The following is a 57,671-nucleotide window of genomic DNA, read 5'->3' as shown; positions in this document are numbered from 1 at the left end:
TGAAGATCAAGGATATGAAATAGAATAAGAGTGCTTTCGAAGCACTCTCTTATTTTTAATTAAATATACCCTATATAGGTATAAGAGAGGTGGAAGGCATCATGAGTATAGAAGTAAAAGAAGCGAGTATACAAATTACAGGAATGACTTGTGCAGCGTGTGCAACGCGTATTGAAAAAGGGTTAAATAAAATGGAAGGTGTCGAGCAAGCAACCGTCAACTTAGCACTAGAAAAGTCAGCAATTAAATATGACCCGTCAAAACTGAATGAAGCAGATTTTGAAAAGAAAATCGAAGCACTTGGCTACGGTGTTGTAAAACAAAAAGCAGAATTTGATATTACAGGAATGACTTGTGCAGCGTGTTCAACACGGATTGAAAAAGGTTTGAATAAAATGGAAGGTATTGCATCTGCGAACGTCAATTTAGCGCTTGAAAAGGCAACAATTGAATTTAATCCATCAGAAGTAACGATTGCAGACATGATTGCAAAGGTAGAAAAGCTTGGCTACGGTGCACATCAAAAGCAAGAGGATAAAGAACAGGTAGATTACCGTGAAAAGGCAATTAAAGACCAGCAACGTAAATTCATTATTTCGGCGATTTTATCGTTACCCTTATTATGGACGATGGTAGGGCACTTTTCATTTACATCGTTTCTATATGTACCACAATTCTTAATGAACCCATGGATACAAATGATATTGGCAACACCGGTACAATTTATTATTGGGAAACAGTTTTATGTTGGTGCTTACAAGGCACTCCGTAATGGCAGTGCAAATATGGATGTGCTCGTTGTCATGGGTACTTCTGCAGCCTATTTTTATAGTGTATATCAAGCGATTGTTACAGCTGGAACACACCACGGTCCACACCTATATTTTGAAACAAGTGCGGTACTGATAACACTTATTCTTTTAGGTAAATTATTTGAAGTAAAAGCAAAAGGCCGTTCATCTGAAGCGATTAAAAAATTAATGGGGCTTCAAGCCAAAACAGCGATCGTTCTACGCGACGGGGTTGAAAAAGAAATACCGTTAGAAGAAGTAATGATTGGTGACACCATTTTAGTGAAACCAGGTGGAAAAATTCCAGTTGATGGTGAAGTATTAGAAGGAACAACAGCTGTTGATGAATCAATGTTAACGGGCGAAAGTTTACCAGTGGATAAAAAAGCAGGTGACGTATTATACGGATCAACGATTAATAAAAATGGTTTCATCAAAATGACAACGACAAAAGTTGGGCGTGACACAGCATTAGCCCAAATCATTAAAGTAGTAGAAGATGCACAAGGTTCGAAAGCACCGATCCAACGATTGGCGGACCAAATTTCAGGTATTTTTGTACCAATCGTAGTGGGGATTGCCATCATCACATTCCTAGTATGGTTTATCTGGGTCCAACCGGGTAATTTTACACAGGCACTTGAAGTGTTAATTGCAGTACTTGTTATTGCTTGCCCATGTGCACTTGGTTTAGCAACACCGACTTCAATTATGTCTGGTTCGGGTCGTGCAGCAGAATTTGGTGTTTTATTCAAAGGTGGCGAGCATTTAGAACAAACACAAAGTATTGACACGGTTGTAGTTGATAAAACAGGTACAATAACACATGGTAAACCTGTTTTAACAGATGTTTTATTAGAAGATGGGCAAGACGAAGAGAAATTTTTATCACTCATCGGTGCAGCAGAAAAACAATCCGAGCACCCATTAGCACAAGCAATCGTTCAAGGTATCCAAGATAAAGACATTGAGCTTGGGAAAGTTCAATTTTTCGAAGCGATTCCGGGTTATGGTATACAAGCAACCGTTTCAGGTCAAGGTGTTGTCATTGGTACACGTAAACTCATGCAACAATATGGTATAGATATTACAGCGGTTCTCCCAATGATGGAAAAACTAGAGCACAATGGGAAAACTGCGATGTTAGCTGCAATTAATGGACAATACGCAGGGCTAGTGGCTGTAGCGGATACAATTAAAGATACATCTCGAGAAGCTGTACGCCGCTTACAAGAAATGGGCATCAAAGTCATTATGATGACAGGTGATAACAGGCTTACAGCACAAGCAATTGGGAAAGAAGTAGGCGTTGACGCAGTTATTGCGGAAGTACTTCCTGAAGGTAAAGCAGAGGAAGTGAAAAAGCTACAACAACAGGGCAAAAAAGTGGCAATGGTCGGCGATGGTATTAATGACGCACCAGCACTAGCTACAGCTGATATTGGTATGGCCATTGGTACAGGGACTGACGTAGCGATGGAAGCTTCTGATGTGACACTAATTCGCGGGGATTTAAACAGTATTGCCGATGCGATCATTATGAGTCGCAAAACAATGCGCAACATTAAACAAAACTTATTCTGGGCATTTGGCTACAATACGCTCGGGATTCCAATCGCGGCGATCGGGTTACTCGCTCCTTGGGTTGCAGGTGCAGCAATGGCATTTAGTTCCGTGTCGGTCGTATTAAACGCTTTACGATTACAAAGAGTAAAAATAGAAAAGTAAAATAACTGTTAACTATAGAGTAAACTATGTTCTACGTAGTTTACTCTATAAAAAAACAGACAGAAAGTATATTTTTCTGCCTGTTTTTACTCTTAAAATGTGTAGGATTCACCGTCATCTGGGACTAAAATATTAGAGGAGATCCCTTTTTCATTACTGAAGCTTTTTAATTCTTCTCTTGATAATGTCCAATGATTGACAGCTTCCATATGGACAGAAATAATTTTTGCGTTAGGGGCAGCCTTATATACTTGATAGATATCATCTTTCCCCATTACGAGAGAACCGCCTTCTAGAAATTGATTATCTCCACCATTTACAACAATGATTTCTGGTTTGTGTGTTTCAATCACTTCTTGAACAGCCTCATACCAAACAGTATCTCCAGCTATATATAAAGTTTTTTCATTTGGATGCTTGAAGACAACGCCACACACTAGACCCGCAATTTTTAGTATTTCTCCGCTTCCATGTTCGCCTTTTGTTTTAATTAATTGGATACCCTCAAAGACTGTATCCTCTTGTAAAACTTCTATATTTTGAAAACCAGCGTTTTTCACTTCTTTAGCATCTTCTTCATTTTGGACAAACATTTTGATATCTTTTGGTAGTACCTCTTTTGCAGCATCATCAAAGTGGTCTAAATGTAGGTGAGTGACAATGACAGCATCTATATCATGAATAATATTTGCAATTGATGTTGGTAAGCTAGCTAAAGGATTAAATTGATCTTGTCTTAACGAGTTTGGGAAAGGTGGGTAGGTACCTTTCTCAGCTAACATTGGATCTATTAAAAACTTTTTCCCTGCATATTGAACAACTAATGTAGCATTTCGAATTTGTTGGATATTCAAGTTTATTTACTCCTTTTCTTTGATTTACGTATAGTTTATACTATGACCAATTAACAATTACATAGATAAAATCAAGTCTTTTTGCCATTTGACTTGATTAATGAAAGGAGTTAAATAAATGTTAGATAGCACGGATATGCGTATCTTAGATGAACTCTCTAAGAACAGTCGTATCACTATGAAAGAATTGGGTGAGAAGGTCCATTTGACTGGACAAGCTACTTCAGCTAGAGTTACGAAATTAGAGGATAATGGAGTGATAGAGGGTTATACAATTAAAGTTAATCAAGTCAAATTAGGGTGTTTTATACACGCTTTTATTACTATCATTACACAAAGCACTTATCATCAACCTTATCTATCGTTCATAAAAACAGAAGAACAATACATCATCCATAACTATAAAATCAGTGGAGATGGTTGTTACCTCCTCGAATGCAAATTTCCATCTAATGAAATATTAGATAAATTTTTAGAAGACTTAAACGAGCATGCAAATTATAAATTATCGATTGTTATTAATTCAACCTTCTCTCCAACAAAATAAGTGTTAATTATTACCCCTTATTTGCTTTTGTACTGACTAACATTCTGATTTAAAGCGCAATTCCTCAGAAAAAAGGCTCTGAGGTAATAGGTTATACTTTAACTGACTGTATGTGTCATCAAGAAAATAAACATCATGGTGGAAAGGAGAATCCCTATGGAATACAATGATCAAATTAAAAACAGAGTAAAACGTATGGAAGGGCAACTTCGAGGGATTTTAAAAATGATGGAAGAAAACAAAGATTGTAAAGAGGTCATTACGCAGTTGTCAGCTGTTCGATCAGCAGTAGATAGAACAGTAGGAGTGATCGTGAGTTCAAACTTAGTTGAATGTGTTCTAGAGGCTGAAAAAAATGGAGAAAAAACGGATGAATTAATTAAAGAAGCTGTTAACTTGCTTGTGAAAAGTAGATAAAAATTTATGGTGCACATTCTTTTTTTTTTATTAATATACCTGTATGGGTATGTGGAGAGGGTATTTATTAAGGAGGACTTTACGATGAAAGAAATGACTGCAAAAGAAGTTGAGTTTTTAGTAAATGAAGGAAAGGCATTAAATATTATCGATGTGCGTGAAGTAGATGAAATAGCAGCAGGGAAAATTCCAGGAGCTGTGAACATTCCAGGAGCTGTGAACATTCCATTAGGGCTAGTTGAGTTTCGTATGCATGAATTAGATAAGTCAAAGGAATATATCATGGTTTGTCGTTCTGGAGGAAGAAGTGGTCGTGCCACACAATTTCTTGAAAGCCAAGGATATAACGTTATCAACATGCAAGGTGGAATGCTTTCTTGGGAAGGGAAAGTGGGATAAATTTTTTGGGGATTTTAATACCCATGCAGGTATAAAAATAAGGGGTTTCAAGATGATTAATTGCTTACATGGGTGTTAGTATTCTAATCGGTAGTTTCATTGGGGAATTTGGTTCTACATACATGCCTGAGAGTGGAATCAATTTAGTGTATGGAATTTTAGCGTTAATTGCATCACCGCTTGGAGCTATGGCAAGGAAAAAATAAATACAAAAGTGTTACAGCAGATTTTAGCTTTACTAATATTTGCAACAGCAGTGAATATTTGGAACTATTTTCCGTGATAGGGTATTATGAAAGATAGACTTGTAACGAAGAACGATAAAGTAAATGCTCGTTCTTCGTTTGCAATAGCAATCGGGATAAATGAGGGAGGAGCGTTTTATGATAGCTGTAATCGAAAAAGCTAACGATGACCATATTGCGAGATTCGAACGTCATTTTATGCATTCAGTTGAAGATGTCTGGTCTTGGTTGACAGAAAATAAGAAGCTGACAAAATGGTTTTCGGAGCTAAGTGTCGAAGATCTTCGTGAAGGTGGGATGATAAAGTTTGATATGCAGGACGGTACCTTTGAAGAGATGGCAATTATCGAACTAAAAACGAATTCTATTTTGGAATATACATGGGGAGAGGACAGTGTTCGGTTTGAGTTGTATCAAGAACCAGAGGGTTGTCGATTAGTTTTTATAGAAAAGATAAAGGTGATTACACCTCATACTCCAAAAGACCTTGCAGGATGGCACGTATGTCTAGATGTTATCAATGCACTAATAGATGGAAAGAAAATAGATTCCCGACAAGACGAATGGAAAAAATGGTACGAGAAATATAAAGCGGTGATCGAAAGTCTCTGAAATCCTTCCTGAAGTGAACCGTCAAACCGTGGTTTGTTCTGTCTTTTCATAGGAAAAATAGGTTCATTATTCAGCACTTTGTATGAATGATGAACTAAAATAAAGCAAGAACACTTTATTCATTTCCGAAATGAGTGTGCTTGCTTTACTCTCTTTCTTCCATAAGTGAACGACTTACAATAGGATAGAAAGTCTAATTCATAGCTTAGGAAACTATAAAAATCTTGTACTGTGGCTAAGCGCACGACATCTAGCGCAAGCGTCCGGCTCCTCGGGGGCATAAGCCATGCATGAGGCTGATCCAAGGCGCTTGCGCTTTAATGTTTTTAGTGCCCTGAACTTTTCCTGAAATTACTACCCGAAACGTCGGCAACATTTTCAATTGCTATTAAGGCTTTTGGGTCTATTTCTTGTGCAATTGAGCGTAAACTAGACAATTCGATCCTACTTACAATTGTGTAAATAATTTTTTTAGGTTCATTTGTATAGACACCTTCACCATGAATATATGTTATACCACGACCTAATTCCTTTATTAAAGCATCTGCAATTTCATCGGGCACATCAGAAATAATCGTCACCGATTTTAATTCTTCCATACCTTCAACGACAATATCAATCATTTTAAACGCAATATAATATGTAATAATCGAGTACATAGCTGTTTCCCAACTAAATACTAATAAAGCTGCTAGGATAAAAATGAATAAATTGATAATCATGACAAATTGTCCGACAGAAACAGGACGTTTTTTACTAACAAGGATGGCAATAATTTCTGTACCGTCTAAAGCACCACCTGTTCGAATAACTAAACCAACCCCTGCCCCTAAGATGACTGCACCAATAATCGTGGCTAAAAATAAATCATCTGTCACAGGCTCGAAATGATGCAGAATCGATGTACAAATAGATAAAACGACAACTCCATATAGAGTATGTAATGTAAATTTCATGCCTATTCTTCTAAAACCGATATAAAGGAAAGGTAAATTTAAAATAATGAGGAAAATACTCATTTGAATACCAGTTAATTCGGCTGCAATGATTGAAAGACCAATAACGCCACCGTCTAAAATATTATTAGGAACTAAAAATAGTTCTAGTCCAAAAGCAGCGATAATCGCACCAATTGTAATCATGATGATTTGCTGAATTTCTTTTAAAACCCGTTTCTTCTTTGTTATTGCCATAAAACCAAGCCTTTCTTAATTTGAAATTTTTTATGTTTTAATAATACCACTATTTTGTGATAAGGAAAAAATCCTAACTTACAAAAGGTATTCTAATATTCAACGAGTATTAGCTGCCTGAAAAAACGATCATTCTCGCATTATATGAAATTGCATTTTTGGTTGCATAATATTGGCTTACCAATCATGATCATCAATATTGCCTTGGCTATTGCTGGTGTACATTCTGTCTATTTTCCAATCGCTACAAGCGCTGGAGCACTCACATTGATTGGAATTTTCTGCTTCGGATTCAATGCGCCTATAAATATAAAAAAGGAATAAAAAATTGGTTTATGGCTTACTTACTGAGGGGAAAGATCTTATTTCCTATCAAATAAGTTAAATGATTTGAACAGATTAGCAAGCATGTATTCCGAGGGAACCATCAATTATAAAGTTAAAAAGGTGTAGATAATATAATAGAAGAAACACGTCAAAAAAAGCATCTGTTTCTACAATGCAGATGCTTTTTCAATAAAAATAATAAACAATAATTTACTAATGTGGAAATTTATATAATATAAACAATTTTAAAGGAAAGAAAAAGAGATATTTCTTCAAAAGACAAATATTATTTCATCACGAAAATTGCTTTACTATTTCATGAATTTTTTCAGGTTTTAAAAATGAGGATATTGATTCTTCAGTTTGAACAGTTAGAGCGGCACCAGCAAGTCCTAATTTGCAAGCACTCAATAGAGATTCATTGTTCAGGATTCCATATATTGCACATGAAGCAAATGCTTCACCAGCTCCTGTGACATCAACAACCTCCGTTTCGAAAGGAGGCAAGTGCCCAGTTTCCTCATTAGAAAAATAATAAATTCCCTGATCACCAAGAGTTATAATAACCTTTTGAACACCACGCTGTTTTATCCTTTCACAAGCTAAATGGCAATCCTCGATTGAGTTAATTTTGATATCAGCAAGTATCTCTGCTTCTTCACGGTTCGGGATTAGCAGGTCTACACCATCAAGACGAAATGGAAGTTTTCGTGCTTTGGTTGAAGACACAGGGTCGATGTAAAGAGGAATGTTTTCATCACTGCAGCGCTTAATTAAATAACTGATACAGTCATTAGGAATATTTGTATCCAAAATAACAGCTTGTGAGGCAGCGATATAGGACCATTTTTCTTCAAACATAGCAGTTGTCATTTTTTCGTATATATTCATATCAGCCATAGAGACAATACTTTCGCCATTTATATCCAATAAGGTAGTGAAAGTTCCTGTCCGTTCTGTTGGTAACATCCATACTGGACTTATATCAACTCCTTGACTTTTTGTTTCATTCAGTATCCAGTTACCTTCCTTGTCGTCCCCGACACAGGTCATAAGAGCAGTACTACAGCCAAGTCTGCTTAAATTTCCTGCAAAGTTGCGTGCTACACCGCCACAAGTTTCAGTAATTTTAACTGGATTTGATGAATATAAACGCACCTTCTGATTTGTTCGCGCTTTCCTGTCTGTATTTGCCCCTCCAATACAGACAATCGACGATTCTTCTCGGACAATATAGGCACGTCCTTTGATTTCACCACGTTTTGTCAGATTAGCAATATAATTCGCAACTGCAGGTCGCGATAAACCAACTTTACTTGATAATTCCTGCTGTGAAATGAAAGGATTCATTCTTATGTGATGTAAAATTTGTTTCTCTTTATCCATGATACGACCCCATTTCCACTTAAACAAAAGTTTACAACACAAACTTTTGTTTGTAAATGTTTAATTTCATAATTATTACAATAATTTTACCTGCTTGTGGCCAATAAGGATTGATTGGTGAAAAAAATTCTCATCTTTCACTCTTGAATCAGTACACTTTTAACCATCTTTTTTAGCTTTCAGTTCAACTAAAATTTCTCTTTAATTATAAACACAATCATATTTTTTAGTATACATTACTAGTGATGAATACTAAAAAATATGATTGTCAAAAGACATAGTCAATCCAATGTTTTAAAAAAAATAGATTGAAAAAAAGTCTAGCTGTGTTTTATATTGGAGATTATGATTTTTATAAATTTATCAAAATTCAAAATCATAGTTCAATTCAATATAGAGAATTATAGGAGGAAGTAGAATGATGAAGATGTATCTGTATCCCCTTTTGGTAATGATTGCAGCTAGTAGTTATGGTGTCGTTTCAACCATCATAAAACTAGCAATGGGTAGTGGCTTTTCGGTCTCGGAAGCGGTTACTAGTCAGTTTTTTTTCGGTTTTTGTATCGCAGTGTGCATTTTCGTACTTAAAAACAGAACAAAGTTTAGCTTAAATGGAGTTAAAACTCTTCTCCTTGCTGGTGTTTTTACAGGATTAACAAATATAACATATGGTCAATCATTGAACTATTTACCGGCTTCTTTAGCAGTTGTACTATTGTTTCAATTTACATGGATAGGCATGGTGATTTCTTGTATCACAAAACGTCAATTTCCTAGTCGAATTGAATTGATATCTTTAATCATTTTGGTTACGGGGACCATACCGGCGGCTGGTTTGATAGATGTTGATTTATCTCAAATACCTTTTCAAGGGTGGTTATGGGGGTTAGCAGCTGCTCTTTGTTACTCCCTATTTTTATTTATTAACGATAAAGCAACTACCAATATGAATACTTCTAATCGTCTAGTAATAGTTTCTTTCTCTGCTTTTATGATGTCAGCTGTATTTCAGTCTCCAGAAGTGATTTGGAATGGGACTCTGTTTAACGAAGGACTTTGGATTTATGGTTTGGCATTAGGGTTATTTGGGATGATTATTCCGGTTTTCTTATTCACTATTGCGGTGCCGAAAGTTGGATTAGGTATGTCGTCCATATTAGGGGCGATTGAATTGCCAATCGCTGTGATGGTGTCAGTCATATTGTTAAGTGAAAACGTTACTACACTGCAAATAGTAGGTATCGTAACCATTATTCTCGGTATAAGTCTACCAACAATGCTTAATAGAAATATAATGTTAGTTAAAAATAAAGTTGCACAACAATAAGTAAAATAGTAAAAGCCTCATTCAAGAAGATAAAGTGGATGAGGCTTTTTTTGTTGGGGATCAACCAAAGCTGGTTATGAACTAGGTTAATTTTAAATTTTAAATAAAATAGTATTTAAATTTTTATTTAAAATAATATTTAAAAAATTATTGACTTCCCGAAAAGAAAGCGTATACTAAACTTATGTTCATGAAACAAACAATTGTTTCTTGGAAGAGAGGTGTAAAATTGGTTAATGATATTGATGCGAATGAAGAGTTAATTTTAGGTTTGATTAGAGAAAATCCATTTATTTCTCAACAGGAATTATCAGAAATTGTGGGCTTATCAAAGTCGTCCATTGCCAATATTATCTCTGAATTAATCAAGAAAGAGTATGTATTTGGTAAGGCCTATGTTTTAAATGAAACATCCTCTATTGTTTGCATAGGAGGAGCTAACGTGGATAGGAAATTTTATTCAAAATATAAAATTACGAATGAAACGTCTAATCCTGTAAAATCTTCTACAACAGTTGGAGGAGTAGCAAGAAATATTGCTGAAAACTTGGGCAGATTAGGTGAAGCTGTTACATTAATTTCAGTAAGTGGTCACGATTCAGAGTGGAAAGAAATTTATGATTTATCGTCGCCTTTTATGAACTTAGAACATGTCACTCAAATTGAAAATTTGACGACAGGTTCCTATACAGCAGTGTTAGATATGAATGGGGATTTATCAATTGCATTAGCGGACATGGACGTTTTTGAGAATATTACTCCTGAGCTGTTGATCAAAAACAGTAATATTCTAAAGAGAGCTAAATGTATCGTAGTGGATTTGAATTGTCCAAGTGAAACAATTGATTTTCTTTGCTCTTTTACATCTAAACATAATATTCCACTAGTGGTTATCCCTGTTTCATCACCAAAAATGGATAGGCTGCCAAAAACTTTAAATGCAGTAACTTGGCTTATCGTAAATAAAGATGAAACAGAAACTTTTATGAATATTAAAATCAACAATAAAGAAGACTGGGAAAATTCAGTCCAAAAGTGGTTAGAGTTAGGAGTCAAAAATGTAATTGTAACTAATGGCTCAAAGGGTGTAATGACAGGTGTTGAAAATGGAGAAATTCACCATTTTTCAGCTATCGAAACACCGATGGTTGTTGATGTTACAGGTGCAGGGGATTCATTCTGCTCAGGAGTTATTTATTCTTGGTTACAGAAAAAAGAAATTGATTACATTGTAAAATCTGGATTAGTCAACGCACATAAAACAATTATGTCAAAGTATACAGTTAGACAAGAATTATCAAAAAAACAATTTATGATCGATATGGAGGCAATTTAAATGAAAAATTATATTGAATTATCTGCAGAGGTACAACAAGCGAAAACGGAAGGAAAAGCAATCGTTGCATTAGAATCTACTATTATTTCTCATGGTATGCCGTATCCTCAAAACGTAAAAATGGCTAGAGAAGTAGAACAAATCGTTCGTGACAACGGTGCTGTTCCAGCAACAATTGCTATCATTGATGGGAAAATTAAAATTGGTTTAACAGATGATGAATTAGAGTTATTTGGTAAAAGTTCAGATGTAGCTAAAGTATCAAGACGTGACTTAGCGCAGATTATTGCTACAAAAAAATTAGGTGCAACAACTGTTGCAACAACAATGATTTGTGCTGATTTAGCAGACATCCAAATCTTTGTAACAGGTGGTATTGGTGGGGTTCATAAAGGTGCAGAAACGACTATGGATATCTCAGCTGACCTTGATGAATTAGCTCAAACTGATGTAGCTGTAATTTGTGCAGGTGCTAAATCAATCCTAGATTTATCTCTTACACTTGAATACCTTGAAACAAAAGGCGTTCCTGTAATTGGATATGAAACAGAATGTCTACCAGCATTCTACACTAGAAATAGTGAACATAAATTAAACTTCTCTACTGATTCTATTGATGTAATTGCTGAAACATTAAAAACGAAATGGGAATTAAACCTTAAAGGTGGAGCAGTAATCGCTAACCCAATTCCTGAAGAGCACGCTATGGATGAAAGCTATATCAATGGAATCATTGCTCAAGCAATCAAAGAAGCAGAAGAAAATAACATTATTGGTAAAGATAGTACACCATTCTTACTTGGTAAAATTAAAGAATTAACTAACGGTACAAGCCTTGATGCTAATATCGAATTAGTAAAACACAATGCTAAAGTAGGATCTCAAATTGCAGTTAGTTTCAACAACAAAACTAAATAATACTAAATTATTCTATTAGATTTTCATACACATAAACTCAACTTCTATAAAGTTAAATTTCTTGAAATCTTTTTTTATAAAATTGATAATAGTCATACTTTATAGAAGTTGTTTTTTATAAAAAAATGAAAACGTTACCAATAAAAGGGAGAATATGCACATGAATTTAATTTTCTTACTAACAGGACTTTTGTTTGTTTTTGGTATTGCCTTTTTAGTTAGTAATAATAGAAAACAAATAAAATATAAGCGTATTCTCATCATGTTGGCTGTGCAAATCTTTTCAGTTTACTTCATGATGAATACTAGTATAGGTTTAATTGCTATTACTAATGTGGGCGTGTTTTTTGAAAAATTAATGAAGATTGCGAATTCAGGAATTGAATTTGTATTTGGTGGTATGTTGAATGAAGGTGGATTTTCATTCTTCCTTGCAGTGTTATTACCGCTTGTTTTTATATCAGTTTTAATAGGAATACTTAACTATATAAAAGTATTACCATTTATAATCAAATATTTAGGTTTAATTTTAAGTAAAATAACTGGAATGGGAAAACTAGAAAGCTATTTTGCTATATCTACAGCAGCACTTGGACAACCAGAAGTGTTTTTAACAATTATGAAACAAATTCCACTTCTATCTCCAAAAAGACTTTACACAATTTGTACTTCAGCAATGAGTGCAATAAGTATGGCGATGGTTGGGTCTTATATGACAATGTTAGAGCCAAAGTATGTTGTAACAGCTGTTGTATTGAATATTTTTAGTGCACTTATCATTGCTAATATTATAAACCCATATGATTTAGACGATGATGAAGATTTAATTCAAATTGAAGAAAAAGAAAGACTTCCATTCTTCCAAATGGTTGGAGAAAGTGTAATGGATGGATTTAAAATTGTTATTATTGTTGCCGCTATGCTTTTAGGGTTTATTTCCTTGATGGAATTGATTAATGTGATTTTTCTAGGCGTATTTCACGTTTCATTCCAAACGGTTATTGGTTATCTTTTTGCACCAATCGCTTTCTTAATGGGTATTCCATGGGCAGAAGCTGTACAAGCAGGTGGAATTATGGCTACAAAACTTATTACGAATGAATTTGTTGCAATGTTGAATTTTGGTGACATTTCAAGCCATCTTTCCGATAAAACGATTGCAATTGTATCCGTTTACTTAGTTAGTTTTGCAAACTTTGGAACAGTGGGTATTGTTGCAGGTTCAATCAAATCAATCAGTGAAAAACAAGGGAATCATGTTGCAAAGTTTTCTTTAAAATTATTGTTAGGTGCTACATTAGCATCTGTCATTTCAGGCACAATTATGGGGCTTGTAATCTAAAAAATTATAGAGGTGAACTAGAATGAGTAAAAGAAAAATTATTATAGATTGTGATCCAGGACATGATGATGCAATTGCGATTGTTTTAGCAGCTGCACAACCAGAATTAGATATTTTAGGAATAACAACGGTTTCAGGAAATGCAGAAATCGAAAAAACAACGATGAATGCGTTAAAAATTTGTGATTTAGTTTCATTAACAGATGTTGTTGTTTCAAAAGGGGCCAGTGACCCATTGATTCGATTACGTGAAACTGCACCTGGTATTCATGGAGATTCAGGTTTAGATGGTCCTGAGTTACCAGAACCATCTCGTAGTTGGAGTGAGGAGCATGGTGCTGATACAATCATTAGACTAGTAAAAGAGTCAAAAGATCCAGTTACAATTCTTCCAACAGGACCATTAACGAATGTTGCTTTAGCTTTATCAAAAGCGCCAGAAATTAAGGACAATATTGAAGAGATTGTACTTATGGGGGGAGGCACATTTGGTAACTGGACACCAACGGCTGAATTTAATATTTGGGCTGATCCAGAAGCTGCAAAGAAAGTATTTGATAGTGGAATTCCAGTAGTAGTTATGGGTCTAGATATAACGCATCAAGCTTTAGCGACAAAAGAAGTGATCGAAGAAGTGAATAAAATTGATAACAAAGTCGCTAAAATCGTTGGTGAATTATTAGTATTTTTTGCATCAACATATAAAGAGATGTTCGATTTTGATGGGGCACCAGTACATGATGTATTAACTGTCGCATATTGTGTTGCACCAGAATTGTTTAAAATGAAAGATGTAAATATTACAGTGGAAACAAAAGGAGAATTTACAGCAGGAACTACATTAATAGATTTACATGGTGTCACTGGTAGAGAAATTAATGCTAAGTTTGGATTAGAGCTTGATATAGAAGGTTTCTGGAAGTTAATGATTGAAGCCTTAAAAAAATACTAGAATCTACGACTGAAGGAAGTAAGGGAAATGAAAAATATTTGGATAGCAACGAACAACGCCGGTAAAGCTTCAGAATTTCAAGAGATGTTTTCGAAGTTAGGTTATAGTATAAAAACGTTAAATGATTTAGATGATCCTATTGAAATCGAAGAAAATGGTCGTACATTTGAAGAAAATGCACGAATCAAAGCAGAAACGTTGTCCGAGATAGTAAATGAACCTGTTTTAGCTGATGATAGTGGTTTGATGATTGATCAATTGAACGGAGCACCAGGTGTATATTCAGCAAGATATGCTGGTACTCACAAATCAGATGCTGATAATATTCAAAAAGTATTAGATGAACTAAAAAATACTCCCAAAGAGCAAAGAACTTGTCGCTTCGTATGTGTATTAGCGATTTCAAGACCACACCATGAAACGTTGTTTTTTAAGGGGACATGCGAAGGGGAAATTGCTTTTGAAGCATCTGGTACGAATGGTTTCGGATATGATCCAATATTCTTTTTACCAGAAATCGATCAAACAATGGCTCATTTAAGTAAAAGTGAAAAATCAAAAATAAGCCATCGCGGAAATGCTATTAAACAATTAGAAAGTAAATTAAACGATTTATTCTAATCAATATTTCTCAAAATCTTAACGGACAGTAAAGATCCGATAAGGGAGAACGAGCAGTCAGTGGGGATGAAAGAAACCCCCACTTCTTTATTCTATAGTTATGGAAACGTTTAATAGAGGTGATAATGTGATTACCGTAATTGGAAGCATTAATGTAGATCTAGTAGTTGAAACAAATCACGTACCAAAAAAAGGAGAAACTACGTTAGGAAACTCTTTTTCAACTTTTTTCGGTGGAAAAGGTGCAAACCAAGTAGTGTCTATTGCGAGATTAGGGAAGGAAGCTCAAATGATTGGAGCTTGCGGAACTGATGAATATGGCAAGATCGCATTGACCTCATTAAAACAAGAAAATATAAAAACAGATCATGTGTTTTTATTTCCCGATGAAACTACGGGTATCGCTTCAATCATTGTTTCTGATGCAGACAATCGAATTATTGTCGTTCCTGGTGCGAATAATCTATTAACATCCAAAGAAATAGAGCTTGTAAAAAATGAAATGATAAAAAGCGAAATGGTAGTCATACAGTTAGAAATACCATCAAATACGGTTCATACAGCATTGAAAATATGTAAGGATCATAACATTCCTGTTGTATTGAACCCTGCGCCAGTTGAAAATTTTAAACATGAATTTATTGATTTAGCAACGTATATTACACCAAATGAAACTGAATGTATTCGTATCTTTGGTGAAAATATTGAACAATCATTAGAACGTTATCCAAATAAATTAATTGTAACTCTAGGTGATAAAGGTGCACGCTTTTATGACGGTAAAGAGCATATTTTCATTGAAGGATTTGATACGAACCCTGTTGATACAACAGGTGCTGGGGATACTTTTAATGGGAGTCTTGCCGTTGCATTAACCGAAGGAAAAAATATTGAGGAAGCAGTAAGGTTTGCAAATGCAAGCGCTTCTATATCAGTTGAGAAAAAAGGTGCTCAAAGTGGTATGCCTTCATTAGAAAAAGTTTTACATAGGTTGAACTTAGAAATATGACAAATATTTTTAAATAAGATTTTATTAAAAATCCTCTCATTTGAATATGAGGGGATTTTTATGTAAGAAGGGCTAATATTAATCTTCACAATGTCTTTCACACTTAATTCATTCAAGTTTGTACTATAAAAATACATAAAGTCTACATATTTCCAAAAAGTTAGAGAAACAATAGGTTTGTCATATTGATGTGTGACAAAGTTAGGTTTCTTCTTTGTTGAATATGATCATTTTGTGTCCTAACATATATAAGTAATAAATATTTGTCTAGAAGGGATGAGAGCTAATGGCTCAATCTAATATAAAGGTAGCCGTTCAAAAGTTCGGTAATTTTCTAAGTTCAATGGTTATGCCGAACATCGGAGCTTTTATCGCGTGGGGATTAATTACAGCTTTATTTATTCCTAAAGGCTTTATTCCAAATGAAAGCCTTGCCATGATGGTAGATCCGATGGTTACATACTTACTTCCATTGTTAATTGCATTTACAGGAGGGAAGATTGTCCATGACCATCGAGGTGGTGTTGTAGGTGCGATTGCCACAATGGGTGTCATTGTTGGATCAGACATTCCAATGTTCCTAGGAGCCATGATCATGGGACCAGTTGGTGGTTATGTTATCAAAAAGTTCGACCAGTTAGTTGAAGGGAAAATAAAAGCAGGCTTTGAGATGCTTGTTAACAATTTCTCAGCCGGGATTTTAGGCGGATTGCTATCTATTTTATCTTTTCTAGCTGTTGGTCCAGCAGTTACTGTTTTTACAGGATTGCTTGTAACAGGTGTTGAATGGTTAGTTGGAACGGGACTACTTCCATTAACAAGTATTCTCATTGAACCAGCAAAAATCCTATTTTTAAATAATGCAATTAACCATGGTGTACTGACACCAATTGGAGCGGAACAAATTAAACAGACAGGCCAATCGGTGTTACTACTTCTTGAAGCAAACCCTGGTCCTGGATTAGGTGTGTTGTTAGCCTACTGGATTTTCGGTAGAGGTACTGCAAAGCAAACTGCACCTGGAGCGTCAATTATTCATTTCTTCGGGGGAATTCATGAAATTTACTTCCCTTATATCTTAATGAAGCCATTATTATTTATTGCTGTAATCTTAGGTGGAATGAGTGGAGTCTTTACATTAGTGCTTTTAGGTGGCGGATTATTCTCTCCTGCCTCACCTGGTAGTATACTCGCAATTGCAGCGGTAACGCCACATCATCCGAGTGCGTATATTGCTAACTTTGCTGGAGTGTTAGTCGCAACGGTCGTTTCGTTTGTCGTTTCCACTTTCATTCTAAAAACAGGCAAACAATCGGACGAAGGCATAGAAGAAGCATCTAGAAAGATGCAAGAAATGAAAGGGAAGAAAAGCTCGGTAGCACAAGTCTTATCGAACCAAGGAGCGATCCCAGAACATGTAAACAAAATTGTTTTTGCATGTGATGCTGGAATGGGTTCAAGTGCAATGGGTGCCTCACTTCTTCGTAAAAAAGTGAAAGAAGCTGGGTTAGGTCATCTTACAGTGACAAATACAGCAATTAGTAATATTCCAAATGATGCTGAAATCGTCATTACTCAAGAGGAATTAACACCTAGGGCGAAAAATAAAGTTCCAAATGCTTATCATGTTTCGGTTGATAACTTCTTATCAAGCCCTGAATACGATCATTTAATCGATAAGTTAAAAAATGGCGAAACAGAAGCAGCGCTTAATGAAGTCGTGGAAGACGCAGAAGCTGCAGTGGTTGAAGAAAATAAGAGTGATGAAGGCTTATTACTTGAAGAATATGTTTTCTTGAATCAAGAATTTAAGAATAAAGAAGAAGCGATTCGATTTGCTGGACGAGCACTAGTGAATGGTGGATATGTAAGTGAAAACTATATTGAAGCAATGATTGAACGCGATAATATGACATCGACCTTTATGGGAAATGATGTTGCCATTCCACACGGTACTGAAGCTGCGAAAAAGGAAGTTTTAAAATCGGGCTTTACGGTATTACAAGTACCAAATGGAGTAGACTTTGATGGAAATACTGTTCGCTTAATCTTCGGTATTGCTGGGAAAGATGGTACACATCTTGAGATTTTATCTGGCATTGCGGTCACATGTTCTGATATGGAAAATATCGAAAAAATGGTTCAAGCGAAAACAGCGCAGGAGTTAATTGCTATTATTAATGGGCAAAATTAATTAAATTAATCGAATGAATAGAAGGGTGTTTTAACCCCTTTCTATTCTCTATTTTCTTTTCGTTTTTAATTGCGGAAAAGAGTTGATAGCATGTTTATTACCTCAAGAGAAAAAGCAATCATTGATTTAATTATTAAAACATCAGGGAAGCATACTGTAACATCGATTGCGACATATTTAAATGTAAGTGTTAGGACGATTCATCGAGATTTAAAAGCAATTGAAAAAATCTTAAAGCAGTTCCATCTCAAACTTATGCGTGCAACCAATGATGGCCTAAGCATTGATGGGAAAAATGAACACGTCTTTCGGTTGATCCAGAAATTATTGGATGTAAAACCAACTGATCAAACTCCGAAAGAAAGAAAACTACAGCTTCTTATTGTGCTATTAGAAGAAGGGGAGTCATTTAAGATTCAGTCTCTAGCAAATCAACTGGGTGTAAGTATGACAACTTTAACGACTTACTTGGATGAACTTACAGAGTGGTTGGACAGATATAATGTACGGCTTACGAGAAAAAGAGGCGTTGGCGTAAAGCTTTATGGAATAGAAACCAATAAACGAATAGCGTTGGGTGACTATTTTTTACAGCTTTTTAATGAAGAGCTCATTGAAAGTTTATTTTTAGTAGAAATAGGGAATTACCTTAAAAAAAAAGTTTTGCATTATTTAACTCCAAAATATCTCCTAGAGATAGACAAGCTTGTTAGTTCCACAATAAATAAAGGAAAATCAAGGCTTGCGGATAGCGATTATGTAAGGCTTATTGTACATATCTGTATTACAATGCAAAGGACAGAGAAGAACCCTTTATTGGATGATGGGCTCGAATGTTCAAGTGAATTGAAGGAAGAATATAGTCTCATTGAACAAGTATGTAAAGAACTAGAGAATAAATTTCTGACAGTATTTACAAAGAAAGATATCTGCTTATTAGCGGTTATTCTAAAAGGATCTAAGCTTCAAGCGGCGGAATCTATTGAATACGATCGTGTCATGCTAGGGCAAATGATCAATAATTTAATTCACGCTGTTTCTACCGAACTTCATGTCAATTTAAGAAATGATTTTTCTTTATTTCAAGGGCTGCTTGCTCATATGATTCCGTCGATCTTTCGACTGAGACATAATATGGGGCTGTATAACCCACTAACAGAAGACATAAAAAGAAAATATCCTGTTTTATTTATGGCCGTATCGAACAGCTTAGAAAAGGAATTCAAAAATGTAAAATTTCCTGAGGATGATATATCTTTTATTGTTTTACATTTTGGCTCGGCATTAGTGTTACGAGAAGAGGAGTTAAACTTTAAAGCATTAGTTGTTTGCCCAACGGGAATTGCGACATCTAAAATTCTTGCAAGCAGAATAAAACAGGAATTTATCGAAATTGGATCTATAGATACAAAAACAATTAAAGAGATCCCTAATGCGGATTTGCAACAATATGATCTCATTATATCAACGGTTAGACTTCCATTTTTTGAATTAGATTATTTTCTGGTAACACCATTACTGAAAAAAGAAGAGATTGAAGCAATACAAACTTTTTTAAAGGCTAACGTACAAAAGCTTACCAAAAATAAATATCAAGCAAAATCAGTAAAGACAGGTGCTCGTGCCTCGAAAAGTAAATCATCGTTTCGCAATGTACTAAAAGAAGTAAAAGACGTACATCGATGCATGGAGGCTATTCTTGATCATTTTAGTATCTATCACAGGCATCAAAAAAACGGTTATGAAAAAATAATTACTGACATGTTGAAAAATGCTGAACAGGATGGGCTTTTATCAGATGTCGATCAAGTGATAAATCAGTTGAAGGACCGAGAAGGGGAAAATGGGATTGGTATTCCGAATACAGGAATGGGCCTTTTTCATTGTCGTCATGAGAAAATTAAAGAATTGATTTTTCGAATTTCCCATTTAGACGAATCGTGTTTAGTAAAAGGTATGGATGGAAATGAAATGTCCATTAAGAATGTTTTATTAATGTTAGCACCAGTGGACTTAAGTTCAAGGGAGCAAGAAATACTAAGTTTAATAAGCACAAGCCTAATTGAGAATAATGAAGCTATCATGATTTTTTCATCAGCAAATGAGGAATTGATTAGAGAGAAGCTAGAAAATATCTTTTACGACTACCTTCAAAACAATCTAATAAAGGAATGATATGAATGAAACAAACGGTTCATTTTGGAGCGGGGAATATAGGTAGAGGATTTATTGGCGCGCTCTTTTCCGAATCTGGCTATCATGTAACATTTGTAGACATTGCAGAAAACATTATCAATAAGTTAAATACTGAAAAAAAATATAAGGTACTACTCGCAACAGATGAGAAAGAGACAACAACAATTGAAAATGTTTCAGGCTTAAACAATATGAAGCAGGAAAATGAAGTTATCGAAGCGATCAAGGGTGCAACTTATCTTACAACAGCTATAGGTCCTACAATCCTTCCACGAATTGCTCCGCTAATTGCAAAGGGATTAGTAGAAAGATTAAAGTCGAGTGATGAAAAGCTTTATGTGATTGCTTGTGAAAATCAGATTTCTTCAACGGATATTTTAAAGAAATATATTCTTGAATCCCTTGATGAAGAAACAAAAGCGAAATTGCAAAATAAAGTGTATTTCTTTAATTCCGCAGTCGATCGCATTGTGCCGATTCAGGATAACCAAGACTCTCTAGACGTTCTTGTTGAGCCTTATTATGAATGGGTTGTTGAAACAAGTGAAACGATTCCAGCGATTGAAGGAATGACAATTGTTCCTGAGCTTGCACCTTTTATTGAAAGAAAGCTCTTTACTGTTAATACTGGACATGCTGTGATTGCTTACTTAGGTTATCTTGAGGGCAAATCGACAATCGACCAAACATTAGCAGATCAAGAAATTTACAACCAAGTAAAACGCACGCTTGGCGAAACTGGCGCCTATTTAATCAAGCAATATGGGTTGAATGAAGAAGAGCATCAGAAATACATTACGAAAATTATTGAGCGCTTTAAAAATTCATATTTAAACGATGGTGTAACAAGAGTTGGTCGTTCACCACTTCGTAAACTTGGGCCAGATGATCGCCTTGTTCGTCCTGCTACAGAAGCTAAAAAAGCGGGGCTTCCTTTTACAAATCTAGCTAAGGCCATTGCCGCTGCATTACTCTTCGATTTTAAAGAAGATGAGGAAGCAATGAAATTACAAGCGATGATTAATGAAAGTGGAGTAGCAGCAGTGCTAAAAGAAGTATGTCAGCTTGATGAAGCAGATGAAGTTACGAAGGAAATCCTTCATCATTACGAAGGATTCAAAAAGTAGTACTTAATTTATTTTGTTTAGATGATTCTCTTATCAAGAAAGACATTCTTTTTTGATAAAAGAATCTTATTATAAATCTAAAAAAATCCAACAAGAGTATAGGAGATTGATTATTATGGTAGAAAAAACATTTACAATTACAGAAGCTTCAGGAATTCATGCACGTCCAGCAACACTTTTGGTTCAAACAGTATCTAGTTTTAACAGTGAGATCAACTTAGAGTATAACGGAAAAAGCGTAAACTTAAAATCAATTATGGGTGTTATGTCACTTGGGATTGCACAAGGTGCTGAAATAAAAATTGTTGCATCTGGTTCAGATGAAAACGAAGCAATTGCTGCGATTACTGAAACAATTACAAAACAAGGATTAGGCGAATGATGGTTCAAAGTCTAAAAGGAATCGGAGCTTCAGCAGGAATTGCGATTGCAAAAGCTTATCGATTAGAGGAACCTAAATTAATAGTAGAAAAAAGCAGTATAGAAAATATCGAGGCAGAAGTTCAACGTTTTGATGATGCGATTAAACAATCGACATCTGAGCTTGAACAGATAAAAGAACATGCTTTCAAAGAGCTAGGAGAAGATAAAGCAGCGATTTTTGCTGCCCACCTTCTTGTTTTAAGTGACCCAGAATTGATTAATCCAATCAAAGACAAAATGGCAACGGAAAAAGTCAATGCAGAATTTGCTTTACAGGAAGTTGCAAACATGTTTATAAGCATGTTCGAGTCCATGGACAACGAATATATGAAAGAGCGTGCTGCAGACATCCGCGATGTGACAAAACGTGTTATGTCTCATCTTTTAGGTGTAACGATTCCTAACCCAAGCATGATCTCTGAGGAAGTTATTATTATTGCGGAGGACTTAACACCGTCTGATACTGCTCAACTAAACCGACAATATGTAAAAGGCTTTACGACTGATATCGGTGGACGTACATCACATTCAGCAATTATGGCTCGCTCATTGGAAATTCCAGCAGTTGTTGGAACGAAAACAGTCACAGCTGATATTGAAAATGGAGTATTAGTCATCCTAGACGGTTTAGCTGGAACAGTCATTGTAGATCCGTCAGCTGATATGGTCAAAGAGTATGAAGAGAAAAAAGCCGCTTACGAAGCTCAAAAGGCAGAGTGGGCAAAGCTTGTGAATGAGAGTACCGTTTCTAAAGATGGACAACACGTAGAACTAGCTGCAAATATCGGTACTCCTGAGGATGTAAAAGGTGTACTTGAAAACGGCGGTGAAGGTGTTGGCTTATATCGTACCGAATTCTTATATATGGGACGTACTCAACTTCCGACTGAAGATGAGCAATTTGATTCTTATAAAGCAGTATTAGAGCGAATGGAAGGGAAGCCTGTTGTTGTGCGTACGCTTGATATCGGCGGTGATAAAGAGCTCCCATACTTAGACTTACCAAAAGAAATGAATCCTTTCCTAGGATTCCGTGCCATTCGTTTATGCTTGGAAGAGCAAGACATCTTCCGTACACAGCTTCGCGCATTGCTTCGTGCAAGTACGTTTGGAAACTTGAAAATTATGTTCCCAATGATCGCAACTCTTGGTGAATTCCGTCAAGCAAAAGCAATTTTAATGGAAGAAAAAGCGAAGCTGCAAGCTGAAGGTGTAGTTGTTTCTGAGACAATTGAACTTGGAATAATGGTGGAAATTCCATCTACTGCAGTCATGGCAGACCAATTTGCGAAAGAAGTTGATTTCTTCTCAATTGGAACAAATGACTTAATTCAGTATACAATGGCAGCTGATCGTATGAATGAGCGTGTTTCATATCTTTACCAACCATACAACCCAGCCATTTTACGTCTAGTAAAAATGGTCATTGATGCCGCACACAAAGAAGGCAAATGGGCAGGTATGTGTGGAGAGATGGCAGGGGATGAAATTGCCATTCCAATTTTACTTGGACTTGGTTTAGATGAATTCAGTATGAGTGCTTCATCAATTCTCCAGGCGAGAAGCCAAATTCTTAAGTTATCGAAAGCAGAAATGAATGCAGCCATCGAACAACTATTAAACATGGACACAGCTGAGGAAGTTGAACGATTTGTAAGGGATATGTTTTAAAACTTGATTCCTTCTTGTGATTCGTTTGTAGGATGTAGTAAAACGAATCACTTCAGCAACAATTGCTTTAATGACAGAATGAAAACGACCAAATCCTTCGCAGATTAAATCGCGCGAAAGATTTGGTCGTTTTTTTGCATTACAGACAATTTGTTCTTCTTTCTCCCACTCTTAACGGGTAGTAAGACTCCGACCTCAGGATTATGAGCGTACAAAGAATGCCCGTAAAGGTCCGGGTAAGTGCGAATTAACTATAAGTGGGGATGAAGGAAACCCCACTGATGGAAGTTATATAGAGGTTGAGTAGTTACGAAATTATGACCAAAGGGTTGGAAAGGTAGTCTGATATATTCAGATAATAAAAAAGTATTTTTTATTCCTTTTAAAAATAAAAAGGAATATAGCCATCTTTTATGGAAATGTTTTGAATATAGCTTGAAGAAGAGCTTAGCAAATGGAACTTACAAAAATACGTATCAATGCTAAACGTTTAGAAGCGATGATACATAAGCTCGGGCAATATGGCTTAAATGAAAAAGGAGAGGGGAGATCGTCGAGGATGGTAGAGGAAGCCAACAAGTCATCAGCAAAGAAGTAGCACGTTGTAAGTTAGTTATGTGCCATTTTTCATTAAAACTATGAAAAGAAGAATAATAGAGAAAAAGGAAGTTACAAAAAATAACGCAAAAGATACATTAGATTTTTATCCCACTCTTAACGGGCAGTAAGACTCCCATCTCAGGATTCTGAGTGTACAAGAAGATAGGTGGGGGATGAAAGAAAAGTATTTGACTGAACAATGAAAAATAATAAGAATATAGTATATGTTACTCAGCCATCTTTAAGTTCTATCATGAAGTGAAGCAGTAATTAAAGAAGCAAATAACAATTAATAGTTATCCTGCAACAAGATAATAAATGAAGAAAATTGTGGTTTAATTATGAATCCAATACTGGATATTCTTATCTACCTAGATATACGCATGTTTTTTGTTTAAAGGTTTTATATCACATATTGAGGTGCTACCATGAAAGAAATTCTTCTTATTTTATTATTACAGCTTATTTATGTCCCATTGCTTACTCTAAGGACAATTTTTTTGGTCAGAGGCATTACCGTTCTTGCTTCTGTCATCGGAATAGCTGAAATGTTAATATATGTGTTTGGTTTATCCCTTGTATTTAGTGGTGATCAAAGCTTTGTTGCGATGGTGGTCTATGCTTTAGGCTTTGGGATTGGCATGATTTTTGGAACAAAAATTGAGAAAAAATTAGCGATTGGCTATATTCACGTAACTGTCAATACACAATCCAAAAATGATGAATTAATTGCTACCTTAAGAAATAAGGGGTTTGGAGTCACTCTCTATATCGGTGAAGGACGTGATAGTAATCGATATAAGCTTGAGATCTTAACAAAGAGAAACCGCGAAGGTGAATTAATTGCTTATGTGGAGAAGTTTGAACCGCAAGCTTTCATTATTTCCTATGAACCACGGTATTTTAAAGGTGGTTTTTTATTGGATCGGATAAAAAATGTAAAGCGGATGAAATAGGCACAAAAAGATTCTTGCTATTAAGCAAGAATCTTTTTTGCGCGATGGCAGTTGTTTCAAGCCACAGCTTCAATGGAATGAAGGTCAGGAAAATCTAAAAGGGTTGCTGAACGCGGGAAACGATTAAAATAATAGAAAAAATATGTCATACTTGAATCTAAGTCGAATCATCTCAATTTAAAGGTAGTGATTACATGGAAAATAAAAATCTACAAGTATATATAGATCAGTACATAGAAGCCCATAAAGATGTTTCAGCTATGGAATTATGCACGTATCTGATTGAACAAAATGGTGCTTCTACGAAACAATATTCTACAGGAAGACCGAAAATATACATTGATGTGGTAGCTTATCTTGAACTACTCTTAAAAAGAGGGAATCTTTCAGAGGTTAAGAGAGATCGTGAAGATTGTATCTATCAAGTAGAGTCAGTACAGATAGCTTCATCTAAACCAGTTGATACAATAGAAGAAGTAGAGCAAGAGGTAGATTTGCAATTGTCTTTCTTTAGCTGAAAAATAGTACTTGCGATAGATGTAGGAGTAAGTTCACATAATTGAAATTTTCAGAAGTGGCCAACTAGCCAACCCCAGTTGTATCAAGGGGGTGGCTAGTTGGCGCTTTTTAACGATTATGCAGGAGTCCAATCCTTCAGAACCCCCTTCATCTATTTAGTTAATAGTCTTCTTCTTTTCCTTCTTAGGCCAAATAAAATGACTAATAGCAATCACAAGATCAATCACCAGTACAAAAGACCAAAATCTTAGCATTCCACTCAGCGCTTCCGTTCTAGTAGCATCACCAATCCAGAAAATCAAACCTGCTAATAACGTTGCACCAATGGCATAGGCGATAAGGTGTCTTACCCAACTTTTAAAATACTGCTTTGAATACTCGATCCCATAGAGTTTCTTCGGTTTTTCCCCTTGTTTTGTCACATAATATTGAAAGCGCTGGTCGGCCCATTCAATCATGCTTTTACCGAAAGCGATAGATACCCCTATATAAACAGCGGCAATTGCATGTACTTGGGTCGCAACTGCTCCACGATACAAATCGATACCAGCTGTAATTAATAAAAGCAAATCAATAAGCGGAGTTAATGCTAAAAGGACCAACCCTAGTTTCTCACGCTTAAAAATATACCGTGCAACCAATCCTAAAATAATAACGACCCAGAATGCAACCTCACAAAAAACAATCATCCAACCAACAATATTCAATAGGTCACCTCTTTTCAATACGTTTGTATTATTTAAGTGTATTTTAGCATCAGGTTTTTAATAACACAATTGTATTATAAAAATTCCCCGTTTTTGGTAAAATAGAATTATGCCGAAAATAGTTGATCATAATGTAAGAAAAAAACAAATTGCAGAAGCTTCATGGAGGGTCATTTTAGAGTGGGGGATGGAAGGTGCGACAGTAAGGAATATTGCAAAAGAAGCGGGTCTTTCGTTAGGAGCTTTGCGCCATTATTTTTCAACACAAGAAGAGTTACTAGTTTACGCAATGAATCTTGTAATCGAAAGAGCGACAGACCGAATTAATAAAATTGCCATTCAAGAATTGCCTCCAAAAGAAAAAGTCTTACACATTTTGCTTGAAATTGTACCAACTAATGCCGAAACAATGGCCGAAATGGAGGTTTGGTTTGCTTTTACTGCTTATGCGAAACACAAGAAGGAGTTTTTCAAGGCTCATCACGATGGTATTTATAGTGGAATTCGAAATTTGATCGAATATCTGAATCAACAAAACCAATTGCGAAAAAACCTTGATAAAGAGATGGAAATAGAAAGATTATATGCAGTGGTTGATGGAATCGCATTGCACGCAATGATTGATTCTGACAGGTTGAATAAAGATCGAATCAACGAGTTGTTTGTCTATCATATCGATTCAATCTGTGTAGAAGGATGATAGCAACATGTAAACCGTTTTAATGTTAGATAGTGAAGGACATTCTTTTAGCCATAGAAAAATTGGTAGGAGAACAGTATAAGGAAATAGGAAGGACGATTTTAAAAAGATGATGTTAGAAAAGTTAAAAGTAGAAGATATTCCAGAGTTATTAGAGCTATATACTACCCTTATTCCATTTGAAACATCTGTGGAAAAGTCAGTTGAAATACATAAAGAAATGCTACTAGATGAAAATTACTTTTTAATGGTTGCTAAAGAAAATAATCGTGTTATTGGTTCTGCACTAGGGATATGCTGTAATGGTTTGATAGAACCGTTTTTGGTTATTGAAGATGTCATTGTTAAAGAGGGATTGAGAGGAAAAGGAATAGGGAGAAAGTTAATGGAATCTCTCGATGAATTTGCTAAAAAGAAGCACTGTGGTTATGCGATACTTGTCTCATCTGCGCATCGAACAGGAGCGCATAAATTTTATGAAAGAGCTGGATTTACAGATAGTGTCGTAGGATTTAGAAAAGTGTATTAATCGATGGATCGGCTATTTTGTTAGGGTAAAATACCGTATGATTCAAGATGATTGAATTTACGGTATTTTTTCACTATCACTCTGAGTTCTCAGATATTTTCAAAGTTGTGAGCAAATAAAGAAGCATAAGTGCAGGATAACTAACGATACGTAGGTGCTCCTAACCCTTAGTAAGGAGGAAGGAAAACCCTAATCGCAAATAGCATGACCTTTTTCACTTCGCATCTACCTTTTCACTTTTTCTCTCAATAAAAGAATTAGTATTGACTGGAGTTTTAAACAATGGAAAAACAACAAAAAAATAGTCTGAAACCATTTATCACCCTTATTTTATCAACGAAAATCCCAAAATTAGCACTCACAATCGGCTTACTAGCAAGTGTCATTACTACACTTGTAGGCCTTTCAATTCCGTTATTAACAAGAGAATTAGTAGATGGGTTCGCTGTATCATCTTTGAGTATCAATCTCATCATTGTTATTGGTGTTGTGTTTATTGCGCAAGCACTAATCGATGGGTACTCAACCTATTTACTAGCTGCAGTCGGTCAACAAATTGTTGCGCGGATGCGCGAACAGATGTGGTTAAAACTCACTCGGCTGCCAGTAAGCTACTTTGATAAAAAACAAAGTGGAGAATCAGTCAGTCGCCTAGTGAACGATACGGGTATCGTAAAAGATTTAATTTCACAGCATTTCCCACAATTTATTACGGGAATTATTTCAATTATTGGGGCGATCATCATTTTATTCATTATGGATTGGAAAATGACGCTTTTAATGCTAATTTCTGTCCCAATTACGATGGCTTTTATGATGCCCCTTGGCGGAAAAATGGCAAAAATATCACGTGGCTTACAAGATGAAACAGCCACTTTTTCGGGAAATATTCAACAAACACTAAGTGAGATTCGCTTAATGAAGTCTTCAAATGCAGAACAAGTGGAGGAAACCAAAGGAATATCCGGTATTAATAATTTGCTAAGCTATGGCTTAAGAGAAGCTCGTATTTTTGCCCTAATCGGTCCACTTATGTATTTTGTCATCATGGTGGTGGTCGTCGTTATTATTGGTTACGGTGGAATCCGAGTTGCAGATGGTACGCTCTCAACGGGATCGCTTGTTGCGTTTTTACTCTACCTCTTCCAAATCATTATGCCCGTTACTATGTTTGCGATGTTTTTCGCCCAATTACAAAAAGCAAAAGGAGCGACTGAGCGTATTATTGAGATTCTAGACGTATCTTTAGAAGAGGGGCAGGATGGTTTAGAAATCGATATTACGAACGAACCTGTTCATGTGATAGATGTGTCTTTTGCTTATAGTGAAGAGGAACCTGTACTTAAAGGTGTATCGTTTGAAGCACAGCCTGGCGAAATGATTGCCTTTGCTGGTCCAAGCGGTGGTGGGAAAACAACCATGTTCGGTTTACTAGAGAGATTTTACCATCCTACTGCTGGTGAAATTCGAATTGGTCACACACCGATTAACGATTTATCGCTGGCATCATGGCGGAGCCAAATCGGCTATGTTTCACAAGATAGTGCGATGATGGCTGGAACGATTCGCGAAAATATTTGTTACGGATTAAAGGAAAAGATAGCGGATGAACGTCTGTGGGAGGTTGCTAGAATGGCTTATGCGGACCAATTTATTCAATCATTCCCAAAAGGCCTGGACACAGAGGTTGGTGAGCGTGGAGTGAAGCTATCAGGTGGGCAAAGACAACGAATCGCGATCGCCCGTGCTTTTTTACGAGACCCAAAAATTCTGATGATGGACGAAGCAACTGCAAGTCTTGATAGCCAATCTGAAAGTGTTGTCCAACAAGCATTAACAAGATTAATGAAAGGACGCACGACATTCGTCATTGCCCATCGATTATCGACAATCGTTGATGCAGACAAAATTATCTTTATCGAGAAGGGTGAGGTGACAGGCATTGGGACTCATCATGAATTGACTCAATCACATGACCTCTATCGTAAATTTGCCAAACAGCAATTGGGTAGTGGAGAAACACTTCATTCTCATTGAGAGGGCTAGAAGATGTTTAAAATAAAGGAAGTGGAGAAAAACTCGTCGTTTTTCTCTACTTCCTTGCAACAATAACAGGGCCTTGTTTTGTTTTAATTCATAATCATTACGATTTACAAGTTGTGCAATTCTACTTAACCATGTAAATCATTTATAGAATAAATTGAATACATTTCATAGATAAGGCTATGAAGAGCGTACAAATAATGGATGTAACACCCTGCTGAAAAATCATTTGAAAAGCTTGTTTGCTTCCGAACTCTTTCCCTACAGTCAACATTGTGACAATACATGCTGTCATTGTAGAAGCTAAAAAGATTAAAAGAAATAACTGTAAATTTGTTAATGAAGATAAAAGTGCGCCATTTCCTTCATTGAAAATGAGCATTCCATCTTTTCTTATGATAGAGAAGGCCAATCCTGAAGCGGCTTCGACAGGTAATTGCAAAAGTTGGAGCAAAGGTTTAAAAATAAATGAAGCATAGTGAATGATTTTAAAGTACTCTAAAAGGGCTGCAATTGCACATATAGAAATAAAAATAGGCATAGCTTGTGTGATAAATTGTTTAATATCACTTTTGAGACGAAAAGTACTTCCTTTAAATGTAGGTTTTTGTAAAAAAGTTCGTCTAGGTGTTAACCCGAAATAATGAGAATGGTTATTCTTTTTAGACCAAAGCTTGGTATGCATGATACTCCCTAGTAATAAAACAACTATATAAGGAAGAAACATCCATGTTTTGTTTGCTGAGTTAAAGATGGAAAGTGTTGCTCCTATTTGATAACTACACGCTGACCCAAAAGTAATAAGAGATACACACTGTTTTCGAGTACAAGAGCTACAACTTCTACTTTGAAAAACTGCCACAACATTACAACCAAATCCAGAAAGAACGGGCATTAAATCTCTACCCTCTAAACCAAGCTTTTTTAAATAAGGATCAAGAGAATCAATAATCCTATCCTTCAATCCTGTTTCATCAACAATAGCCGTACTTAAACCAATCAATAATACAACTGGAAAAGCCCAAATAAATGAATAAATGCCTAAAGTCAATATGCCATAATCTCCTACAAATAAACTGTTTAATAATGAAGGTGAATTTTCAAAGAATTGTATTAAAGGATATAAGATTAAACTCTCAATAAAAGGCTGAATAAAGTTTGAAACCCAATGTGCAATGACTACTGGTAGTAAAAACATACTGATTAAACTAAGAACGGAAAAAATCCCTCCTACAGTAGGATGATCAAATATAAGTCCTTTAGGTTCAATTTGATCAATGTCTATACTGATGAGAGATTGATACTGTTTCGGTGTTAACGATTGCTGTTCATCACATTCCTCTAGGATTTGATTCGAATTTTGGCTTGTTAGATTTCGTGCATCTAATAAAAAGAGCGGTAGTTTGTACTTAATGATTTGTTTAGCTAAAATTTGTTTACTTTTTACAGTCATTTTATCTGCGTATGTAGCAATGATGATGACTGCTTTATTTGTATTCTCAACTAAAGGAAGCAGCTGTGAAATTTCCTCTTTAAAATGAGTACCTCTTACAACTAACATAATTCTATTCGATTTTTCAATCTCCCTTTTGGCAATTTCATTTGATGCTGTGTCGATAGAGCGTATCCCGGGAGTATCTACGACTAAAAAACCATCAACATATTGAGTATATGTGGTATAGGTTGCACCCTTTACATTTGTCTTGCTTCCGATATCACGACCACCTAATCGGGAGAAAATAGTGGTTTTTCCGGAAGATTCTAAGCCGATGAGTGCTGTTCGATCTGTGGAGAGTGTAGCTGCTAGCATTCACATTTCACCTCACAGCAAGATAGATCATCTAAATACATTTGATTTTGGCGATAGTGTTCAAAGATTTCGTTGTTATAAGGTAAATCAAGTTTATCAAGGATATGCTTAGCTACTACCGCAAAACGCTGCCTAAATTTATACATAAAGCAAAAAATAACTTCTTTTTGCCGAACACTAGGACCAATAAGATAGAGATTAGGCTGTTTAACAGATTCATCATATCCATTTAATAGTGGAAGACGATCTTCTCGCCAATCAAATAAATGTTCAATTTGTGTTGCACCTGATTGGAAGCCAGTCGCTAAGATCGGTTTTGTTTTAGAAAAAAACGTTCTACCATCAGCGAGTAAAATTTTATACTCATCATTTTCAGCTATTATTTCTGTTACCTCACAATTTCCTTGCAATGTTAAGCGATTTGATTTTTTAGCTTGATGTAATCTATCTAATGTAAAAGGTGAGAGGGCAAGACTTGGATCAGCAGCTTCTGAATTCCACCATTCCTTTTTCGCTAACACAGTCACCCTTTTTCCGTTATGAACTAAATGTGTGGCTGCATCAATCCCACTTTCAAAACCACCAATGATAAAGAAATGCTCACCCTTAAGCTCATTCCATGATTCGACCTCACTATTGTGGAGGGCATAGTGGGAGCCTTTTATCCCATTTTTATTAGGAAAGCTGTATTCCCCTGTAGCCCAGACAAGTTGACTGGTATTGATTTCGCCTTTTGATGTCAAGAGTGTATAAGTGCCCTCTTTATATACAACATTTTTCACAAGTGTATTTTCAGAAATCGGGAGTTCAAAAAACTCAGCAAGTATTTCCAAGTATTCACCGTATTCTTCTCCACTTAAATGTTCTTTCTGAAAAGTATAGGCTGGTGACGTGTCAGGGGCAATTGAATTTAAATCAAGCAGCCCGAATCCATGACCGGTAAATGAAGGGGTAATTAATTTCATTTCCTTTGGCCAATTAAAAAAGGTAGAGCCAACTATATCTTTTTCTACTATTAGAAAGTCATCAATTCCAAGTTTTTTTAACAAGATGCCAAAACCAATTCCTGCTGGCCCGGCGCCTACAATCACAATTTTTTCCTCCATGAAAAACATCCTTCCAAGTAATAAACAACTATATAAATCGTAATCATTACTATTTTTATAGTATACCTTACATAATTATTCTCGATTTTTCAACCTATTCTTTCGGCGAATTATTTTTGAAAAAAAGTTTATAAAAAAACTTGCAAATAGTAATCATTTGGATTTATAATAAATTTCAATTAAGAAAAAGATGAATAACAGTTGGACTTTTCTAAAATATAAATCGTAATTGTTTCGATTTAAAACAATTGAAATCCAAGGTATATAAAAGTAGAGAGCAACTTATTCAGACACAATAGGAGGAAAAATGATGAGAGTCAAAATTACATTAGCGTGCACAGAAACAGGAGACCGCAATTATATAACAACAAAGAATAAAAGAACAAATCCAGATCGTATCGAGCTGATGAAATATTGCCCGCGCTTGAAAAAACGTACATTGCATAGAGAAACGAAATAATTCTTGTTTGAAGATGAAAGGAGAAATGCGTTATGGCAAAAAAATCGAAAGTGGTAAAAGAACTGAAACGTCAGAAAATGGTGGAGAAGTATGCTGCTCTTCGTATGGAGCTAAAGGAAAAGGGCGATTATGAAGCGCTTCGGAAGCTTCCGAGAGATTCATCGCCGACGCGTTTAAACAGTAGATGTCAAGTGACAGGAAGACCAAGAGGCTATTTAAGAAAGTTCAAAATGTCTCGGATTGCTTTTAGGGAATACGCTCATAAAGGACAAATTCCAGGAGTCAAAAAGGCAAGCTGGTAGAATATATACTCGTTCAACCGCCAAAGAAAGGAATTTGGCGGTTGAAACATTTCATGGAAAGTATGAAGGTGAGTAGCATGAATCCGATTTTATTAGAATTTTTACATCGTAGTGCTGTTTCGAAACTAGCGGATGATAAGCGGGAAATCTATCAATTTATTGAGAGCAAGGAAAATCAATTGGAGGACATCTCTGTTAATGAGCAGCAATTTATGCAGCTTATGGTTGAACAATTTCCATATAAAGCGGCAGCAGAGCATTTTTTACTCGATCTTTCAATGGTTAAAGCGGTCATGGATGAGGCACAAGCTGAAATTAATCGGATGATAGATGAAAGGTGTAAGCACATCAGATGGATTGATTGCACGGACAAGATAAGAAAGAAGCGAGGGAGAAAAGAGAAACAGTGGTCTTTTCTATTTGTTTCATAGTTTCATCCCTAATCAGTTGGGGAATTGTGTAATGCGGAGAATAGACGGGATTTGTAGGTGGTGTTTCTATGTATGAATGGGTAATTATCGGCGGAGGAATTCAAGGAGTGACGCTCGCTGTTTTTTTATTAAAAAGCGGAAAAGTAAAGGCTGATGAGCTTGCGATTGTTGATCGAAATGCGGAACCATTGGCGAATTGGAAGAGAAGCACGAGCGTTATCTCGATGCCATATTTGCGTTCTCCATCTGTCCATCATCTCGCTGTTGATCCATTTGGTCTCCAGTCTTTTGTGAAGAAGGGCTCTCTTGATAAAAGAACGGCCTTTTATGGTCCTTATAAGCGTCCATCCTTGGAAGTATTTAATGATCATTGTGAGCATTTAGTAAAGGATCTATCGATAAAAGACGCTTGGATTCAAGGACATGTACAGCGGGCACTAAAAGGAAAGGATGGCTGGCAGATACAATTAAAAGATGGCCGTGAAATATATGGTAAAAAGCTTGCGTTAGCCATTGGGATTGGTGAACAGTGTAATATGCCTGATTGGGCAATCGATCTTGAAAGTCATGATCCAACACATGTTTATCATATTTTTGATGAAGCGATGCCTGAATTTGATGCGATGAGGCTTCCTATTACAATCATAGGCGGGGGAATTACGTCAATTCATTTGGCTCTTAAGCTGAGTGAGCGATATCCAAATCAAGTTACATTGTTGAAACGGCACCCATTTAGAATTCATGATTTTGATAGTGATCCAGGCTGGTTGGGTCCAAAAAGGCAGAACGGCTTCCGTTATCTTGAAAGCTATGGCAAAAGGAGAAAGGAAATTATCAGTGCTAGAAACAGGGGCTCTGTTCCACATGATTTATATATTAAGCTGTTAAATCGCATGAAAAGTGGAGCTCTTGCTGTTGAAGAGAATGAGGTGTCTGGATATGAAGTAAAAAATGACAGTGTCCATCTTTTTGACAAGGCTGGCAGTTTGATTGCACAAACAGGTACGATTCTTTTGGCAACTGGCTATTTACCAAGCCTCCCAGGTGGTGAATGGATCAAGGAGATGGTTGAAGCGATGGAATTGCCTTGTGCGGACTGCGGATATCCGATTGTTTCGAGAGCTTTACAATGGGGACAGGATTTATATGTTGTTGGTGCGTTAGCGGAGCTTGAAATGGGACCGATTGCTCGTAATATTTCAGGAGCTAGACAAGCGGCCAGGCGAATTGTGGAGTATTTATAAATGAAATGAAAGGGTGGTCTGAAATGAAGAAGATTCCAGTGACGGTATTAAGCGGTTATTTGGGTGCAGGTAAAACCACTTTATTAAATAATATTTTACATAATAGTGAAGGTCTTAAAGTTGCGGTTATTGTGAATGATATGAGCGAAATAAACATTGATAGTGAACTAGTCCAAAAGCAAGGCGGTTTTTCCAGAACAGAAGAGAAATTGGTGGAAATGTCAAATGGCTGCATTTGCTGTACGTTACGAGAGGATTTACTTGTAGAAGTAGAAAGGCTGGCAAAACAGGGAGATATTGATTACATCTTGATCGAATCGTCTGGCATTAGTGAGCCTGTCCCTGTTGCACAGACCTTCTCTTATATTGATGAAGAGCTAGGGATTGATTTAACAAAGTTTTGCCGATTGGACACGATGGTAACCGTAGTCGATGCAAACCGTTTTTGGCATGATTTTGAGTCAGGTGATTCATTGCTTGATCGTAAGGAAGCTGTCGGAGAAAATGACATTCGTAATATTGCCGATTTATTAATCGATCAAATTGAATTTTGTGATGTGTTGATTTTAAATAAGTGTGATTTAGTTGCTGATGAAGAGCTAGAGAAGCTAGAAAATGTGATCAGGACGCTGCAGCCTGTTGCGAAGATTATACGAGCTGTAAAAAGTCGCGTCCATCCAAGGGAAATCCTCCATACAAACTTATTTGATTTTGAGAAGGCAAGTGAATCGGCAGGCTGGTTAAAAGAGCTGAACATAGGACCAGCTGATCACACTCCAGAAACAGAGGAATATGGTATCTCATCCTTTGTTTATTCAAGAAAACGGCCATTTCATGCTGAGCGTTTCAACAATTGGTGTGGAGCAATGCCGATGCAAATTGTCCGGGCCAAAGGGATTGCTTGGTGTGCAAGCAGAAACAATGTAGCTTTGCTTTTATCGCAGGCGGGGCCATCTGTCAGCATCCAACCCTTGTCCTATTGGGTAGCGTCGCTTCCAGAAAAGCAGCAGCAGGAAATCCTAAAGCAAAATCCTGAGCTTCATGATGAATGGGATGAAGAATTTGGCGATCGTCATACAAAACTAGTATTCATCGGCACTGATCTACATGAAGAGCTCATTACAAAGGAATTGGATGCATGCTTACTTACTGAAGATGAATTTGATGATGATTGGGGCAAATTGAAGGATCCCTTCCATTGGCAGTTGTCATCTTAACCGTGTAAAAGTATGTTGTGTAAATAGGAATTGTTACGATTTTTACAACGGAGTCGAAACTGTAACTCTTGTTTTTGGGAACGGTTATGAATCGAGGTTTATGATGAGTTAACATCTGATTGACCTAAGAGCACAAAAAGCTAACAATGTTTACCGCAAACATTGTTAGCTTTTTGACAATAGTATTTTGTTAACATGTAACATGATTTGAAAGAAATCAGTTTAGTCATTCCTTCATTTACTGTGATCTGGGCGGTGTTAACCCATGCATGATAAAGTGAACCGTTCTTTCAATTTCTTCTTCATCGTCCCACTGAGCTTCAGGAATTAGTAAATAGCGAGCAATGATAAAGCCAAACACGGTTGAAACTGTCAGACGAATAACACTGTATGGCGGCATTTCAATGATTTGTCCTTTTGCTTGATAATGCTCAACAATGATGCGAAATCGCTCAATAATTTTGTTGGCAATATGCTCTTTAAATTGCTCTCTTAATTCAGGCTGGAAAGGAATTTCTTGAATGAGTATTCGAAATAACGGCATGTTTTTAATTAAAAATTTTACTCTATTCTCAATTATGGCTCTTAAGAAATCCTCAAAGCGCTCAAAATCATGATTGAGCACTTTATTAAAATCATTTATGACAAAGGGAGCAATGAATTTAGCCATCATTGGGGCAACGATTGCTAAAAGTAATTCCTTCTTCGTTTTATAATGGCGAAAAATGGTTCCTTCAGCAACACCAGCTTTTTTGGCAATTTCACTTGTAGAGGTTGCAGCATAGCCTTTGGCAGCAAATGATTCAATCGCAGCAGCGACGATTTTTTTTTGTTTCTCTGTTAATCCTTCTTCCTGATGAAACCATTCATCAATCAACTTTTCTTGTTCAGACATTTTGCGCTCCTTTGTATCTGTGGTCTATACATCTATATTAAAGGATTTTGACCAGAAGATGAAATGTAACTCAATGATTAGATTTTTCTATATTTTCTAAGCGCAACAATATTTAACATCATAAAAAGAAGCGAAAACCCTGCCAAGGCGAGTAAATTCAAGTATATTTCATTCCAACCATAGCCTCTAACCATGACATCCCGTAAAGCATCAGCTGCATAATAAAGTGGTGTGATTGGTCCAATCCAGCTAAGCCACTCAGAGATGGTTTCTAAGTTAAATAATCCAGAAAAGAAGATTTGCGGAACGACAATAATTGGGATAAATTGAATCATTTGCAGTTCATTATTCGCAAAGGCTGATAATAAAATACCGAGCGTAAGAGCTGTTAAAGAAAGCAGTAAGGTGATGAGCATGACATAGCCAAACGCCCCCTCCATTAGCATTCCAAGCACATAAATGGCATAGGTTGCAATAATGGTTGCTTGAATTATCGTGAAAATGCCAAAGCCAACGACATAGCCAATTACGATTTCCGATTTACGTAAAGGACTTGCAAGAAGTCGTTCGAGCGTCCCAGTTGTGCGTTCTCTTAAAAACGATACTCCGGCAATCAGAAAGACAAAGAAGAAAATAAAAAAGCCAAGAAGCACAGGACCAAAATAATCAAATTGTCCCATTTCGCTAGAACCGTGTAAATAATCGACTTCAAGTTCAAAGGATGCTCCGTTTCCTTGAAGTGGCTTCAGTGCAGTTTGTAACCATTTAAGTGTCGCTCCATTTACACTAGGGTCACTGCCTTCGAGAACGATTGAAGGAGTTTGGTTATCAAATCTCATATAGCCATCAATCTCTTGATTTGATAGGGCATCTTTAGCATCGATTTCTTTTTCATATTCAGTCACTGTCGCTTCATCTAATTTCATGTTATTAATGATTGAGTCAGGAATATCGACTAGACCAACATTTGGCTGATACTCATCACCATTAAAAACGAGATGCAGCATTGTTAAGACGAGGATTGGGGCAATGATTAGCAATCCCATCGTCCTTTTATCGCGAAAGATTTGTCGTAATATCCGAATAACTAGTGCATTTATTCTCATTTTCAGACACCTCCATAAACAAGAAATGCTTCTTCAATTGATTCTGAATTTGTTTGTTGTTTTAGTTCCTTAGGCGTACCAACAGCAATAAGGCTACCGTTGCGCATTAATCCTAAGCGATCACATTTCTCCGCTTCATCCATCACATGAGTAGTAACAATAATTGTTGTTCCATTTTTCTTGAGATTATCAAATGCTTTCCAAATGCTTTTCCGCAAAACAGGATCAATCCCCACAGTGGGTTCATCGAGAATTAGTAGTCTAGGTTTGTGAAGAAGTGAGATAGCTAATGATAATCTTCTCTTCATTCCTCCAGAGTAATTGGAGACAAGCTTAGTAAGATGATCTGTTAATTGAACGATTTCCATCACTTCATTGATTCGTTGTTGTTGCTTTTTTCCTTTTAAGCCATAAAGAGAGGCAAAGAATTGGAGATTTTCCTTTGCTGAAAGCTCTTCATAAAGTGCATCAGACTGAGCCATATATCCGACTCGTTCAATTAATTTTAAAGCTGGCATTTTTTCTTGGAAAAGATAGATTTCACCTGATGATGGAAGATCCAGTCCGACCAATTGTTTTACTAATGTCGTTTTACCAGCACCTGAAGGACCGAGAAGCCCAAAAATCTCACCTTCCTGAATATTTAAATGAATATCCTTTAAGACTTGCTGTTTACCAAATGACTTTGAGATATGTTGCATAGCGACAACGGCTTTTGACTGTTCCATGTTTATTCACCTCTCCCTAAAATGAGTGATCACTCATTTTTATCGTAAACCCTTTTGTTTTGTTTGTAAAGTAAGTAATCACTCATTATTAAGTTTGAACAATCTTATTTATAACGATCATGCTTGAGTTTCATTTTAGAAAAAATAGAGAGAAGAATCTTCTAAAGTACTAAAAGCAATAAGTTTGTGAATCAAAGCTGGGAGTGATATGATACTCCATATTTCAAGGGTAAATATGAGAATAAAGGGTAGCCACCATGACAATCAGTTGTTTCAAACTTAATCTAACAATGTGAAATGAAAGGGTTTCCTGGTGATGGAAGGTGAACGTTATGAAACTAAGTATTTTAGATCAAGCACCAATTACTTCTGGGAAAACAGCAAAAGATGCTTTAGAGGCATCGATTAGACTGGCTCAAATTGGTGAACAATATGGATACACACGCTATTGGGTCGCTGAACATCATGATTTAACAGGGCTTGCATGCTCTGCCCCTGAAGTGATGTTAGGTACGATTGGTGCAAGAACAGAATCAATCCGGATTGGTTCTGGAGCCGTATTACTACCACACTATAAACCATATAAAGTGGCAGAAATTCATCATATGCTAGCAACGCTTTTTCCTAATCGTATTGATATAGGAATTGGACGATCGCCAGGAGGATCTGCAGAAGCATCACTTGCCTTATCTGATAACTTTTTAGCTCAAATCAAGAAATATCCTGAGTCTGTCAAGGAACTTTTACACTTTTTACATAACGATTTTCCATCTGACCATATGTATTCAAAAATTACTGCATCGCCTTATCCGAGTAGTCCTCCAGAGCCCTGGATACTTGGAACGAGTAAGAAAAGCGCAATCCTTGCAGCGGAAAATGGGACAGCTTATGCTTACGCGCACTTTATGAGTGATCATGGAGGAATAGATATTCTTAAAGGATATCGAGAGCAATTTCGGGCAAAAGCAAAATGGCAAAAATCAAATGCGATCATTGCTGTTTCCGTCATTTGTGCGGAAACGACCGAGCGGGCAGAACAAGTAGCATTAAGTGGATTTCTTTGGAGAATCCAATCAGCAAAAGGTGAGAAAATTTATGGGATACCAACTATAGAAGAAGCAGAACGGTATTTATTTACTAATCAAGAGAAAGAAATAATTAAAGAAATGAAAAGTAAGATGATTATTGGCAATCCATGTGAAGTAAAAGAACAATTGCTTGATTTACAAGCACTATACAAAGTAAATGAAATCATGATTCTGACCATTACACACGATTATGAGGACAGGAATCAATCCTATCGACTCATTGCAAAAGAAGTGTTAAACCATAATAGAAATGAGGAAATCAGAGATGAAATGTAAAATAAACCGTAACGCTGCAAAGGTATTACAAAAAATGTTGAATAGCGAAGAAGCGGAAGGGAAAATGATTCGTGTATTTGTCACGCATCAACATGGTGACCATGCACATTATGATTTACAACTTGATACACCAACTGAAAATGATGAAATCGTGAAAACAGACAAAGACATTGACATTTTATTAGAAAAAAATATTGATGCCTTAGACGGAGTTTGGATCCAATATTTCTATGTACCGCAAGAGGAGTTTGTGATTACAAATCCTTCAAAGGGAAGTCATCGTCACTAAAAAAGAGTATAGAAAATCGGTGCCAGGGAGAATCGTTTACCTGGTATTTTTTGTGCTTTCTTCTTGAGTAATTCAATCTCCAAACATATAATGACAATGATTAATCAATTAACTCAAACAAAGAAAAGGTGTAAACATGCAAAAAATTTTGCCCGCATTTTCTTCTATTAAACAGTATGAAAAGTTTTTACGTAGTGATTACGAGATCGGTGTGTTTTTAGAAACTCATATATCGCAATTAGTCAATATACATAAGCTCGCTCAGCAATATCAAAAGAACATCATCTATCATGTTGACCTCATCCATGGGTTGAAAAATGATGATTATGCCACGGAATATATTTGCCAGCAGTATGAACCATACGGAATAATTTCAACTAAATCAAATGTCATTTTAAAAGCTAAGCAAAAGGGAGTAATAGTGATTCAAAGGATGTTTTTAATTGATTCCTATGCTTTAGAGAAAAGCTATCGACTCGTTGAAAAGACGAAACCAGATTATTTAGAAGTATTACCTGGTGCAATGCCTTGGATGATAAAAGAGGTAAAGGAACGAACGAATACGAAAATATTTGCTGGGGGACTTATCCGCACGACTTAGGAGGTTGAAAATGCACTTGCAGCAGGAGCAGATGCGATTACAACGTCCAATAGGGAGCTTTGGGACTATTTCGAATAAGTTTTAACTTTTATATCCTAATATTGGATGTTATAATAATATCAAGTTAATATACGGTAGGAGACACGGAGAGACCATGCTTTCATTATAGCGATCGTTATAATGTTAGTTGTGGTCTCTTTTTTTATCTTTCTATTAAACCAACATATCTATCACCATTTATAAGGAGGCTGTAAGATGAGCAATCAATTTTCAAGTGTAACTAGAAAAAAGCAGCTAGAAAAGATGGAAGCGGGACATTATGATTTGCTGGTCATAGGCGGAGGTATCACAGGAGCTGGGATTGCCTTAGATGCAGTTCTCCGTGGATTAAAGGTAGCGGTCGTCGAAATGCAAGACTTTGCATCAGGTACTTCGAGCCGGTCAACAAAGCTTGTACATGGTGGGTTACGTTATTTAAAGCAATTTCAAGTTGCGATGGTTGCAGAGGTAGGAAAAGAGCGTGACGTTGTGTATGAAAATGGGCCACATGTTACAACACCTGAGTGGATGCTGTTACCTTTACATAAAGGTGGGACATTCGGCAAGTTTACAACATCACTTGCACTCCGTGTCTATGATTTTTTAGCAGGAGTGAAAAAATCAGAACGTCGTACGATGCTGTCTGTTAATGAAACGTTACGGAAAGAACCACTAATTAAAACAGAAGGACTAAAAGGTGGCGGATACTATGTTGAGTACCGGACAGATGATGCGCGTCTTACAATTGAAGTTATAAAAGCAGCGGTAGCGAATGGGGCTGATATTGTAAACTATGCAAAAGCAGATGAACTCCTTTATGAGAGTGATAAAGTAATAGGTTCCAAGGTGAAAGATATGCTTTCAAATAAAGAATATAAGATAACAGCGCATAAAGTTGTGAATGCTGCAGGTCCATGGGTTGATGAAGTTCGGAAAAAAGATTACGCGAGAAATAATAAACAGCTTCGATTAACAAAGGGCGTACATTTAGTGTTTGATCAAGCGACCTTTCCCTTACGACAAGCTGTCTATTTTGATACCCCAGATGGACGAATGGTTTTTGCAGTACCACGTGATGGAAAAACGTACGTGGGGACAACAGATACATTTTTTGATCAGGATATTAGGAATCCCAAAATGCTGATAGCAGATCGTGATTATATTATAAACGCAATTCATTTTATGTTTCCTGATGTAAACGTAACGAAAGCGAATGTGGAGTCAAGCTGGGCTGGAGTTCGTCCCTTAATCTATGAGGAAGGAAAAGATCCTTCTGAAATTTCCCGAAAAGATGAAATTTGGGAAGCTGAAAGTGGGCTGATCACAATCGCAGGAGGTAAACTAACGGGTTATCGTAAAATGGCTGAAGCTGTTGTAGATTTGGTTACTAAACGACTCCTAAACCAGAATCCAAAGGCAGCATTTGAAAAGTCTCATACGAAGACTTACCCCATTTCAGGTGGCGAAGTTGGCGGTTCAAAAGGTTACCCATTATTTATTGAGAAAAAAGAAAAGGAAGCTCTTCAATATGGCTTTACCTTAGAAGAAGGGCAGAATTTAGCGAAAATGTATGGATCGAATGTTGATCAGCTGTTTGACTATGGAAAACAATATGAAACAAGTACAGTAAACCTCTCACGTATCGTATACGCTCAACTCATGTATGCAATCGAGCAAGAAATGGCAACAAAACCAGTCGACTTTTTTATCCGGCGAACAGGTGCACTATTCTTTGCGATCGAGTGGGTACGAACGTGGAAGGATGAAGTCATTTCAATTATGGAGAAGAAACTAGAGTGGACAGAGCAACAAACAAAGGAATATAAAGCTCAATTAGAAAAAGAATTAGCGGACGCTGTAACACCAGTAGATTAGCAATCCATGGGGAAAGGAAAACCCCTGCTTTTCCTAAGATTGGTCATGATGCTTCTGCTTTAATTCTTGACATGTAACCAAAAGGTTTCGTATTATTAATGCGAAACCTTTTGGTTGTATAATGATTGCTGGAGGCTAAAACATGACAAATAATCAAGAAAAATTACCGGACGTTCGTAAAACAACAATTTTTAATGCACCAATTGAAAAAGTATGGCAAGCGGTATCAACTTCAGAAGGCATCTCAAAGTGGTTTATGCCAAATGATTTCGAATCAACGGTAGGACATGAATTTACAATCCATTCACCATTTGAACAATCACCTTGTAAAGTATTAACAGTTGATCCTCCAAATGGACTTTCCTTTACTTGGGGAGAATTTGGTTGGCAAGTGACATTCGAATTAAAAGAAGTAGATGGAAAAACGGAATTTACACTCATTCATTCTGGTTGGGGAGCACCAGACGTTGTGGTTGGACAAGCTGGAGCGACTTTTACTGTCGTAAGAGATCGGATGAACAATGGCTGGGATTCAATTGTTGGCGAGCGTCTTCGTAAAGTAGTTGAGGAATAATGCCAGCCGTTCAAAAATATGATGTTTTTCAAGCAATCGCCGATCCTTCGCGTCGCAAAATGCTACAACTTTTAGCCAATCAAGAATTACCTATCACAGGCATCAGCCAGCACTTCCCAATGAGCCGAACCGCCGTATCCAAGCATTTACGAATTCTTTCAGCATCAAACCTCGTAAGCGTAGAGAAAGTAGGAAGAGAAAAAAGGTACAAGCTACAGCCAGATGCCTTGCTCGAACTAAAGCACTGGCTTTCCTTCTATGAGCAATTTTGGGATAACAAACTATCTATGTTAAAACATCTCGTTGAAAACGACGAAACAGGTGAATTGAAAATAGTTGAAAACAACGAGAGTTTCAACAAGCCTAATAAGGAAACAATCTAGCCCACTTTCATGATAAGTGGGCTAAAATTTTTTAGGATGTTCATAATCAATAAGGTATGATGAACGAACAAGGTTCAAATTCTTTAAAGGAGCAGTAGTAAAATGGCAGAAGAATTAAGAAATTTATTTAATCAAGACTTTATAAATAACTTATCAAATGCAATAAAACAGGAATATCCAAGCTTTGATGATCACTTATTTCAAACACTTATTTACAATGATCAGTGGGATGAGTTGGCACTCAAGCAACGGGTTCGGCATATTTCGATTTGTCTGCACCAAACATTAGCCATGAATTTAATTGAAGCACTTGAGTTATTGAAAAAGATAGCCCCGCAATTCAAAGGAGGCTTGACGGGAATCATTTTTCCAGATTACGTAGAGGTATACGGGCTCGACAATTGGGATGAATCGATCGAGGCACTTGAATATTTCACACAATTTTCTACATCAGAATTTGCGGTCAGACCGTTTGTCATAAAAAATCAATCACTTATGATGAACCAATTTTTAGAATGGAGCAAGCACCAAAATGAGCATGTAAGAAGATTAGCAAGTGAAGGCTCAAGACCACGCCTACCATGGGGAAGCGCGCTTTCTAACCTAAAGAAAGACCCGAGCCCAATTTTCCCAATCTTAGATAATTTAAAAGAAGACCCTTCCCTCTATGTACGCAAAAGCGTCGCAAATAATTTAAATGATATTACAAAGGATCATCCAGAACTCGTCTTAGACATCGCGCAAAAATGGATCGGTGATAACAATGAGACAAACTGGATTATTAAAAAAGGGATTAGAACGTTAATGAAAAAAGGAAATCAGCAAGCACTAGAATTATTTGGCTTCGCTAATAACCCGAATATACATATCACCGATTTAGTTGCTACAAATACATTAACGATTGGCGATACATTAACTTTCTCTTTTCACCTTCAATCAACCGACGAAAAGCCTACTAAATTGAGAATTGAATATTTCATCGACTTCATAAAAGCAAACGGAAAACATTCACCAAAACTATTTAAATTAGCCGAATATGTGATTGCTCCAGGTGAAAAAAAAGTTTATACAAAAAATCAATCCTTTAAAGATTTAACAACAAGGAAACACTATCCAGGAAAACATAGAATTTCGATTGTTGTGAATGGTGAAATGAAGGATAGTACAGATTTCTTTGTGAAATGAGTTTAGCAAAGTTAGAATTAGCCTTGAACGAGTAGGTGGCTAATTCTATTTTTTTGTTCAAAATATTGGCTACACTTCATTTCTTAGTCCGTAATGATGAACTAGCTGGTTTAATACGTACGAAAAATAGTGTAGAGAAGAGTATATGGTTCAATCCGCACAAAATACCTAATTTAAAAAATTGACAAAATCACAAAACATCTCATTCTACGATTTTCTTCAATCAAATTATTATTTGCTCCTTACTTCGAGCAGAAGGCAAATTTCAGTACCTATATGCTCATGAAAGAAAGTCGAATAATACCACACTTTCACAAGCGGTTTGGTACTTGTCCTTTTATTCATAAAATTTCTGAAGTAGTATTCTAGTAAAAATTCCCCAATATTTTCAAAGACATTTGCGTGCTAGAAATAGACTATAGTATGTGGTAGGCTTTTACTTAGTGACTTTTAACAGAGAATAATCGGGTCTTTTGTTACTTTTGAAATGAAATTGTAATATAAACTACATATTCTTGTCATTTTATGATGATATACTACTAATTGTGGCTAAATAAGTCAAAAATATTTCAATTCGAGTTTAACAGAATGACGATAGATACATAGAAAAATATTTGAATGAGAATAGAAAGTAGGGGAAGAGAATGTCAAAAAAGAAACTAATAGTCATGAATTTAGCAATCATGATTGGAATAAGTAGTTCATTTGCAATTCCTTCAGCTCATGCTGAATCATCAAATAGCTTATCCCAAGTACAGGAGCAACGATCAGAAGTTCAAGCAGATATTAAGGATGCTGATCAAGAAGTTAAAATGATTCAAGAAGAGATTACGAAATTAAATGAGCAAATTAAACGTGTTGATGAAGCAGTTGCAATCAATAACAAGAAAATGGACCAAACAAAAAATGAAATCGAAGTTGCGAATACTGAGATTAGTAAAATGGAAGAAGAAATCGCTGTTTTAGAAGAGACAATTAAAAACAGAACAGAAATATTAAAGCAGCGTGCTATTTCTTATCAACAAAGTGGCGGAAGTCTAGACTATGTTGACGTATTAGTTGGTTCTGCTAGTTTCGGTGATTTTGTAAACCGTGCGATTGCAGTCGGGAAAATAGTCGAAGCAGACAAAACTCTTCTAGAACAACATGAAGCAGATGAGAAGGCTATAAAAGAAACGAAAGCTACAAAGGTAAAAAAACTTGCAGATTTAACAACTATGAAAGCAGAATTGGAAGGTATGCAGGCACTTACTTTAGAGCAAAAAGAACAAAATGATCAGTTAAAAGAACAGCTAAAAGGTGAGGAATCAGCAAAATTAGCTGCAAAAAATAGCTTGCATTTGAAAGATAGTAATCTTGCATCACAAGAAGCTAGTATCAAACAGAGCATAGAGCAAGCGCAAAGTGCACAAGCTAGTGCTGTTGAAACGACAAGTGGAGATAATAGTAGCTCATCAAGTTCAACTAAAAATGTTGAGTCAAATTCTGGTTCATCAAGTTCAACTAAAAATGTTGAAGCAAACTCTAGTTCATCAAGTTCAACTAAAAATGTTGCGTCAAACTCTAGTTCATCAAACTCAACTAAAAGCACTACAACAAATTCTGACGCTAAAAAAAGCGCAGCAACTGTTGCAGCAACACCTGTAAATTCGAATGGTTCAGTGAAGGATCTTATTTCTGCGGGTTACAAATATATTGGTAATTCTGTTTATGTATTTGGTGGCGGAAGAAATGCGTCTGATGTCGCGAATGGTAGATTTGATTGTTCTGGATTTGTTCATTGGGCATTTTCAACAATCGGAGTAAGTGTTGGGTCCACTACGGATTCACTAAAGCATGCTGGAACTCAAGTATCAACTAGCAATATGCAACCTGGAGATCTTGTTTTCTTTGATACGTATAAAAAAGATGGACATGTTGGTATTTATGTCGGTGGCGGGAAATTCATTGGTTCCCAAAGTTCAACTGGTGTAGCAATTGCTAATATGACGAGCGGATATTGGGGCGAAAAATTTAACGGACGTGTTGTACGCGTTAATTTTTAATAGGTTACTATCTTAGGACTGACTTCATAGAGTCAGTCCTTTTGGTTATTTCATAATAAAATGCACAACGAAGCTAATCGATTGAAATTGTGAAGGGAGGTTGCATTTTTAAGAAACATCCTTTACAATATAAAACGTAATGAATACGATTTGATTAATTGTTACTAATCAATAAATGAGTAGACGATTTGCTTAAGTTATGTCTTTTGTTGGGAGTAACGAAAAGCATAACTTTTAAATCGTAATTATTTTGATTTACGGAGAGGTAAATATGACAAACAAAAAGATTCCTGTAACGGTTTTAAGTGGATATTTAGGATCGGGTAAAACAACGTTATTGAATCATCTTTTAGCCAACAAGGAAAACAAACGAGTGGCTGTGATTGTGAATGATATGAGTGAAGTAAATATTGATGCATCACTGATAAAACAGGGAGGATTTTCTCGAACAGAAGAAAAGCTAGTAGAACTACAAAATGGCTGTATTTGTTGTACGTTGCGTGAAGACTTGATTTTGGAAGTTGAAAAACTCGTTAAGCAAGGGGATATTGACTACATCGTCATTGAATCGACAGGTATTTCTGAGCCTGTTCCAGTAGCTCAAACTTTTACATATGTTGACGATGAGCTTGGAATTAATCTTACAAAACGATGTGAAATTGATGCGATGGTTACGGTCGTCGATGCAAATCGATTTTGGCATGATTTTGCTTCTGGTGAGACGCTTTTAGATAGGAAGCAAGCTGTTGATCTAACAGATACGAGAGAAGTCGTCGATTTGTTAATTGATCAAATTGAATTTGCGAATATCATCGTCTTGAATAAAACAGATTTAGTTAATAAAGAAGATGTGGAAGAATTAAAGGCTGTTGTCCAAAAATTAAATCCGGAAGCAAAAGTGATCGAAAGTATTTTTTCAAAGGTGAGTCTTAATGAAATTTTAGACACACATCTATTTGATTTTGAAAAAGCAAGTCAGGCAGCAGGCTGGATCAAAGAGCTCATGACGGAACATGTACCGGAAACAGAAGAGTACGGTATTTCATCCTTTGTTTACAAGCGAAGACGACCATTTCATCCGCAAAGATTAATGGATTGGTTAGAAGATTGGCCAGTCGATGTTGTTCGTGCGAAGGGATTCTTTTGGTTAGCATCTCGAAATAATATGACGGGGCTCCTTTCCCAAGCAGGACCATCGATTATGATCGAAGGTGCAGGTGAATGGATCGCAACCTATGCGGAGGAAGAAAAACAACAAATTTTGCAAGACGAACCTGAATTGCTTAAAAAATGGGATGAGAGATATGGAGATCGGATGACGGAGCTCGTTATGATTGGTATTGAGATGAATCGTAAAGAAATAGAGAGTTCACTTGATTATTGCTTATTAACAGATGCAGAAATGGACCAGGATTGGTCAAAACTAGTTGATCCACTACCAGCTTTTACTGTGGCTGTTTAGAAAAAATGAAAAAATTTATCCCGCATTAACGGGCAGTAATCCCCCCACCTCTAAGCTTGAATGAAGCACAAAGAAGCGAAGGTGGGGGATAACTGCCCGTAAAAGCCCGATAAGTCTCGCTATCCATCCGTGGGGAATAAGGAAAACCCCCACGGATGGAAGTCTCGCTTTATAAACTAGGAGGAAGAAAGATGAGAGTAAACATTACATTGGCCTGTACAGAAACAGGAGATCGAAATTATATTACAACGAAAAATAAACGAAATAATCCCGACAGAATTGAATTGATGAAATATTGCCCGCGATTGAAAAAACGTACTTTGCATCGTGAAACAAAGTAAAACGACTAGATAGAAATAAACTTCTCTAAAAAAGCATTGCTAGGTCATAACAGCCTGGTAATGCTTTTTCATTAGTAAAAATAAGAGGCGTTAAGGGTGGATTATCACATTGCTTACAGAGTGTAAGAATTTATAAGTTTTGACTTCGAGAATTGTCCAGCGCAAGGCGCCATCAGCTTGAGGTCACAAGCCAATAAGCAGGCGCCTTGTACTTTTCTTACAGGATGACAGTTGTTGACAGTACATTTATCCTAGACTATGATAATAGCAGTATAAACATTAACTTAATAGGATGAAAATAGGTTGATAGATTGACGGAAATTTATCATAAAAAGGGAAGACCGGTGAAAATCCGGCGCGGTCCCGCCACTGTATATGGGAGCTTTTCGCATGATGCCACTGTTTTTTAACGGGAAGGCTGTAAAAAGTGTTGATCATGAGCCAGGAGACCTGCCTGTTTTGGAATTCACCATGAACTACGAGGATAGGAGGGTGTTTTTAGCATAGGTCTACCTAAAGGTTTAGAGGTTTCATTTACCTGGCGAAAAGCACACATCTGACATTAGGATGTGTTTTTTTATGTTTATTTTCAAAACAAATTGAATGAATAGGAGGTAATCAATGATGAATAAACGGAATATGACACAACGTTTTATTGCATTAAGTTCAATTATGGTATTGGTCATGATCCAAATACTTTCCTTCCTGCCACAACAGATTAATGCTGCTGCCTTAACGAATGGAGCTACAATTGCAGTTGTGGATCAAGATGATAAGAAGATCGTACCAATAACTGCAGTAGAAGTAGAAGAAGGACAAACAGCCTTTGATATTCTTAAGGAAGTAACGGGAGAACAAGAGGTTGCACTAGACTATTCGATCCATGAGCAATTCGGTGCAATGATAGGAGGAATAGGTGAGGTAGCTCCTGAAGGCTATGATTATTGGGGATTTATCATAAATGGTGAGGAAGCGCAAGTTGGTGCTTCAAGTTATGTGGTCGAAAAGGGTGATAGTCTTCTATTCAAGATTATTAGTTATCCTGCTGAAAAGGTAAATATTACGGTTTCTGCTATGGATTCACTTGATCACTCTATATTTAATGAAACTGTACAAGTTGTAAAAGGTGCAAGTGCGTTTGATGCATTAAAATTAGCTGGAAAAACAGCTGCAGTAAAAGTAGATGCTGCGATTGATCCAGTATATTGGGCATATATAAATAATATTGGTGAAGCTAAGTTAGGTGAGTATGAGTATTGGAGTACTTATATGAATGAAAACTATATGACTGAGGGGCTTTCATCTTATCTTGTTAAAGAGGGAGACCACTTAAATCTTACAGTCGAATCATGGGCACCACCAACTGATGATGATAATGGTACTGGTGAGGAGGAAGGTGAAACTCCTGACACGGGTGGTGAAACTCCTGAAGGGGAAAATGAACAACAGCCTGATCCAACTCTGCCACCAGCAGCCGATCCTGTCACGGAAGAACAAGTCGCGACAGCCATTCAATCAGCGACACAATTTATTTCTAAACAAGGTGTTAAGGATGAATTCGGAGCAATTGCTATTAAAGCTGCTGGAAAGGAAATACCGCAACAATACATCGATAACTTAAAAAAGTCTATTATCACGAATGAAGGAAATTATCGTAACGTAACAGATTACGAGCGCATTGTCCTTGCGTTATCTGCAGCTGGAATCGATGCGGCGAACTTTGCTGGCTACAATTTAATCGAAAAAATTCACTCAAATGAGCGCATGACAAACCAAGGGAATAATGGTGTCATTTATGCACTGTTAGCACTAGATAGCGGTGACTATGATGTTCCAAATGATGCAAAGTGGACAAGGGAAAGTCTAGTAAACTATTTACTTGATCAACAACTTGATAATGGTGGTTGGTCACTATATGGATCAAAGGCTAGTGTAGATATTACTGGAATGGCGCTTACAGCACTAGCACCGTATAAAGGACAAGCAAAGGTCCAAGGTGCAATTGATCAAGCGGTAGCGTGGGTATCTAGTGTTCAAGATGAAAACGGTGGTTTTAGTGATGATTCAAATGGCGGTGACGCAAGTGAAACAACAGCACAAGTGATCATCGGTCTTGCATCTGTTGGTATTAATCCAACTGAAGAGCGGTTTACAAAGCAACCAGTTGACACATTTGCTGAAAGTCTAGATTCACCTTCATCAGGAGTTAACCTAATTCAACATCTTCTTACATTTAAACAGGATGATGGTGGATTTGCTCATTTACAAGGCGGCGAATCTGACATGATGGCTAGTTCACAAGCATTGCTCGCATTAGCTTCATATGATAACTATTTAACGAATAAAGGTTCCATCTATCAATTTACCAAACCTATGATTGAAGTAGCTCCTACTCCAGAGCAAATCGATGGTAAAGATGAAACACCAACAGTGGATGAAAATGAAGATGAAACACCAACAGTGGATAAAAATGAAGGTGAAAAACCGACGAAGGAAGAAGCTCAACAAAATACAGATACGGTAGTGAAAGATGAAGTAGAAAATACGAATGAAAATAAGGTAGTAACTAAATCAGAAGGTCATAAACTACCGAGCACAGCAACACCGTTATTTAACTTATTAGCAACTGGTGGGACATTACTTGTAATTGGTTCAACAGTGCTTATTTACACGCAAAGACGCCAAGCAAAGAAAGCGTAAGTGAAATGCCCTTTCCAAATAGGAGGGGCGTTTTCCGATTTTAGCGTATATTTTTTTCAAATGTTAGAACAAAATAGATCAAAAAATGCGAAATTCATATGAGGACTGGAGGTTTGAGTTATGAGATTGCTTAAAGGTATGATGTTTGCTATTATTTCTGTTATTTTGATTTTAACAGGATGCGAAAAGGATAAAGTAGTTCCAATTGTTGAGGATGTAAAAGTTGAACAAACTGAAGAGAAAACGGCCTTAAAGGATGAACAACAATCACAAGAGGAACCTGAAGAGACGAAGGAACAAGTAGAGCCAAACAAGGCTGATGAGAAAAAAACGATTGATTCCGAACGTACAACGAGTGCAAGCGAAGAAAATAAAGCAATTGAATCAAAAGCATCAGGTACTGGGAATAGTGAAGAAAAACAGGTAGAAGAGCCAACTAAGAAAACAGCTGAGCAAAACACAAATACAAACACAAACACATCAGCAAATAAACCAAATGCAACCCCTGAAAAAGAATCTACGACAACTAAGTCAAATGGAAAACAAACAGAGCCAGTAAAAGAGCCGAATCAAGCAGCCACGACTACACAAAAATCACAACCAAATGTCGTTAAGGAACCTACTACACCGAAGCCTAATGAAAAACAACCAGCGACAGTAAAAGAACAAACTCCATCACCACAGCCGAAGAAAGAAGAAACAAAACAAACTGTCACCGTATCAATTGTTGGTGAAGGCACAATCCTTTCTTCAACAAAGGTAGAAATATCTGAAGGAAATACCATTTTAGATGCTACATTAAACATTCTAAAACAAAAGGGAATTCCGATCAGTGTAAGAGGGAGTGGCTCAGGAGCATATGTGGAAGGAATCAATAATTTATATGAATTTGATCGCGGACCGCAAAGCGGATGGGAAGCGAAAAGAAATGGTGCCAAAATAGATCGAAGCGCAGGTGCGATTAAAGTTGGAAATGGCGATACTATTCAGTGGATATATACGACAGATTACAAAGAGGATGCTAATTAATGGCTAGAGGTATTCATACCTTTCATCCTTTCGTGAGTTTTTTCTATTATGTTGGGGCAACAGCACTGGTTATGCTTTATAAGCATCCGGTGTTTTTGCTTGTTGGGGCGATTTTACTTATTCTATTTAATTATCAGCTCGATCAAGGAAAAACGTTAAAAAGGTGGTTCATGATGTTAGTTTTCTTATCTGTCCTTTTTCTCATAATGAATCCATTGACCAATCACCGTGGAACACATATTTTGTTTTATGTGCACAATAACCCAATTATGCTCGAGGCTATCATTCAAGGTATCATTTTGGCGTTATCAATTTTTTCGATTATGGCTTTATTCACAACTTATAGTCTTGTCATCACGGCGGACAGATTTTTGTTTTTATTTTCACGCTGGCTACCACAGTGGGCGTTGCTAACGATGCTTTCGATGAGATTTGTTCCCCTTTTAAGAAGAAGGTTAAGGGAAATCGAAACAGTGCAAAAAGGAAAAGGACTTACGGTCACAGAGGGTAAACTAAAGTCTAGAGCTAAAAATGGCATATTACTAATTCAAATTTTATTAACATGGTCTCTTGAGGAGGCTATTCAAACAGCTGACTCAATGGCGGCAAGAGGGTATGGAATTAAGAAAAGAAGCAAATATACTCCATATAAGATGGTTCCCTGGGATTGGTTAGCAATCATTTATATGATAGTCATTGCTGCAATCGGACTAGCTGGCTGGTGGTTAGGTGATGGTGTGTTAAGTGTGTATCCAATGTTAGAAACCATGTCTATTCAAGGAAGAGAATGGTTTTACTTATTTATTTTTATGTTGTTTATCGGTTCCCCGCTTATCATTGAAGGAAGGGAGGCTGTACGGTGGCATTTTTGGAAGCGAAGCAAATAAGCTTTTTATACCCAGAAGAACAAAATCGTGTGCTTAAGGACGTTTCTTTTACGATTGAACAAGGAGAGTTCATCGTTCTTTGTGGTCCTTCAGGTAGTGGAAAGTCAACACTATTAAGATTAATGAAACGAGAAATTGCTCCACATGGTCGCCTTTCAGGAGAATTCTTGCTTGGAAATCAACCACTCTCTAGTGCGTCTAAAGAACAAATAGCAAAGGATATCGGGATGGTTTTCCAAGATCCAGAAAATCAAATCGTAATGGATAATGTGTTAGAAGAGCTTATATTTGGGATGGAAAATATGGGTGCATCGACAGAAGAGATGAGAAAGCGTGTGGCAGAAATTGTTCACTTCTTTGGTTTAGAGGGATTGCTTGAACGAGAAACGCATGAGCTATCAGGGGGCCAAAAACAATTAGTCAACCTAGCTTCGGTGTTATTATTAGAGCCAAAACTATTGTTGCTAGACGAACCAACGGCACAGCTAGACCCAGTCGCAGCAAGGGAGTTTATTGGTATGCTGCAGACGATGAATGAAGAATTTGGCATCACAGTTATCATTGCCGAGCATCGATTAGAGGAACTCTTTGGGATAGCAGATCAAGCGATTGTTTTAGATAAGGGGGAGATGATTGCCTTTGATTCTCCTCGTCGTGTTATTCATACACTTGGACTTAATCCGAATCATCCCATGTATCGTTATTTACCAAGCCCTGCACGATTATATATCGAACATACAGCTAATATGAAAAGTGAGGACATTCCATTATCGGTGAAAGAGGGAAAGAATTGGTTGAAACATCATCGAATCGAGGCGATGAATCAGGTCCAAACAGATTCCAATTATCATGAAGAGCTTTTAAAGTTAAAACAGATTGATTTCCAATACTCAAAAGACACGAATAAAATTTTAAACGCTCTATCATTAACTGTCTATGAGGGGGAATGGCTTTCGATTGTTGGTGCGAATGGAACTGGTAAATCAACGTTATTAAAAATCATGGCGGGTCTTGAAAAGGTGCAACGAGGTGCGGTTATTTATAAAGGAAAGAAGGTAAAGAGACAACAGCCGACAGAGATTGGATACCTTCCTCAAAATCCAAAGTTGTTTTTTATCCAAGATTCAATTGAAGCTGAATTGAGCGAAATCATTCATTTTCATCAAATGGAAACGGGTCAAAAAAGAATGGATGAGCTGTTAACACTCTTTCAAATAGAGGAACTAAAGAATCGACACCCTTATGATGTGAGTGGTGGTGAAATGCAAAAGGCTGCACTTGCGGGAGTCTTACTCCCAAATCCAAAGCTTCTTTTAGTTGATGAGCCGACGAAGGGTCTTGACCCCGAAGCAAAAGAGCGGTTTGGGGAATTATTAACATCACTACAAGAGCAAGGGGTAACGATTGTTATGGTGACACATGATATTGAGTTTGCAGCAAAATACGCAACAAGATGTGCGATGATGTTCCAAGGGGCAATCACAGTTGAAGCACCATCAAAAAGTTTTTTCCAAGGAAATGCGTTTTATACAACAGTTATCAATCGAATGACGAGAGGGAGCAATGTTCCCGATGTATTAACAGTAGAGGAGGCTCGTACTTCTTGGCGCATTCACGAGTAATTCTCATAGCGATCATCATTGTTATTAGTGTCATGCTCATTGCTGCTACATTCATTGTGGAACAACATTATCTCATTGTAAGTTTTCTCTTTATGATGTTTACCTTTCTACCCTTTATCATTCGATTTGAGCGTCGAAAGGTCGCTGGAAGAGAACTTGTTATGCTAGCGGTATTAGCGGCAATTGCTGCAGTTAGTCGTGTTCCTTTTGCATCGATCCCTAGTGTGCAACCAACAACCTTTGTGATTATCGTTACAGGCATCGCATTTGGCGCAGAAAGTGGATTTGTCGTGGGGGCTCTTGCGGCTTTAGTATCAAATTTATTCTTAGGACAAGGACCATGGACACCTTGGCAAATGTATGCGTGGGGAATGATCGGGTTAAGTGCAGGATTATTGCGGAATACGTGGATGATGAAACGTTCATACGGGAGAATTATGTTTGGATTTATGACAGGCATCTTATTTGGATGGGTGATGAACCTCTGGTACTTTGTCAGCTTAGATGAACAAGTAGAACTTGCGACGATTATGACATATTATGGGGCAAGTCTTTATTTTGATTTAGCCCATGCATTATCTAACGTATTTTTCTTACTTATTTTTGCGAGCAGTTGGATCAAGATTTTACAACGTTTCAGAAAAAAATATGGGTTGCTTGAAAGATGAAGTGTTAGGATTGAAATGAATTCTAGCACTTTTATCGTAAACGGGTAGAAAAAACAATGGCTAAAAGCTCTTTCTTGTAATATCAGAATTTATAAGTTTAGGCTTCGAGAATTGTCCAGCGCAAGCGTCTTATGCTATGCCTGAGGCTGATTAAGGCGCTTACGCCTTTCTTGGGATTGTTTTAAAATGGATAAAACACCTAATTTACACTTATTTGTTATTTACTATATACTAAGAAATATAAACGACAGAAAATTTAAAAAATAGAGAGAATTTTATCGATTTTTGTCTAATTATATTTTTAATCATAACTTGAAATAACGAAAGCGGTGGTGTTTGTGGATTTTTCGTCTAAATCAATGATTTCTACGGAAGAAAGATTAATTCAATATCTTGACGAAAATGGAGAAGAATTTCTTAGATTATGGCTAGAAAGTGTCATCGTCCATGAAAAAGATATAAACAAAGACCGTGTAAGGGAAAATGGGTATACGATGTATTTATTGGTTAAAAGGTTAATTACGCACCCGGAAATCGGCGTAGAAGTGAAAAAGCTTGCTTATAAGGTGGCAAAAGAGCGGGTTGAAAGTAACGGCAATATCGGGGAATTTGTCTACAATGTGAATTCAGGTAGAAGTACAACCATTAAATCGATCTACAAGTCTGGGATATCAATGATTGATTTACAACCAATAATTGATAAAATTCATCATCATTTTGACTTGTATTGTTACCATGCAGTCACAAGATATACGGAGCTAAAAGATTTAGAATTAAAGAAGAAGATGTTGTTTATCAATCAATCTCACAATGATCGTTTATCTCTTCTTGGTCAAATGTCCTCAAGCTTTGTTCATGAGTTTAGGAATCCTCTTACATCTGTTATTGGCTTTGTTAAACTTTTAAAAACGGAATACCCGTCGCTTAAATACCTGGACACCATTGAGCATGAACTTGATCAGTTAAAATTTCGCATAACACAATTCTTACATGCGTCTAGGCTTGAGGTTGTAGATAAAGAAGAAGAAATTGAAATGGAAGACCTACTATCAGAAATACTAACATTTCTCTATCCTAGTATTGTTGATGGTGATGTCGATGTGAAAACAACGGTTGACTCGACGTGTAAAATTATCGCAGTAAAAGATGAAATAAAACAAGTATTGGTTAATATTATATTAAACTCAATCGATGCTTTAAAACACAATGCATCGAATAAAAAATTAGCAATTACTTGTGAAAATAAACAACATTCAATTGTTTTTACGATCTCCAATAATGGACCAAAAATTCCTGAAGAAATGAAAGAGGCTATTTTTGAACCCTTTTATACGACAAAAAGTTTAGGGACAGGCATTGGCCTTTACGTATGTAAAACACTTATCGAAAAGCATAAGGGCATGATTCATTGTGAATCAAACGATCAAAATACATCATTTATTATCCATTTACCGATGGGATGAGCGTAACAATGCATTTGTTACGCATGAATAAAACGACCTTATGAATTGTGAGGCCACTGAAAAACTTACGTTTTTTATTCTTTTAATTTCTTTTCAATACAAAAAGGCAATTTGCTGTCTGCTTTTTAGACGGCAAATTGCCTTTTTCCTTTTCTTTCTTATTCTTTTTCACTAAG

General features: G+C 36.5%; 52 protein-coding genes, 2 pseudogenes and 1 riboswitch (1 of these 55 running past the window's edge). Of the genes and pseudogenes, 45 read left to right on the top strand and 9 right to left on the bottom strand.

Features of this window, described 5'->3' with window-relative positions:
* Positions 1 to 28, top strand: the 3' portion of a protein-coding gene (copZ, locus tag K9V48_RS12975; RefSeq protein ID WP_224139410.1) for a copper chaperone CopZ. Its footprint begins 179 nt before the window's first position; only the last 28 of its 207 coding nucleotides appear in the window; its start codon lies beyond the left edge, outside the window; the stop codon is at positions 26 to 28.
* Between the two features lie 73 nt (positions 29 to 101).
* Positions 102 to 2,519, top strand: a complete 2,418-nt coding sequence (locus K9V48_RS12970; protein ID WP_224139409.1) for a heavy metal translocating P-type ATPase — start codon at positions 102 to 104, stop codon at positions 2,517 to 2,519.
* Between the two features lie 92 nt (positions 2,520 to 2,611).
* Here K9V48_RS12970 and K9V48_RS12965 read toward each other — a convergent pair whose 3' ends face one another.
* The gene (locus tag K9V48_RS12965; protein ID WP_224139408.1) at positions 2,612 to 3,373 is read right to left on the bottom strand and encodes an MBL fold metallo-hydrolase; all 762 of its coding nucleotides are present in this window, start codon (positions 3,371 to 3,373) and stop codon (positions 2,612 to 2,614) included.
* Positions 3,374 to 3,491: 118 nt separating this feature from the next.
* Here K9V48_RS12965 and K9V48_RS12960 point away from each other — a divergent pair, with 118 nt between their 5' ends.
* From K9V48_RS12960 to K9V48_RS12940, 5 genes and pseudogenes are all read left to right on the top strand, one after another.
* The gene (locus K9V48_RS12960; RefSeq protein WP_224139407.1) at positions 3,492 to 3,920 is read left to right on the top strand and encodes an Lrp/AsnC family transcriptional regulator; all 429 of its coding nucleotides are present in this window, start codon (positions 3,492 to 3,494) and stop codon (positions 3,918 to 3,920) included.
* 156 nt (positions 3,921 to 4,076) lie between these two features.
* A complete protein-coding gene (locus K9V48_RS12955; protein ID WP_224139406.1) occupies positions 4,077 to 4,337 on the top strand; it encodes a metal-sensitive transcriptional regulator in 261 nt (86 codons plus the stop codon).
* Between the two features lie 84 nt (positions 4,338 to 4,421).
* Positions 4,422 to 4,736 carry a rhodanese-like domain-containing protein gene (locus tag K9V48_RS12950; RefSeq protein ID WP_224139405.1) on the top strand — a complete coding sequence of 105 codons (315 nt, stop codon included), beginning with the start codon at positions 4,422 to 4,424 and terminating at the stop codon, positions 4,734 to 4,736.
* 56 nt (positions 4,737 to 4,792) lie between these two features.
* A pseudogene (locus K9V48_RS12945) lies at positions 4,793 to 4,936 on the top strand (sulfite exporter TauE/SafE family protein); the annotation flags it as partial.
* 183 nt (positions 4,937 to 5,119) lie between these two features.
* Complete coding sequence (locus tag K9V48_RS12940) at positions 5,120 to 5,593, top strand: SRPBCC family protein (RefSeq protein ID WP_224139403.1); 474 nt, start codon at positions 5,120 to 5,122, stop codon at positions 5,591 to 5,593.
* Positions 5,594 to 5,919: 326 nt separating this feature from the next.
* On the opposite strand, the gene K9V48_RS12935 is transcribed toward K9V48_RS12940, so the two are convergent.
* Both K9V48_RS12935 and K9V48_RS12930 read right to left on the bottom strand, forming a co-directional pair.
* On the bottom strand, positions 5,920 to 6,786 hold the full coding sequence (locus K9V48_RS12935; RefSeq protein WP_224139402.1) for a YitT family protein: 867 nt from the start codon (positions 6,784 to 6,786) through the stop codon (positions 5,920 to 5,922).
* A 621-nt stretch (positions 6,787 to 7,407) separates the two neighbouring features.
* The gene (locus K9V48_RS12930; protein WP_224139401.1) at positions 7,408 to 8,499 is read right to left on the bottom strand and encodes a carbohydrate kinase; all 1,092 of its coding nucleotides are present in this window, start codon (positions 8,497 to 8,499) and stop codon (positions 7,408 to 7,410) included.
* Between the two features lie 427 nt (positions 8,500 to 8,926).
* Here K9V48_RS12930 and K9V48_RS12925 point away from each other — a divergent pair, with 427 nt between their 5' ends.
* The 14 genes from K9V48_RS12925 (at position 8,927) to K9V48_RS12860 (ending at position 25,689) form a co-directional block, all read left to right on the top strand.
* Complete coding sequence (locus K9V48_RS12925) at positions 8,927 to 9,826, top strand: EamA family transporter (protein ID WP_224139417.1); 900 nt, start codon at positions 8,927 to 8,929, stop codon at positions 9,824 to 9,826.
* 241 nt (positions 9,827 to 10,067) lie between these two features.
* On the top strand, positions 10,068 to 11,162 hold the full coding sequence (locus tag K9V48_RS12920; protein WP_224139416.1) for a carbohydrate kinase: 1,095 nt from the start codon (positions 10,068 to 10,070) through the stop codon (positions 11,160 to 11,162).
* The gene (locus K9V48_RS12915; RefSeq protein WP_224139400.1) at positions 11,163 to 12,080 is read left to right on the top strand and encodes a pseudouridine-5'-phosphate glycosidase; all 918 of its coding nucleotides are present in this window, start codon (positions 11,163 to 11,165) and stop codon (positions 12,078 to 12,080) included. It begins immediately after the preceding gene.
* 160 nt (positions 12,081 to 12,240) lie between these two features.
* Positions 12,241 to 13,422: a NupC/NupG family nucleoside CNT transporter gene (locus K9V48_RS12910; protein ID WP_224139399.1), complete on the top strand. Its 1,182-nt coding sequence runs from the start codon at positions 12,241 to 12,243 to the stop codon at positions 13,420 to 13,422.
* A 22-nt stretch (positions 13,423 to 13,444) separates the two neighbouring features.
* Positions 13,445 to 14,374, top strand: a complete 930-nt coding sequence (locus tag K9V48_RS12905) for a nucleoside hydrolase (RefSeq protein ID WP_224139398.1) — start codon at positions 13,445 to 13,447, stop codon at positions 14,372 to 14,374.
* Between the two features lie 27 nt (positions 14,375 to 14,401).
* Positions 14,402 to 14,995, top strand: coding sequence for an XTP/dITP diphosphatase (locus K9V48_RS12900; protein ID WP_224139397.1), 594 nt, complete (start codon positions 14,402 to 14,404; stop codon positions 14,993 to 14,995).
* Between the two features lie 127 nt (positions 14,996 to 15,122).
* The gene (rbsK, locus tag K9V48_RS12895; RefSeq protein WP_224139396.1) at positions 15,123 to 16,004 is read left to right on the top strand and encodes a ribokinase; all 882 of its coding nucleotides are present in this window, start codon (positions 15,123 to 15,125) and stop codon (positions 16,002 to 16,004) included.
* A gap of 286 nt (positions 16,005 to 16,290) precedes the next feature.
* Complete coding sequence (locus K9V48_RS12890) at positions 16,291 to 18,198, top strand: PTS mannitol transporter subunit IICBA (RefSeq protein WP_224139395.1); 1,908 nt, start codon at positions 16,291 to 16,293, stop codon at positions 18,196 to 18,198.
* Between the two features lie 90 nt (positions 18,199 to 18,288).
* Positions 18,289 to 20,373: a BglG family transcription antiterminator gene (locus tag K9V48_RS12885; RefSeq protein WP_224139394.1), complete on the top strand. Its 2,085-nt coding sequence runs from the start codon at positions 18,289 to 18,291 to the stop codon at positions 20,371 to 20,373.
* 5 nt (positions 20,374 to 20,378) lie between these two features.
* A complete protein-coding gene (locus K9V48_RS12880; RefSeq protein ID WP_224139393.1) occupies positions 20,379 to 21,521 on the top strand; it encodes a mannitol-1-phosphate 5-dehydrogenase in 1,143 nt (380 codons plus the stop codon).
* A 115-nt stretch (positions 21,522 to 21,636) separates the two neighbouring features.
* On the top strand, positions 21,637 to 21,903 hold the full coding sequence (locus tag K9V48_RS12875; protein WP_224139392.1) for a phosphocarrier protein HPr: 267 nt from the start codon (positions 21,637 to 21,639) through the stop codon (positions 21,901 to 21,903).
* On the top strand, positions 21,903 to 23,615 hold the full coding sequence (ptsP, locus tag K9V48_RS12870; RefSeq protein ID WP_224139415.1) for a phosphoenolpyruvate--protein phosphotransferase: 1,713 nt from the start codon (positions 21,903 to 21,905) through the stop codon (positions 23,613 to 23,615). Before K9V48_RS12875 ends, ptsP begins: the two co-directional genes overlap by 1 nt.
* A gap of 1,028 nt (positions 23,616 to 24,643) precedes the next feature.
* A complete protein-coding gene (locus K9V48_RS12865) occupies positions 24,644 to 25,171 on the top strand; it encodes a DUF2179 domain-containing protein (RefSeq protein ID WP_224139391.1) in 528 nt (175 codons plus the stop codon).
* Positions 25,172 to 25,365: 194 nt separating this feature from the next.
* Positions 25,366 to 25,689 carry a DUF3895 domain-containing protein gene (locus K9V48_RS12860; protein WP_224139390.1) on the top strand — a complete coding sequence of 108 codons (324 nt, stop codon included), beginning with the start codon at positions 25,366 to 25,368 and terminating at the stop codon, positions 25,687 to 25,689.
* 156 nt (positions 25,690 to 25,845) lie between these two features.
* Here the strand turns inward: K9V48_RS12860 and K9V48_RS12855 are convergent, their stop codons facing one another.
* On the bottom strand, positions 25,846 to 26,379 hold the full coding sequence (locus K9V48_RS12855; protein WP_438803892.1) for a hypothetical protein: 534 nt from the start codon (positions 26,377 to 26,379) through the stop codon (positions 25,846 to 25,848).
* A 127-nt stretch (positions 26,380 to 26,506) separates the two neighbouring features.
* Between K9V48_RS12855 and K9V48_RS12850 the strand changes: the two genes are divergently transcribed.
* The 3 genes from K9V48_RS12850 to K9V48_RS12840 all read left to right on the top strand — a co-directional run bounded on the left by K9V48_RS12850 (position 26,507) and on the right by K9V48_RS12840 (position 29,663).
* On the top strand, positions 26,507 to 27,097 hold the full coding sequence (locus K9V48_RS12850; RefSeq protein ID WP_224139388.1) for a TetR/AcrR family transcriptional regulator: 591 nt from the start codon (positions 26,507 to 26,509) through the stop codon (positions 27,095 to 27,097).
* Positions 27,098 to 27,206: 109 nt separating this feature from the next.
* Entirely contained in the window at positions 27,207 to 27,626 is a 420-nt protein-coding gene (locus K9V48_RS12845; protein WP_224139387.1) for a GNAT family N-acetyltransferase, read from the top strand.
* Between the two features lie 282 nt (positions 27,627 to 27,908).
* A complete protein-coding gene (locus K9V48_RS12840; RefSeq protein WP_224139386.1) occupies positions 27,909 to 29,663 on the top strand; it encodes an ABC transporter ATP-binding protein in 1,755 nt (584 codons plus the stop codon).
* Between the two features lie 151 nt (positions 29,664 to 29,814).
* Here the strand turns inward: K9V48_RS12840 and K9V48_RS12835 are convergent, their stop codons facing one another.
* Positions 29,815 to 31,479, bottom strand: coding sequence for a nucleoside recognition domain-containing protein (locus K9V48_RS12835; RefSeq protein ID WP_224139385.1), 1,665 nt, complete (start codon positions 31,477 to 31,479; stop codon positions 29,815 to 29,817).
* The gene (locus K9V48_RS12830; protein ID WP_224139384.1) at positions 31,473 to 32,585 is read right to left on the bottom strand and encodes an NAD(P)/FAD-dependent oxidoreductase; all 1,113 of its coding nucleotides are present in this window, start codon (positions 32,583 to 32,585) and stop codon (positions 31,473 to 31,475) included. Before K9V48_RS12830 ends, K9V48_RS12835 begins: the two co-directional genes overlap by 7 nt.
* Positions 32,586 to 32,895: 310 nt before the next feature.
* Between K9V48_RS12830 and rpmG (K9V48_RS12825) the strand changes: the two genes are divergently transcribed.
* The 5 genes from rpmG (K9V48_RS12825) (at position 32,896) to K9V48_RS12805 (ending at position 36,239) form a co-directional block, all read left to right on the top strand.
* Complete coding sequence (gene rpmG, locus K9V48_RS12825; protein ID WP_110926657.1) at positions 32,896 to 33,045, top strand: 50S ribosomal protein L33; 150 nt, start codon at positions 32,896 to 32,898, stop codon at positions 33,043 to 33,045.
* A 32-nt stretch (positions 33,046 to 33,077) separates the two neighbouring features.
* Positions 33,078 to 33,347 (top strand): 30S ribosomal protein S14, encoded by a 270-nt coding sequence (rpsN, locus tag K9V48_RS12820; protein ID WP_224139383.1) that lies wholly within the window; start codon positions 33,078 to 33,080, stop codon positions 33,345 to 33,347.
* Between the two features lie 77 nt (positions 33,348 to 33,424).
* Positions 33,425 to 33,778 (top strand): hypothetical protein, encoded by a 354-nt coding sequence (locus K9V48_RS12815; RefSeq protein ID WP_224139382.1) that lies wholly within the window; start codon positions 33,425 to 33,427, stop codon positions 33,776 to 33,778.
* A gap of 68 nt (positions 33,779 to 33,846) precedes the next feature.
* Positions 33,847 to 35,022, top strand: coding sequence for an FAD/NAD(P)-binding protein (locus K9V48_RS12810; protein ID WP_224139381.1), 1,176 nt, complete (start codon positions 33,847 to 33,849; stop codon positions 35,020 to 35,022).
* A 23-nt stretch (positions 35,023 to 35,045) separates the two neighbouring features.
* Positions 35,046 to 36,239 carry a GTP-binding protein gene (locus tag K9V48_RS12805; RefSeq protein WP_224139380.1) on the top strand — a complete coding sequence of 398 codons (1,194 nt, stop codon included), beginning with the start codon at positions 35,046 to 35,048 and terminating at the stop codon, positions 36,237 to 36,239.
* Between the two features lie 238 nt (positions 36,240 to 36,477).
* Here the strand turns inward: K9V48_RS12805 and K9V48_RS12800 are convergent, their stop codons facing one another.
* The 3 genes from K9V48_RS12800 to K9V48_RS12790 all read right to left on the bottom strand — a co-directional run bounded on the left by K9V48_RS12800 (position 36,478) and on the right by K9V48_RS12790 (position 38,968).
* Positions 36,478 to 37,134, bottom strand: a complete 657-nt coding sequence (locus K9V48_RS12800) for a TetR/AcrR family transcriptional regulator (RefSeq protein ID WP_224139379.1) — start codon at positions 37,132 to 37,134, stop codon at positions 36,478 to 36,480.
* Positions 37,135 to 37,211: 77 nt separating this feature from the next.
* On the bottom strand, positions 37,212 to 38,240 hold the full coding sequence (locus tag K9V48_RS12795) for an ABC transporter permease (protein ID WP_224139378.1): 1,029 nt from the start codon (positions 38,238 to 38,240) through the stop codon (positions 37,212 to 37,214).
* 2 nt (positions 38,241 to 38,242) lie between these two features.
* The gene (locus K9V48_RS12790; protein ID WP_224139377.1) at positions 38,243 to 38,968 is read right to left on the bottom strand and encodes an ABC transporter ATP-binding protein; all 726 of its coding nucleotides are present in this window, start codon (positions 38,966 to 38,968) and stop codon (positions 38,243 to 38,245) included.
* A gap of 332 nt (positions 38,969 to 39,300) precedes the next feature.
* Between K9V48_RS12790 and K9V48_RS12785 the strand changes: the two genes are divergently transcribed.
* The 16 genes and pseudogenes from K9V48_RS12785 to K9V48_RS12710 all read left to right on the top strand — a co-directional run bounded on the left by K9V48_RS12785 (position 39,301) and on the right by K9V48_RS12710 (position 57,495).
* Positions 39,301 to 40,332 (top strand): LLM class flavin-dependent oxidoreductase, encoded by a 1,032-nt coding sequence (locus tag K9V48_RS12785; RefSeq protein ID WP_224139376.1) that lies wholly within the window; start codon positions 39,301 to 39,303, stop codon positions 40,330 to 40,332.
* The gene (locus K9V48_RS12780; RefSeq protein ID WP_224139375.1) at positions 40,322 to 40,621 is read left to right on the top strand and encodes an iron-sulfur cluster assembly accessory protein; all 300 of its coding nucleotides are present in this window, start codon (positions 40,322 to 40,324) and stop codon (positions 40,619 to 40,621) included. Before K9V48_RS12785 ends, K9V48_RS12780 begins: the two co-directional genes overlap by 11 nt.
* Positions 40,622 to 40,757: 136 nt before the next feature.
* Positions 40,758 to 41,300, top strand: a pseudogene (locus K9V48_RS12775) (glycerol-3-phosphate responsive antiterminator).
* Between the two features lie 177 nt (positions 41,301 to 41,477).
* The gene (locus tag K9V48_RS12770; RefSeq protein WP_308012569.1) at positions 41,478 to 43,136 is read left to right on the top strand and encodes a glycerol-3-phosphate dehydrogenase/oxidase; all 1,659 of its coding nucleotides are present in this window, start codon (positions 41,478 to 41,480) and stop codon (positions 43,134 to 43,136) included.
* Between the two features lie 142 nt (positions 43,137 to 43,278).
* A complete protein-coding gene (locus tag K9V48_RS12765; RefSeq protein WP_224139374.1) occupies positions 43,279 to 43,710 on the top strand; it encodes an SRPBCC family protein in 432 nt (143 codons plus the stop codon).
* Positions 43,710 to 44,093 carry an ArsR/SmtB family transcription factor gene (locus K9V48_RS12760; RefSeq protein WP_224139373.1) on the top strand — a complete coding sequence of 128 codons (384 nt, stop codon included), beginning with the start codon at positions 43,710 to 43,712 and terminating at the stop codon, positions 44,091 to 44,093. The genes K9V48_RS12765 and K9V48_RS12760 overlap by 1 nt, the downstream gene beginning before the upstream one ends.
* 102 nt (positions 44,094 to 44,195) lie before the next feature.
* Positions 44,196 to 45,278 carry a DNA alkylation repair protein gene (locus K9V48_RS12755; RefSeq protein WP_224139372.1) on the top strand — a complete coding sequence of 361 codons (1,083 nt, stop codon included), beginning with the start codon at positions 44,196 to 44,198 and terminating at the stop codon, positions 45,276 to 45,278.
* Between the two features lie 644 nt (positions 45,279 to 45,922).
* On the top strand, positions 45,923 to 47,323 hold the full coding sequence (locus K9V48_RS12750) for a C40 family peptidase (RefSeq protein ID WP_224139371.1): 1,401 nt from the start codon (positions 45,923 to 45,925) through the stop codon (positions 47,321 to 47,323).
* Between the two features lie 271 nt (positions 47,324 to 47,594).
* Complete coding sequence (locus K9V48_RS12745; RefSeq protein ID WP_224139370.1) at positions 47,595 to 48,785, top strand: GTP-binding protein; 1,191 nt, start codon at positions 47,595 to 47,597, stop codon at positions 48,783 to 48,785.
* 191 nt (positions 48,786 to 48,976) lie between these two features.
* Complete coding sequence (gene rpmG, locus K9V48_RS12740) at positions 48,977 to 49,126, top strand: 50S ribosomal protein L33 (protein WP_066442686.1); 150 nt, start codon at positions 48,977 to 48,979, stop codon at positions 49,124 to 49,126.
* A gap of 283 nt (positions 49,127 to 49,409) precedes the next feature.
* Positions 49,410 to 49,598: riboswitch (cobalamin riboswitch) on the top strand.
* Positions 49,599 to 49,747: 149 nt separating this feature from the next.
* Positions 49,748 to 51,826, top strand: a complete 2,079-nt coding sequence (locus K9V48_RS12735; RefSeq protein ID WP_224139369.1) for a DUF4430 domain-containing protein — start codon at positions 49,748 to 49,750, stop codon at positions 51,824 to 51,826.
* A gap of 120 nt (positions 51,827 to 51,946) precedes the next feature.
* Entirely contained in the window at positions 51,947 to 52,855 is a 909-nt protein-coding gene (locus K9V48_RS12730; protein WP_224139368.1) for a DUF4430 domain-containing protein, read from the top strand.
* Positions 52,855 to 53,742 (top strand): energy-coupling factor transporter transmembrane component T, encoded by an 888-nt coding sequence (locus K9V48_RS12725; protein ID WP_224139367.1) that lies wholly within the window; start codon positions 52,855 to 52,857, stop codon positions 53,740 to 53,742. Before K9V48_RS12730 ends, K9V48_RS12725 begins: the two co-directional genes overlap by 1 nt.
* Entirely contained in the window at positions 53,715 to 55,364 is a 1,650-nt protein-coding gene (locus tag K9V48_RS12720; protein ID WP_224139366.1) for an ABC transporter ATP-binding protein, read from the top strand. Before K9V48_RS12725 ends, K9V48_RS12720 begins: the two co-directional genes overlap by 28 nt.
* A 32-nt stretch (positions 55,365 to 55,396) precedes the next feature.
* The gene (locus tag K9V48_RS12715) at positions 55,397 to 56,032 is read left to right on the top strand and encodes an ECF transporter S component (RefSeq protein WP_224139413.1); all 636 of its coding nucleotides are present in this window, start codon (positions 55,397 to 55,399) and stop codon (positions 56,030 to 56,032) included.
* 338 nt (positions 56,033 to 56,370) lie between these two features.
* Positions 56,371 to 57,495, top strand: coding sequence for a histidine kinase N-terminal domain-containing protein (locus tag K9V48_RS12710; RefSeq protein WP_224139365.1), 1,125 nt, complete (start codon positions 56,371 to 56,373; stop codon positions 57,493 to 57,495).
* Positions 57,496 to 57,671: the final 176 nt, after the last annotated feature.

It is taken from the genome of Metabacillus rhizolycopersici (assembly GCF_020075705.1).
The sequence above is the reverse complement of the archived record's forward strand: the minus strand, read 5'-3'. Positions and strand labels throughout refer to the sequence as shown.

Bases quoted from the DNA above. Each gene is read 5' to 3' on its own strand.
- K9V48_RS12785 (WP_224139376.1), top strand. From the start codon at position 39,301: ATGAAACTAAGTATTTTAGATCAAGCACCAATTACTTCTGGGAAAACA.
- K9V48_RS12730 (WP_224139368.1), top strand. From the start codon at position 51,947: ATGAGATTGCTTAAAGGTATGATGTTTGCTATTATTTCTGTTATTTTG.
- K9V48_RS12745 (WP_224139370.1), top strand. From the start codon at position 47,595: ATGACAAACAAAAAGATTCCTGTAACGGTTTTAAGTGGATATTTAGGA.
- K9V48_RS12885 (WP_224139394.1), top strand. From the start codon at position 18,289: ATGTTTATTACCTCAAGAGAAAAAGCAATCATTGATTTAATTATTAAA.
- K9V48_RS12805 (WP_224139380.1), top strand. From the start codon at position 35,046: ATGAAGAAGATTCCAGTGACGGTATTAAGCGGTTATTTGGGTGCAGGT.
- K9V48_RS12915 (WP_224139400.1), top strand. From the start codon at position 11,163: ATGAAAAATTATATTGAATTATCTGCAGAGGTACAACAAGCGAAAACG.
- K9V48_RS12935 (WP_224139402.1), bottom strand. From the start codon at position 6,786: ATGGCAATAACAAAGAAGAAACGGGTTTTAAAAGAAATTCAGCAAATC.
- K9V48_RS12765 (WP_224139374.1), top strand. From the start codon at position 43,279: ATGACAAATAATCAAGAAAAATTACCGGACGTTCGTAAAACAACAATT.
- K9V48_RS12865 (WP_224139391.1), top strand. From the start codon at position 24,644: ATGAAAGAAATTCTTCTTATTTTATTATTACAGCTTATTTATGTCCCA.
- K9V48_RS12910 (WP_224139399.1), top strand. From the start codon at position 12,241: ATGAATTTAATTTTCTTACTAACAGGACTTTTGTTTGTTTTTGGTATT.
- K9V48_RS12880 (WP_224139393.1), top strand. From the start codon at position 20,379: ATGAAACAAACGGTTCATTTTGGAGCGGGGAATATAGGTAGAGGATTT.
- K9V48_RS12725 (WP_224139367.1), top strand. From the start codon at position 52,855: ATGGCTAGAGGTATTCATACCTTTCATCCTTTCGTGAGTTTTTTCTAT.
- K9V48_RS12930 (WP_224139401.1), bottom strand. From the start codon at position 8,499: ATGGATAAAGAGAAACAAATTTTACATCACATAAGAATGAATCCTTTC.
- K9V48_RS12890 (WP_224139395.1), top strand. From the start codon at position 16,291: ATGGCTCAATCTAATATAAAGGTAGCCGTTCAAAAGTTCGGTAATTTT.
- rpsN (WP_224139383.1), top strand. From the start codon at position 33,078: ATGGCAAAAAAATCGAAAGTGGTAAAAGAACTGAAACGTCAGAAAATG.
- K9V48_RS12755 (WP_224139372.1), top strand. From the start codon at position 44,196: ATGGCAGAAGAATTAAGAAATTTATTTAATCAAGACTTTATAAATAAC.
- K9V48_RS12830 (WP_224139384.1), bottom strand. From the start codon at position 32,585: ATGGAGGAAAAAATTGTGATTGTAGGCGCCGGGCCAGCAGGAATTGGT.
- K9V48_RS12860 (WP_224139390.1), top strand. From the start codon at position 25,366: ATGGAAAATAAAAATCTACAAGTATATATAGATCAGTACATAGAAGCC.
- K9V48_RS12845 (WP_224139387.1), top strand. From the start codon at position 27,207: ATGATGTTAGAAAAGTTAAAAGTAGAAGATATTCCAGAGTTATTAGAG.
- K9V48_RS12790 (WP_224139377.1), bottom strand. From the start codon at position 38,968: ATGGAACAGTCAAAAGCCGTTGTCGCTATGCAACATATCTCAAAGTCA.
- K9V48_RS12855 (WP_438803892.1), bottom strand. From the start codon at position 26,379: ATGATTGTTTTTTGTGAGGTTGCATTCTGGGTCGTTATTATTTTAGGA.
- K9V48_RS12875 (WP_224139392.1), top strand. From the start codon at position 21,637: ATGGTAGAAAAAACATTTACAATTACAGAAGCTTCAGGAATTCATGCA.
- K9V48_RS12735 (WP_224139369.1), top strand. From the start codon at position 49,748: ATGATGAATAAACGGAATATGACACAACGTTTTATTGCATTAAGTTCA.
- K9V48_RS12750 (WP_224139371.1), top strand. From the start codon at position 45,923: ATGTCAAAAAAGAAACTAATAGTCATGAATTTAGCAATCATGATTGGA.
- K9V48_RS12970 (WP_224139409.1), top strand. From the start codon at position 102: ATGAGTATAGAAGTAAAAGAAGCGAGTATACAAATTACAGGAATGACT.
- K9V48_RS12950 (WP_224139405.1), top strand. From the start codon at position 4,422: ATGAAAGAAATGACTGCAAAAGAAGTTGAGTTTTTAGTAAATGAAGGA.
- K9V48_RS12905 (WP_224139398.1), top strand. From the start codon at position 13,445: ATGAGTAAAAGAAAAATTATTATAGATTGTGATCCAGGACATGATGAT.
- K9V48_RS12955 (WP_224139406.1), top strand. From the start codon at position 4,077: ATGGAATACAATGATCAAATTAAAAACAGAGTAAAACGTATGGAAGGG.
- K9V48_RS12810 (WP_224139381.1), top strand. From the start codon at position 33,847: ATGTATGAATGGGTAATTATCGGCGGAGGAATTCAAGGAGTGACGCTC.
- rpmG (WP_110926657.1), top strand. From the start codon at position 32,896: ATGAGAGTCAAAATTACATTAGCGTGCACAGAAACAGGAGACCGCAAT.
- K9V48_RS12900 (WP_224139397.1), top strand. From the start codon at position 14,402: ATGAAAAATATTTGGATAGCAACGAACAACGCCGGTAAAGCTTCAGAA.
- K9V48_RS12940 (WP_224139403.1), top strand. From the start codon at position 5,120: ATGATAGCTGTAATCGAAAAAGCTAACGATGACCATATTGCGAGATTC.
- K9V48_RS12770 (WP_308012569.1), top strand. From the start codon at position 41,478: ATGAGCAATCAATTTTCAAGTGTAACTAGAAAAAAGCAGCTAGAAAAG.
- K9V48_RS12715 (WP_224139413.1), top strand. From the start codon at position 55,397: ATGCTCATTGCTGCTACATTCATTGTGGAACAACATTATCTCATTGTA.
- K9V48_RS12795 (WP_224139378.1), bottom strand. From the start codon at position 38,240: ATGAGAATAAATGCACTAGTTATTCGGATATTACGACAAATCTTTCGC.
- ptsP (WP_224139415.1), top strand. From the start codon at position 21,903: ATGGTTCAAAGTCTAAAAGGAATCGGAGCTTCAGCAGGAATTGCGATT.
- K9V48_RS12760 (WP_224139373.1), top strand. From the start codon at position 43,710: ATGCCAGCCGTTCAAAAATATGATGTTTTTCAAGCAATCGCCGATCCT.
- K9V48_RS12835 (WP_224139385.1), bottom strand. From the start codon at position 31,479: ATGCTAGCAGCTACACTCTCCACAGATCGAACAGCACTCATCGGCTTA.
- K9V48_RS12960 (WP_224139407.1), top strand. From the start codon at position 3,492: ATGTTAGATAGCACGGATATGCGTATCTTAGATGAACTCTCTAAGAAC.
- K9V48_RS12815 (WP_224139382.1), top strand. From the start codon at position 33,425: ATGAATCCGATTTTATTAGAATTTTTACATCGTAGTGCTGTTTCGAAA.
- K9V48_RS12780 (WP_224139375.1), top strand. From the start codon at position 40,322: ATGAAATGTAAAATAAACCGTAACGCTGCAAAGGTATTACAAAAAATG.
- K9V48_RS12840 (WP_224139386.1), top strand. From the start codon at position 27,909: ATGGAAAAACAACAAAAAAATAGTCTGAAACCATTTATCACCCTTATT.
- K9V48_RS12800 (WP_224139379.1), bottom strand. From the start codon at position 37,134: ATGTCTGAACAAGAAAAGTTGATTGATGAATGGTTTCATCAGGAAGAA.
- rpmG (WP_066442686.1), top strand. From the start codon at position 48,977: ATGAGAGTAAACATTACATTGGCCTGTACAGAAACAGGAGATCGAAAT.
- K9V48_RS12850 (WP_224139388.1), top strand. From the start codon at position 26,507: ATGCCGAAAATAGTTGATCATAATGTAAGAAAAAAACAAATTGCAGAA.
- K9V48_RS12925 (WP_224139417.1), top strand. From the start codon at position 8,927: ATGTATCTGTATCCCCTTTTGGTAATGATTGCAGCTAGTAGTTATGGT.